38 protein-coding genes are annotated in these 45,725 nt (G+C 62.7%); 17 read left to right on the top strand and 21 right to left on the bottom strand.

Annotated elements, in window-relative coordinates; all coding sequences use genetic code 11:
- The coding region (locus BM059_RS24440; protein ID WP_139220786.1) for a helix-turn-helix domain-containing protein at positions 1-212 on the bottom strand (212 nt) is incomplete at its 3' end.
- Positions 213-419: 207 nt separating this feature from the next.
- Here BM059_RS24440 and BM059_RS24445 point away from each other — a divergent pair.
- Together BM059_RS24445 and BM059_RS24450 are read left to right on the top strand one after the other, a co-directional pair.
- Positions 420-869, top strand: a complete 450-nt coding sequence (locus BM059_RS24445) for a YcgN family cysteine cluster protein (protein ID WP_074941684.1) — start codon at positions 420-422, stop codon at positions 867-869.
- A 101-nt stretch (positions 870-970) separates the two neighbouring features.
- Positions 971-2,194: a gluzincin family metallopeptidase gene (locus BM059_RS24450; RefSeq protein WP_074941685.1), complete on the top strand. Its 1,224-nt coding sequence runs from the start codon at positions 971-973 to the stop codon at positions 2,192-2,194.
- A 34-nt stretch (positions 2,195-2,228) separates the two neighbouring features.
- On the opposite strand, the gene BM059_RS24455 is transcribed toward BM059_RS24450, so the two are convergent.
- The gene (locus tag BM059_RS24455; RefSeq protein WP_037002491.1) at positions 2,229-2,699 is read right to left on the bottom strand and encodes an RNA methyltransferase; all 471 of its coding nucleotides are present in this window, start codon (positions 2,697-2,699) and stop codon (positions 2,229-2,231) included.
- Positions 2,700-2,743: 44 nt separating this feature from the next.
- Positions 2,744-3,085, bottom strand: a complete 342-nt coding sequence (locus BM059_RS24460; RefSeq protein ID WP_074941686.1) for a YajD family HNH nuclease — start codon at positions 3,083-3,085, stop codon at positions 2,744-2,746.
- 84 nt (positions 3,086-3,169) lie between these two features.
- On the opposite strand from BM059_RS24460, the gene BM059_RS24465 reads away from it, so the two are divergent.
- Complete coding sequence (locus BM059_RS24465; protein ID WP_074941687.1) at positions 3,170-3,484, top strand: hypothetical protein; 315 nt, start codon at positions 3,170-3,172, stop codon at positions 3,482-3,484.
- A 71-nt stretch (positions 3,485-3,555) separates the two neighbouring features.
- Here the strand turns inward: BM059_RS24465 and BM059_RS24470 are convergent, their stop codons facing one another.
- Positions 3,556-5,598 (bottom strand): S9 family peptidase, encoded by a 2,043-nt coding sequence (locus BM059_RS24470; RefSeq protein ID WP_074941688.1) that lies wholly within the window; start codon positions 5,596-5,598, stop codon positions 3,556-3,558.
- 105 nt (positions 5,599-5,703) lie between these two features.
- On the opposite strand from BM059_RS24470, the gene BM059_RS24475 reads away from it, so the two are divergent.
- The 4 genes from BM059_RS24475 (at position 5,704) to BM059_RS24490 (ending at position 7,994) form a co-directional block, all read left to right on the top strand.
- Positions 5,704-6,177, top strand: a complete 474-nt coding sequence (locus BM059_RS24475; protein WP_074941689.1) for an MFS transporter — start codon at positions 5,704-5,706, stop codon at positions 6,175-6,177.
- 63 nt (positions 6,178-6,240) lie between these two features.
- The gene (locus tag BM059_RS24480; RefSeq protein WP_074941713.1) at positions 6,241-6,687 is read left to right on the top strand and encodes an HIT family protein; all 447 of its coding nucleotides are present in this window, start codon (positions 6,241-6,243) and stop codon (positions 6,685-6,687) included.
- Positions 6,688-6,691: 4 nt separating this feature from the next.
- Complete coding sequence (locus BM059_RS24485) at positions 6,692-7,465, top strand: class II glutamine amidotransferase (protein ID WP_037002484.1); 774 nt, start codon at positions 6,692-6,694, stop codon at positions 7,463-7,465.
- Positions 7,466-7,469: 4 nt separating this feature from the next.
- The gene (locus BM059_RS24490) at positions 7,470-7,994 is read left to right on the top strand and encodes a DUF2937 family protein (RefSeq protein ID WP_074941690.1); all 525 of its coding nucleotides are present in this window, start codon (positions 7,470-7,472) and stop codon (positions 7,992-7,994) included.
- Here the strand turns inward: BM059_RS24490 and BM059_RS24495 are convergent.
- Genes BM059_RS24495 through BM059_RS24505 form a run of 3 tightly spaced genes read right to left on the bottom strand, consistent with a single transcriptional unit; the run spans position 7,963 to position 12,418 of the window.
- Positions 7,963-9,324, bottom strand: coding sequence for a TolC family outer membrane protein (locus tag BM059_RS24495; RefSeq protein WP_074941691.1), 1,362 nt, complete (start codon positions 9,322-9,324; stop codon positions 7,963-7,965). The genes BM059_RS24490 and BM059_RS24495 overlap by 32 nt on opposite strands.
- Before the next feature lies 1 nt (position 9,325).
- The gene (locus tag BM059_RS24500) at positions 9,326-10,672 is read right to left on the bottom strand and encodes an HlyD family type I secretion periplasmic adaptor subunit (RefSeq protein WP_074941692.1); all 1,347 of its coding nucleotides are present in this window, start codon (positions 10,670-10,672) and stop codon (positions 9,326-9,328) included.
- A gap of 6 nt (positions 10,673-10,678) precedes the next feature.
- Entirely contained in the window at positions 10,679-12,418 is a 1,740-nt protein-coding gene (locus tag BM059_RS24505; protein ID WP_074941693.1) for a type I secretion system permease/ATPase, read from the bottom strand.
- Between the two features lie 584 nt (positions 12,419-13,002).
- On the opposite strand from BM059_RS24505, the gene BM059_RS24510 reads away from it, so the two are divergent.
- Complete coding sequence (locus BM059_RS24510) at positions 13,003-13,671, top strand: response regulator (protein WP_037002477.1); 669 nt, start codon at positions 13,003-13,005, stop codon at positions 13,669-13,671.
- A gap of 16 nt (positions 13,672-13,687) precedes the next feature.
- Here the strand turns inward: BM059_RS24510 and BM059_RS24515 are convergent, their stop codons facing one another.
- Complete coding sequence (locus BM059_RS24515) at positions 13,688-15,157, bottom strand: sensor histidine kinase (RefSeq protein WP_074941694.1); 1,470 nt, start codon at positions 15,155-15,157, stop codon at positions 13,688-13,690.
- A gap of 561 nt (positions 15,158-15,718) precedes the next feature.
- On the opposite strand from BM059_RS24515, the gene BM059_RS24520 reads away from it, so the two are divergent.
- Both BM059_RS24520 and BM059_RS24525 read left to right on the top strand, forming a co-directional pair.
- Positions 15,719-21,808, top strand: coding sequence for a peroxidase family protein (locus BM059_RS24520; RefSeq protein ID WP_074941695.1), 6,090 nt, complete (start codon positions 15,719-15,721; stop codon positions 21,806-21,808).
- Positions 21,809-22,015: 207 nt separating this feature from the next.
- Entirely contained in the window at positions 22,016-23,083 is a 1,068-nt protein-coding gene (locus BM059_RS24525; protein ID WP_074941696.1) for a DUF2167 domain-containing protein, read from the top strand.
- A 116-nt stretch (positions 23,084-23,199) separates the two neighbouring features.
- Here BM059_RS24525 and BM059_RS24530 read toward each other — a convergent pair whose 3' ends face one another.
- Positions 23,200-24,378, bottom strand: coding sequence for a vWA domain-containing protein (locus tag BM059_RS24530; RefSeq protein WP_074941697.1), 1,179 nt, complete (start codon positions 24,376-24,378; stop codon positions 23,200-23,202).
- A gap of 158 nt (positions 24,379-24,536) precedes the next feature.
- Complete coding sequence (locus BM059_RS24535) at positions 24,537-25,382, bottom strand: AAA family ATPase (protein ID WP_074941698.1); 846 nt, start codon at positions 25,380-25,382, stop codon at positions 24,537-24,539.
- 206 nt (positions 25,383-25,588) lie between these two features.
- On the opposite strand from BM059_RS24535, the gene cysK reads away from it, so the two are divergent.
- Positions 25,589-26,560 (top strand): cysteine synthase A, encoded by a 972-nt coding sequence (gene cysK / locus BM059_RS24540; protein WP_074941699.1) that lies wholly within the window; start codon positions 25,589-25,591, stop codon positions 26,558-26,560.
- A gap of 253 nt (positions 26,561-26,813) precedes the next feature.
- Here the strand turns inward: cysK and BM059_RS24545 are convergent, their stop codons facing one another.
- On the bottom strand, positions 26,814-27,704 hold the full coding sequence (locus BM059_RS24545; protein ID WP_074941700.1) for a DMT family transporter: 891 nt from the start codon (positions 27,702-27,704) through the stop codon (positions 26,814-26,816).
- Between the two features lie 237 nt (positions 27,705-27,941).
- Here BM059_RS24545 and aceK point away from each other — a divergent pair, with 237 nt between their 5' ends.
- Both aceK and BM059_RS25780 read left to right on the top strand, forming a co-directional pair.
- The gene (aceK, locus tag BM059_RS24550) at positions 27,942-29,660 is read left to right on the top strand and encodes a bifunctional isocitrate dehydrogenase kinase/phosphatase (RefSeq protein ID WP_074941701.1); all 1,719 of its coding nucleotides are present in this window, start codon (positions 27,942-27,944) and stop codon (positions 29,658-29,660) included.
- Between the two features lie 87 nt (positions 29,661-29,747).
- Positions 29,748-29,879, top strand: coding sequence for a PA1414 family protein (locus tag BM059_RS25780; RefSeq protein WP_260619658.1), 132 nt, complete (start codon positions 29,748-29,750; stop codon positions 29,877-29,879).
- A 6-nt stretch (positions 29,880-29,885) separates the two neighbouring features.
- Here BM059_RS25780 and BM059_RS24555 read toward each other — a convergent pair whose 3' ends face one another.
- From BM059_RS24555 to BM059_RS24600, 10 genes are all read right to left on the bottom strand, one after another.
- Positions 29,886-30,617 carry an MBL fold metallo-hydrolase gene (locus BM059_RS24555; protein WP_074941702.1) on the bottom strand — a complete coding sequence of 244 codons (732 nt, stop codon included), beginning with the start codon at positions 30,615-30,617 and terminating at the stop codon, positions 29,886-29,888.
- Between the two features lie 120 nt (positions 30,618-30,737).
- A complete protein-coding gene (locus BM059_RS24560; RefSeq protein ID WP_074941703.1) occupies positions 30,738-32,078 on the bottom strand; it encodes a purine-cytosine permease family protein in 1,341 nt (446 codons plus the stop codon).
- 171 nt (positions 32,079-32,249) lie between these two features.
- Positions 32,250-33,851, bottom strand: coding sequence for a 5-guanidino-2-oxopentanoate decarboxylase (locus tag BM059_RS24565; protein WP_074941704.1), 1,602 nt, complete (start codon positions 33,849-33,851; stop codon positions 32,250-32,252).
- Between the two features lie 96 nt (positions 33,852-33,947).
- A complete protein-coding gene (locus tag BM059_RS24570; RefSeq protein WP_074941705.1) occupies positions 33,948-35,330 on the bottom strand; it encodes a sodium:solute symporter family protein in 1,383 nt (460 codons plus the stop codon).
- 90 nt (positions 35,331-35,420) lie between these two features.
- On the bottom strand, positions 35,421-36,380 hold the full coding sequence (speB, locus tag BM059_RS24575; RefSeq protein ID WP_074941706.1) for an agmatinase: 960 nt from the start codon (positions 36,378-36,380) through the stop codon (positions 35,421-35,423).
- 146 nt (positions 36,381-36,526) lie between these two features.
- Positions 36,527-37,249 carry a class II aldolase/adducin family protein gene (locus tag BM059_RS24580; RefSeq protein ID WP_074941707.1) on the bottom strand — a complete coding sequence of 241 codons (723 nt, stop codon included), beginning with the start codon at positions 37,247-37,249 and terminating at the stop codon, positions 36,527-36,529.
- Complete coding sequence (locus BM059_RS24585) at positions 37,246-38,760, bottom strand: amino acid ABC transporter permease/ATP-binding protein (RefSeq protein ID WP_074941708.1); 1,515 nt, start codon at positions 38,758-38,760, stop codon at positions 37,246-37,248. The genes BM059_RS24580 and BM059_RS24585 overlap by 4 nt, the downstream gene beginning before the upstream one ends.
- A gap of 124 nt (positions 38,761-38,884) precedes the next feature.
- Complete coding sequence (locus BM059_RS24590) at positions 38,885-39,691, bottom strand: ABC transporter substrate-binding protein (RefSeq protein WP_074941709.1); 807 nt, start codon at positions 39,689-39,691, stop codon at positions 38,885-38,887.
- Between the two features lie 42 nt (positions 39,692-39,733).
- A complete protein-coding gene (locus BM059_RS24595; RefSeq protein WP_074941710.1) occupies positions 39,734-40,774 on the bottom strand; it encodes an isopenicillin N synthase family dioxygenase in 1,041 nt (346 codons plus the stop codon).
- 9 nt (positions 40,775-40,783) lie between these two features.
- Positions 40,784-41,626 carry a sugar phosphate isomerase/epimerase family protein gene (locus BM059_RS24600; RefSeq protein ID WP_074941711.1) on the bottom strand — a complete coding sequence of 281 codons (843 nt, stop codon included), beginning with the start codon at positions 41,624-41,626 and terminating at the stop codon, positions 40,784-40,786.
- A 421-nt stretch (positions 41,627-42,047) separates the two neighbouring features.
- On the opposite strand from BM059_RS24600, the gene BM059_RS24605 reads away from it, so the two are divergent.
- The 4 genes from BM059_RS24605 to BM059_RS24620 all read left to right on the top strand — a co-directional run.
- Entirely contained in the window at positions 42,048-42,941 is an 894-nt protein-coding gene (locus tag BM059_RS24605; protein WP_037002450.1) for a LysR family transcriptional regulator, read from the top strand.
- 114 nt (positions 42,942-43,055) lie between these two features.
- The gene (locus BM059_RS24610) at positions 43,056-44,621 is read left to right on the top strand and encodes a methyl-accepting chemotaxis protein (protein ID WP_074941712.1); all 1,566 of its coding nucleotides are present in this window, start codon (positions 43,056-43,058) and stop codon (positions 44,619-44,621) included.
- 85 nt (positions 44,622-44,706) lie between these two features.
- Complete coding sequence (locus tag BM059_RS24615; protein ID WP_074941714.1) at positions 44,707-45,300, top strand: tRNA-uridine aminocarboxypropyltransferase; 594 nt, start codon at positions 44,707-44,709, stop codon at positions 45,298-45,300.
- 186 nt (positions 45,301-45,486) lie between these two features.
- Positions 45,487-45,725, top strand: a 239-nt coding sequence (locus BM059_RS24620; RefSeq protein WP_167364602.1) for a helix-turn-helix domain-containing protein, incomplete at its 3' end; no start/stop codon positions are given.

Raw genomic sequence — 45,725 nt, forward strand, 5'->3', positions numbered from 1 at the left:
GGATCGCTGCGCCCTGGGCTGCTCAAAGGCCGCCGAGATCGATCCTGCAGGCCCGTATCACCTTGCTCACGGTACCGATCCAACCACTTGTAGCCAGTCCTGGGACTGACGCCATACCGGCGACAAAGCTCCCGCACATTGCTTTCGGGTTGCCCCGCCAACAGAACAAATTCACGCCTTATCGACATAGTGCTGCGCTCCGGCCACGGCATCACTCGATCTCCCGATTCGATGAACCCCGTAAGCCTAAATGCGTTACCTATGTCTCCCGACACCCGTTACCTATGTCCCCCGGCTGAACACATGGCGCACCCTACGGGCGGCAGCCCATGGCCCGCCGTTCGGCATGCGCCGCTTGGCCGGGGCTGGGGCTCAAGCTAGACTGCCGCGCTTTTTCCGCTTGAGTCCATACTGCTGCCATGGCTGCTGACCTCGAACCCTTCTGGAAACGCAAGACACTCGCCCAGCTCGATCCGGGCGAGTGGGAGTCGTTGTGCGACGGCTGTGGCCTGTGCTGCCTGCAGAAGCTCGAGGACGAAGACGACGGTGCCGTCTACTACACGCGCATTGCCTGCAAACTGCTGGACCTGCAGACCTGCCGTTGCAGCGATTACCCCAACCGAGTCAAGCACGTGCCTGACTGCATTCAGCTCACCCCGGCGCAGGCCGACGAGTTCCGCTGGCTACCGCCGACCTGCGGCTACCGCCTGGTCAGCGAGGGCAAGGACCTGCCGCACTGGCATCACCTGGTCTGCGGCGACCCGGACGCCGTGCACGCTGAGCGCATTTCCCAATCAGGACGTATGCTCAGTGAGAACAGCGTGGCTGAAGACGACTGGGAAGATCATCTGATTTTCCGCGCCGGTTGATTGCCACGCGGCTTCGTGGCAAATCTGTTTGCCGTCCATGGAATTTGCCCTGTGGCGCGGCTGTCATATGCCGCGACTTCCCGCATCAGGAGTTTTGCTCGATGTCCCTTCGCTTGCCGTTGTACTCGTCTTTGCTGCTTCTGAGTCTGCCGGCCTTCGCCGCCACGCAGAAGGTCGATCTGGATTACCGTGTGCGTTTTTTGCCTGAGAGCAATCAGGCTGAAGTCAGCATCACCCTGGAGAAGGGCGAGCGCGTGCGCAGCCTCGATTTCAACCTCGGTGAAGGCGACCGTTTCAGCGACTTCAAGGCCGACGGCCAGTGGTCGCAGCAGGCCGGACGCGGCAAGTGGCAGCCGGGTGAGGGCAAGAGCGTGCTGAGCTACCGCGTGCTGATCGATAACGAGCGCAAGCCTGGGCGTTACGACGCCCGGATGACCGAGGACTGGGCGCTGCTTCGCGGTGACGATCTGGTGCCTGCGGCCAAGCTCGATCAGAAGGACAAGACCGATCTGGTGGCGCGCCTGCAATTCGACCTGCCCAAGAGCTGGAGGAGCGTGGAGACCGGCTGGCCGCGCATCGGCAAGAACCGTTTCCGTATCGACAACCCGCAGCGCAAGTTCGACCGCCCGACCGGCTGGATGCTCGCCGGTAAGCTCGGTACTCGGCGCACCCGTCTGGGCGACACCGAGATCGCCATCTCCGCGCCCATCGGCGAGGGCATGCGGCGCATGGACATCATGACCTTCCTGACCTTCGTCTGGCCGCAGATCCAGCAGGTGTTCCCGCGTGATCCGGACAAGCTGCTGATCGTCGGCGCTGGCGACCCGATGTGGCGCGGCGGCCTGTCGGCGGCCAACTCCTACTTCATGCATGCCGAGCGTCCGCTGGTCAGCGAGAACGGCACCAGTTCCCTGGTGCACGAGCTGGTACACGTGTTCGGCCGCATCTATGGCCGTGAGCGCAGCGACTGGATCGCCGAAGGCCTGGCCGAGTATTACGCCATCGAATTGATGCGCCGTGCCGGCGGTATCAGCGAGGACCGTTATCAGAAGATCCGCGAGCAGTTGATTCGCTGGAGCAAACCGGTCAACAGCCTGCGTACCGACAATGCCAGTGGTCCGGTCACGGCGCGTGCGGTGCTGCTGTTGCAGGAACTGGACCGGGAGATTCGGCAGAAGACCAAGGAAAAGGGCAATCTGTCGCTCGATGACGTCACCCGTGGCCTGATGCGGATGGACAAGGTCAGCACCAAGGACTTCATCGACATCACCGAGAACGTCATCGGTGGCCCGTCGAAGACCCTGGATACGCGCTTGCTGCGTTGAGCGTTACCGCTTCGGCCCTGTCTGCTGCGTCGAGTCAGAACAAGGGGCCGGAGCGGGTGTTGTTACCCTTGGCCAGGCGGTCGTAGAGCACCACGTTGACCGTCGCGGCCAGGTTCATGCAGCCCTGGGTCGGGATGTACACCACTTCAGCGCCACACCAGTCGAGAATCTCCTGCTGCAGTGAGCCGTCTTCCGGGCCGAAGATGTACAGCGCCCGGTCGGGATGGGTATAGGCGGGCAGGGCGCGGGCATCATCGACCAGCTCAACCGCCACCGGGGTGCAGCCCAGCGGCAGGATCTTGCGCAGATCGTCGATATTGATCAGCGGGATATCCTGGTGAACCTTCTTGGTATCGGTGATGAAATCCTTGGCGCGGTCGTAGCGGGTTCCGGTGTAGAACACCGAACTGACGCCATAACAGCCTGCCGCTCGCATGATGGAGCCGACGTTTTCCGGTGACTTCGGATTGAACAGGCCGATGCAGGCGTATCTCTTGTTGGCCACGGTGGTACTCGCAAAAGCGCCGATTATACGGTGCTCACTGCCTGCTAGTCCTTTTTCAGCAGGCTGGCCAGATCGCCAAAGGCCTTGTAGGTCGATTTGGCGGCCTGAGGGCTGGCGGTGGAGCCTTCGGCAAAGTACTGCTGGTCGGTGTAGCGCGAGTGTTCGTTGTCATGACAGAACAGGCACAGCAATTCCCAGTTGGAACCATCGGCCGGGTTGTTGTGGTGGTTGTGGTCGCGGTGATGCACGGTCAGTTCGCTCAGGCGCTTGCCAGAGAACTCGCGGGCGCAGCGACCGCAGACGTGGGGGTACATTTTCAGCGCTTTCTGCCGGTAGCCTTCTTCGGCCTGGGCGGACAGGTAGTAGCGGTTGGTGCTGGTGCTCATGGCGGAACCTGTTATTGGAAGGTGAACGCTTGGCTGGATATGTTGCCAGAATAGAACGAAAGCCAGCTGCACAGGAGAGATGTCATGCGCTTGCCTCTGTTCGCCGTGATGATTCTGGCCTCCAGCCTTGGCGGCCTGGCCTGGGCTCAGGAGCCGATACGCATGCCGTCAGCGCCTGGAGCGGGTGCGCCGGGCACTGCGACGCCACAGCCTTACGGCCAGCCGTCCACGCCCAATACGATCAAGCGCCAGGGATCGGCGCCCCTCTTACCGCCGCCCAAGGGACAAACGCTCCCCGGGACTGCGCCGAAATCCACTGGCGATCAGCCGATCCCGCAGCTCGATCAACAGCTGCGCCGCAATAGCCAGGGGCTGGATGGGCAACGCAAGGCGGAGTGATCGGCGTAGGAGCGGCTTCAGCCGCGATGCTTGGGGAAGCGCGGCTGAAGCGCAATACCGCCCAAGCGCTCTTACGGATACGCTATCCCCAGCACGCGGAACAGAAACGCGTACTCCAGCGCCACATCCTTGATGCCCTGATAACGCCCGCTCATACCGCCGTGGCCGGCGCCTAAGTCGGTCTTGAGCAGCAACAGGTTGCTATCGGTCTTGTCGCGGCGCAGCTTGGCCACCCATTTGGCCGCTTCCCAATACTGCACACGGCTGTCGTTGTAACCGGCGACGGCGAGAATCGGCGGGTAGGCCTGGGCGCGGACGTTCTCGTAGGGCGCGTACGCCTTGATGCGCTCGAATACTTCGGGCTGATTCGGGTCGCCCCACTCGTCGTACTCGGTCACGGTCAGCGGCAGGTCCGGGTTGAGCATGGTGTTGAGCACGTCGACGAAAGGTACTTCGGCGATGGCGGCGGCGAATAGCTCGGGGCGCTGGTTGAGTACGGCGCCGATCAGCAGGCCGCCGGCACTGCCGCCGCTGATCGCCAGTTGCGCGGTGGTGGTCAGGCCCTCGGTGATCAGGCGCTCGGCGCTGGCGATGAAATCGTCGAAGGTGTTCTGTTTGTGCTCAAGCTTGCCGGCGCGGTACCAGGCTTCCCCCATCTCGCCGCCACCGCGTATGTGCGCGATGGCGAAGACGAAGCCACGCTCCAGCAGGCTCAGTCGAGCATGGGAGAACCAGGGGTCGAGACTCGCGCCGTAGGCACCGTAACCATAGAGATAGAGCGGCGCCGGCTTGCCAGCGGCGAACACCTCGCGGCGCGCCACCAGGCTGATCGGTATCTGCGTACCGTCGGCCGCGCTGGCCCAGAGGCGGCGGCTCTCATAGGCATCGGCATCGAACGGACCTTCCACCGGCGTCTGCTTGAGTACCTGCTGCTCACCCGTGGCCAGTTCCAGCTGACGTACCTGCGCGGGGCGGTTCAGCGCTTCGTAGCGCAGGCGGATCACCGGGCTGTGAAACTCCAGACTGTCCTGCACGTAGAGGCTGTAGGCCGCATCCGGCAGTTGCACGCGATACGTCATTTGGCCCTGCGGTTGCACTTCGAGGATCGGCAGACCGCCTTCGCGCAGGGCGAGGGTGAGCGCACGCTGGTTCAGCGTAGCGCCTTCGAGCATCACCTGTGGGTCATGTGGACGAATCTGTTGCCAGTGCGGGCGTTGCGCCTGCGCCTCGGTGGCGCGGTAGAGCGCGAAGTTGATGCCGCTCTGGTTGCTGCGGATCAGCCAGCACCACTCGCCATTGAGCATGCCGTGGTCAACGTCGTACTCATGGCCTTCCTCACGCGGGGCCAGGCAGCTGAAGTCGCCCTGCGGCTGCTGCGCATCGAGTACCCAGACCTCGCTGGTGGTCTTGCTGCCCAGTTGCAGGATCAGCTGGCGCTCGGAGCTGGAGCGGTAGCAATGCAGGAAGAAGCGGCCATCCGCTTCCTCGAATACGGCTTGCGCAGCGCTGTCACCGAGGCGGTGACGGTAGAGCTTGTAGGGGCGGTGGGTGTCGTCCAGTTCGGTGAAGAACAGCGTCTGGCTGTCATTGGCCCAGGTCATGCTGCCGTCGCAGTCGTCGAAGGGCAGCTCACTGATCTCGCCGCTGGCGAGTTCCTTGACAAACAGGCGGTAGATTTCGTCGCCGCTGCTGTCGAGGCTGTAGGCCAGGCGTTGCTGGTCCGGGCTGATGCTGAACGCGCCGACGGAGAGAAAGCCGCCGCCGGCCAGCGCGTTGGGGTCGAGCAGCAGCGTCTCGCTGGCCGCGTCGACCTGCAGCGAACCGTCGGCAGGGCGACGGCAGCGATAGTGCCGCGGGTATTCGTCACCGGCCGTGGTGCGCTGGTAGTAGAGATAGTCGCCCCAGGGCGTCGGTAGCGACAGATCGGTCTCGCGAATGCGCCCCTTGATCTCCTCGAACAGTTGCTCGCGCAGTGCCTGTTGCGGCTCCAGCACAGCGTCCAGGTAGGCGTTTTCTGCCTGCAGGTGCGCCAGGACTTCATCGCTATCGCGGTTTTCCAGCCAGTGATAGGGATCGTTGCCGGCTTCCTGGCGGGCGATGGGGGCAGAGGACATGGCGTGGCTCCAGAGAACAAGGGGGCGACGGCAGGGGCGCCGCGCTGGGCAAAAGCCGCTATCATAAGCGCCCCTTTGCCAGACCTGCCACGCCGGCGCCTGCTTATGATGAATGAAAACGACTACCTCCTGGCCTGGGCGGCCTATGGGATTGCTGCCCTGGGTTGCCTGTTGGTATGGATGCGCCTGACCAGCTGGATGTGGCGCTATCTGCGCGAGCCGCTGCGGGTGTTGATGGCCGTGCTGTTGTTCAGCCCGACGATCATCGACCCGGCGCGCGAGCTGTTCGCGCCTGCCCTTGCGGTCACCGCCATGGACGTATTGCTCAAGGTTGGCAACAACGCCTGGCGTGCGGTCGCCGATCTGGCGCTCTACAGCCTGATCGCCCTTGCCGCTTATCTGCTGTTCGTCGCCGTTCGCTGGCCCATCGAACGTTGGTGGAAGGGTCGTCAGCAGGAGCATGCAGCCGAGCCGGACGAAGACCCGCGTACCCTGCGCGAACGCATGGAAGAGGACGAAGACCTGCCGACTCGTGACTACGGGCGCGATCGTTCTGGTCGAATGGAACCGCGTATTTGATTTGACCCCTTGCGCCTGCCGGCCCAGGCGTTCAGCATGATGGCCTTGTGCAAGGGAGGCCCGATGGATTGCGTGTTCTGTGCCATTGCCGAGCAACGGCTACCCGCTCATCGCCTGTATGAAGACGATGATTTCATCGTGCTGCTGGATATCTTCCCGATGCGTCCGGCCCATGTGCTGATCGTCAGCCGCCTGCATGCGCCGTTTCTGCGTGATTTGCCGCCTGCTGTGCGTGAGCGTTTGCTGACACTGGCCGAGCGCATCGCCGCGGCTTTACGCGAAGCGGGCTTTGGCAAGAACGGCATCAACCTGCTGATCAATGACGGTCCGGATTCCAATCAGCATGTGCCCCATCTTCATTTACACCTGATTCCGCGTCGGCCGGGTGACCTGCCGGCGCTGCTCTGGCGATTGCTGGTGCGTTTTCTGCCAATGGGCCGCAAGCGAATCGAAGCGCGTCTGCAAGGTGAAGCCGATCGTTTGCGCCTGATCCTCGGCAAGGAGAATTGATTCGATGTGCGAATTGCTCGGCATGAGCGCCAATGTACCCACCGATATCGTGTTCAGTTTCACCGGGCTGATGCAGCGCGGTGGCCGCACCGGTCCGCATCGCGATGGCTGGGGTATCGGTTTCTATGAGGGGCGCGGCCTGCGTCTGTTTCAGGACCCACGGGCGAGCAGCGAATCCGAGGTGGCGCAGCTGGTGCAGCGCTACCCGATCAAGAGCGAAGTGGTGATCGGCCACATCCGCCAGGCCAACGTCGGCAAGGTCTGCCTGGTCAACACCCATCCCTTCAGTCGCGAGCTGTGGGGGCGTAACTGGTGTTTTGCACACAACGGGCAACTGGCTGGCCTGGAAGGCTCGACCACGTTCTATCGACCGGTAGGCGAGACCGACAGCGAGGCCGCGTTCTGCGATCTGCTCAACCGCGTGCGTCGTGCGTTTCCCGAACCGGTATCGGTGGAAATGCTGCTACCCGTGCTGGTGGCAGCCTGTTCCAGCTATCGCAAGCTCGGCGTGTTCAACTGCCTGCTCAGCGACGGCGACTGGCTGTTCAGCTTCTGCTCGAGCAAGCTGGCGCATATCACCCGGCGCGCGCCGTTCGGCCCAGCGCAACTCAAGGACGCCGACCTGAAGGTGGATTTCCAGTCGCAAACCACGCCCAACGACGTGGTGACGGTGATCGCCACCGAGCCGTTGACCGACAACGAACAGTGGTCGCTGTACCAGCCGGGCGAATGGCGCCTGTGGCGCCGCGGCGAATGCATCACTCACGGCAAGGCCTGATCTCATGCTTAGAAGCTACCTGCGTCTGACGCTGTTCGCTTTCGGCCTGCTGCTTGGCGTGCAGGTGCCGGGCTTCATCGATGACTACGCCAAGCGCGTCGAGGCCCATCGCCTGGAGTCGCAGCAGGGCCTCAAGGGTTTTCAGGAAACCGCGCAGAAGTTTTTCAAGGGCGATATGGACGCGCTGGTGGCCCACTACCGTGTCAGCGACGACCCGGTGATGCGCAGCGATGCCGCGAGCGTCGGGCGCCTGGTGCAGCGCTCGGCCTTGCTCGAACGCGAATGGCAGGCCATGCAGGGGCCCTGGTACACCCAGGCCTGGCACCTGGCGACCGCAGCGGATCACGAGCTGTTCGAGGAAACCCTGCAGGCTTACCGGTACCAGGTACTGTTCACCCCGGATGCGATTCTCTGGGGCGTGATCAGCGCCTTGCTGCTGGCCTGGTTGGTGGAAGCACTGGTGGTGCTGTGCGGCTGGATGTTCGGAGCAGGCCGAATCAGTCGCGCCCAGCAACGGCACTGGCGCTGATCGATGGCGGTCCCAGGTAGGCGTTGGCCTGGGCAATGTCGTCCTCACCGAGCAGTCCGACCGCTGCTGCCAGTTGCAGGCGGGCCAGCAGGTAGCGCAACTTGGCTTCGAGCAGGTCACGCTTGGCGATGAACACCTGTTCTTCAGCATTGAGGATGTCGAGGTTGGTGCTCGAACCGGCGCGAAAGCCCTTGCCCGCTGAATCCTGAGCCCGCTCGTTGGATCGCACGGCCTGCTCGAGTGCGCGGATGCGCGCCTGGCCGCTCTGGATGCCCCGGAACTCGCGAGTGGTCGCTGAGTAGATCTCTTCAAGCGCGACGTTGACCTCTTCGCCCGCTTGTTCACGGCTGGCTGTTGCCTGGCGCACCCGGGCGCTGACGCCACCGCCCGCGTAGAGCGGCATGCTGAACTCCAGGCCGATGGATCGGTAGCGATTTTGCTGGTCGATGGTCGAAAGCGAGTCGCTGGTGCTGTCGGTGTAACCCAGTACCAGATCCAGAGTTGGCCAGTGGCCGCTGCTGGCACGTCTGACCTCTTCTTCGGCGAGTTGCCGATTGACCTGTTGCGCACGCAATGTCGGGTTGTTCTGCTGAGCCTTGAGTAGCCATTCCTGCAGGTTGTCGGGCTGCAGAGCGGGAGTTGGGAAGTCGGCGTTGAGCGTGGCCAGCTGGCCGGGCAGATCGCCCAGCAGTTCTTGCAGCAGGCGCATGGCTACCAGCAGGTTGTCCTCGGCTTCGATCAGCTCGGCCTGAGCCAGGTCGCGTCGGGCGGTGGCCTGGTCGACATCGGTGACGGTGCCATCGCCGAGCGTAAAACGGCGTTTGGCGGCGGCGACCTGTTGTTCCAGGGCATTGAGCTTGGCTTTCGACAGGGCGATGGTCTCGCGCGTCAGCAACACATCGAAGTAACGCGTGGCGAGGCGTACGGCGAGGTTCTGGGTCTTGGCGTCGAACACCGCTTCGCTGTAGCGCGCACGTTGTTTGCCCTGGCGGTATTCGATCAGGCGCTGGCGGTTGTAGATGGGCTGACGCAGCTGTATCGAGAGGTTCTCGGCATCATAGTCCAGATCGTTGCGGCTGCTTTGGCCCAGCGTGCTGCGCTGCTCCTGTGTACCATCCACCCAGCTCTTGCTGGCGCTTGCGGTGATCTGGGGTAGCAGACCCGCCCGGCCAATGGCGGGACTTTCCAGGCCTGCGTCACGTTCATAGGCGGCTGCGCGATAGGTCGGACCTTGTGCCAGCAGTTGCTCCCACGCCTGCACCAGATCGAACGCCAGGGCGGCGGGGCTGAACAGCATGATCAGGCCAAGCCAAGGCAGATATGTGCGCATGTCAGTGCTCCTTGAAGGCGCCGTCGATGCGGTCGAACAGCGGCTTCAGCAGGTAACTTATCAGGTTGCGTTCGCCGGTCTTGATGGTCACCGTTGCAGGCATGCCAGGGCGAATGCGGTTGTGTCCGAGCTTCTGCATGCCTAGCGCCGTTACCTCGACCTGGGCGAGGTAGTAGGGTTGGCGAGTGTTCTCATCGATCAGTCGGTCGGCCGAGACGGTCAGTACCCGGCCTGGAATGCTCGGTGTCTGAGCCTGGTTGAGGGCGGGGAAGGCAATGTCGACAGGCAAGCCGGGGGCGAGTTTGTCGATGGCTTGCACGGGCACCATGGCATCGATCTGCAGGGGTTCATTGGCCGGTACCACGTCCATGATCCTCGCGCCGGGCTGGATCACGCCGCCAATGGTGGAAATCTCCAGGCCCAGTACCACGCCGTCGATGGGTGAGCGGATGACGGTGTTGTCGACCTCATGATCCAGGGCTCGCATACGGTCGGCGAGGGCGGCGGTTTCACGCTGCACCTCGCTCAGTTGGGTCTGCACGTCCTGCTGAAATTCCTGCTGCAACTGCAGGGTGCGCAGCTTCAATTCCGCGATCTGATTGCGAGAACGTCCGCTTTCGGCAATGTTCTGTGCCAGAGAGGCGTTTAGCTCCGCTGCGTTGCGCTCCAGTTCGAGCAGGCGGTTACGGGCCACGTAACCCTCCGCAGCAAGGCTGCGTACACCGCCGAGTTCCTGGTCGAGCAACTGAATCTGGGTGCTACGCGAGTGCTGCACCTGGCGCAGGCCCTTGAGCTGTTCCTCTGCGCCCCGGATGTTTTCCTGAAGGATGTCTGCTTCGCCATCGAGACCCTGGCGCCGCGTATCGAACAGACGCTGCTGCAGCGTCATGGCCGCCTCCAGGTGTGGGTCACCGGCGAAGCGTTCGAGCAGGCTCGGATCGAAGCGCACTTGTGAGCCACCGTCCCGTTCGGCCTGCAATCGGCTCTTGGTGGTGCTTGCCGCAATGTACTGCGCGCTGACAATGCTCCGCTCGGCGAGGGCTCGAGTCGCATCCAGTTCGATCAGTGCCTGGTTGCGTGTGACGATATCGCCTTCGCGAACCCGAATGGTGCTGACCGAGCCGCCACTGAGGTGCTGCACGGTCTTGCGATTATCGGTGACGTTGACCGTGGCAGTGGCCACGACGCCAGCATCCAGTGGAGCGAATACGGCCCATAGGATGAAACCGCCAAAACCGGCCAGCACCAAGAGCAGCCCCCAGCGGCGCGGGCGGCTGTCGTCCATGTCAAGGGTGCAGGGCGTACTGGCTAGTGCCAGCCCCTGGTTAGTGAACTGCAAATCGGACATGGCCCTTCACTCCTTGGTACGAACCGACGCCAGGGCTGGTGAGCCTTTGGGCGTGGCGATGACGTTGGCCTGACGCAAGGCGGCGAACACTTCCTCGCGGTTCCCGAACAGCTGTACGCTGCCTTCACGCAGCACCAGTACCTTGTCCACAGCACTCAGGACGGTTGGGCGGTGAGAGATCAGTACCAGGGTCTTGCCCTGCGCCTTGAGCGCATGCACGGCCGTCAGCAGCGCGGCTTCACCGAGGTCGTCAAGGTTGGCGTTGGGCTCGTCCAGGATCACCAGCGCGGGATCGCCATACAGCGCACGCGCCAGGCCGATGCGTTGCTTCTGGCCGCCGGAAAGGGCACTGCCGTCGGTGCCGATGTGCGTGTCATAACCCTGTGGCATGCGCAGGATCATCTCGTGTACGCCGGCCTGCTGGGCAGCGCGTATGACCGCCTGGCTGTCGATTTCGCCGAAGCGTGCGATGTTGTCGGCGATGCTGCCTTCGAATAGTTCGACGTCCTGAGGCAAGTAGCCGAGCCAGGGGCCGAGCTCAGCCTTGTGCCATTGATAGAGGTCGGCGCCATCCAGACGAACCTTGCCGCTCTGCGCCGGCCAGATGCCGGTTAGCAAGCGTGCCAGAGTCGATTTGCCACTCGCTGAAGGGCCGATCACGCCCAGCGCTTCGCCGGGGGACAGGCTGAAGCTGATACCTCGCAGAACTGCTGTCGAGGTGCCAGGCGCACCCGCGAAAAGGTTTTCGACATGCAGCATACCCACGGGCTTGGGCAGGGACATGCTGGGTTTGCGAAGCGGAAAGTCGTGCAGTAACTCCGACAGGCGCGCCCAGGCAGCGCGGCTGGAAAGCACCTGTTTCCAGGCAGAGATTACTTGTTCCACGGGCGCCATGGCGCGGCCGGACAGAACTGAGCAGGCGATCATCATGCCGGGCGTGATCTCGCCCTGAATCGCCAGTAGAGCGCCGGCACCGAGAATTAGCGATTGCAGGGTCACCCGCACGAAGCGGCTGGTGCCGGCGATGTAGGCCGCTCGGTCGGAGGCCAGGGTCTGCAGCTCGAGAACCTTCAGGTGATTGCCGAACCAGCGACGTTGAATGGCCGGCAGCATTCCCATGGCTTCGATTACTTCAGCATTGCGCAGGTTGTTGTTGGCGAAGCTGCCGCAAGCCAGTGAGGTCTGGTTGGCTTCGGCCAGAGGTTGGCGCGTGCTGATCTCGGTCAGCCAGGCGAGTATCACCAGTAGTAGCGAGCCGACCAGCGTGACTAGGCCGAGCAAGGGATGCACTAGGTAGATGATCAGCAAGTAGAGCGGTGTCCATGGGGCGTCGAAGAAGGCGAACAGGCTGTTGCCTGTAAGCAGCTGACGTACCTGCGCCAGATCCTGCAGCGCTTGCGCTGGGCTGCCTCCGGCGCGCCGCAGGTTGCGTTCGAAAGCGGCGCTGAAGAGACGCTGGTTGAGCATCATGTCGAAGCGGTTGCCGACCCGTATCAGCACGCTGGAGCGCACCGTCTCCAGCAGGGCCATGAGGATGTACAGGCTGATCACCAAGACGGTGAGCATCATCAGGGTTGTGAGGTTGCTGCTGACCAGTGCTCGATCATAGACCTGCAGCATGTAGATCGCGGGTGTCAGCATCAGCAAGTTGATGACCCCGCTGAACGCAGCCAGGGCGTAGAAGCTATGGCGTAGCCGGAAAAGTACTTCGGCCAGCTCGGAACGAGGGGACTGCGAGGCGTCCATAAACCCTCCGATGCGACATTGACTGAACAGGCAATGGATTATTTTTGCGACGATAAAATGACGCTCAAGAATCCGTCTTCCGAATTGGGACGATTTCTTGGCGGTATGAGCTAGGTATAGTGACTCGGAGGTGGAGCGCACAAGGGGGGAGGAGCGCTTTATTTGTGCTCTATAATCCTTGCGTATTAATTAAAATCCTTGAAATAACAGTCACTTATTTGTTTATTTCGTTTTAATAAAGGTGACCGACGGTATATTGACAAGGCCAACGGCTGGGACTTAAGTCTAATAGCTGGCGCTGATATCCAGTGGGTGCTGTATCCCGGGGTCAGCATGCAGTCGCAGTGGAGTGCGTTCATGAAGTTTTCATTGCACCGACAAGCCCCGGCGTTTCTCGCCTGCCGTACTGAGGTCAACACGTTGTTTCATGGCCCGCCTGGCCTCGGGTGACGATCACCCAGCCCGATTGAGGCGAGGCGCGGTAGTGCTTGACCTCGAGCCGTATCGGCGCATGCCGATGCGATGAAGTCGATGGTGCCATGTGAGGTAGCCATCACAGACTAAGTACGTGGGGAGAGCGAGCGATGAGTAACAGGATCAGGGTCGGGATCGTTGACGATCATCCGCTGTTGCGGCAGGGCGTTGCCGCTACGCTGGGGCGTCTGGAGGACATTGAAGTCGTGGCGCAGGGCGCCAGTGCCGATGAGGCGCGCGATATTGCGGGGCGTCTGCATCCCGATGTGCTGTTGATGGACGTCAACATGCCAGGCGATAGCTTCGCCGCGATGCGAGCAATCAGCAAAGCCTATGCCCGGGTGAGAATCGTCGTATTGACGGTATCGGAGTCCGAGGATGATGCCTACGCAGCGCTGGAGGGGGGCGCCCAAGGCTATGTGCTCAAGGGGGTGAGTGGGCCGGACTTGGTGGCGGCGATTCGCGCCGTGGCGCAAGGGGATACCTTCATCACCCCGGTGCTGGCTGCCAGGCTGCTGAGCAATTTCCGCAAGCACCAGAGCGAGCAGCGTGGTGCCGATCTGACGCACCGTGAAGAGCAGATCATCCGTGAGGTCGCCAATGGTCTGACCAACCGCGAGGTCGCGCTGAAACTGGGGTTGAGTGAGAAGACGGTCAAGCACTACATGACCAACGTGATGCAGAAGTTGCATGCGCGTAACCGTGTCGAGGCCGTTACGGCGGTCAAGCGCTATTGGGAAAGTCAGCGTAACTGGCGTGTTGGCCTGAGCATGCCCTGAGGCCAGGCAAGCGGCTTCAGCTATCGGCCTGCTCGCCTCGCTGATGCAGGTCGAAGCGCGCGACGATGCGTGTACCTTGACCGGGGGCGGTGACGATGTCGAACGTACCGCCCAGGGATTCCACGCGGTAGCGCATCCCGGCCAGCCCGAGCCGTGAGCGGTGCTCCGGACGCTCGCGCAGTTGCTCGAGGTCCATGCCTGGGCCGCCGTCCACCACTTCAATCGTCAAGATACCGTCGATTACTTGGGCTTCAACGCGCTGTTGCAAGCCTCCAGCGTGCAGGAAGGCATTGTGCAAGGCTTCCTGCACCAGCCGGTAGAGACAGATCTTGTGGCTCAGCGCCAGCGTTTCTGGCAAGGGGCCGAGCGTCAGTTGCACGCGGGTGAGGCTGCGTTGTTCATGGCGTTGTACCGCTAGCTGCAGTTCTTCACGCACGCTCAGGTTGCTGATTTCCGGCAGGGCCAGGCCGCAAGACAGGTCGCGGATCTCCCGAAGGCTGTCCTGGGCGGCGCTGCGTATGCTCTCCAGAGCGTCGCGGCTCTCATCACTGCAGCTTTCGGCCAGCTCATCCAGGCGCAGGAGTATCAGCGTCAATAGTTGGGCGGGGCCATCGTGCAGGTCAGCGCCGATGCGTCGCTGGGTCAGTTCATTGATGGTGGCGAAGTGTTGACCCGCGTTGGCTGCGCGGCGCTGAAGGCTGACGTTCTGCCGGTACAGCAGGCCCTGCTCCGTGATCTGTTGACGAAGAATGGCCTGTTGGCGCTCGATGATGCGGTCGCCGTGGCGAACGAAGGCGTACAGCAGTGACAGCATGGCCAGTGCCGCGCAGCCGATGATCAGCCAGACGTGATGATGGATACCGCTGATCTCATGCTCGAGTTCGTAGAACTCACCGATGGCGATGATGCGATCAGTGCCATATTCGCGCAGAGGAACGTAGGTCTCGTAGAACGAATCACCGAAGCGCCGTTCGTAGCCGTGGGTAGTCACGTCCAGCGTAGTCTTGCGGTTGAATATATGACCTTGCAGCACCGCCTTGATTGGCTTGGCCGAATGGTGGTCCTTGGGTTGCGGCAGGCTGGTGCTGTAGACGTTGCTCCCGTCGGTTAGCCAGATATTGACCGAGATGATGTGCCCCCTGAGCGAAGTGACCGTCATCAACTGATCGATGGCCTGCACGCTGCTGGGGCTCAGTTGGCGGCTGCGCGCCAGTTCTTGCACGTGTTTGCTGAGAAAGGCTTCCATGTAGATCGCCGCCCCCTCTCCAGCACTGCGCGCTGCCGCCTGTTCGATCTGCTGGCTGACCAGGCTGCCGACGAACGTCATGCTCAGGCCGATAATGATGATGGCCGCCAGGATGAACTGCCTGGAGCGAGTAGGGGGCTTCAGGCGCAACCACGAGGGATTGTCCGATGCGACCAAGGTCGCATCGGCCGCTTCGACGAAAGTCTTCGTATTTGATTCGACCTTTGCATCTACAGACATCACTGCCATTCCTCGAAGCTTGGACTCGCAGGTTGGAGCCGGAGTTGGCGCTCGCATGCAGCGCACCCTGTTCCAACACGCTAGTTCAGGATTCGTTTCATGGCGGTTTGTCTTGAGGTTTGCGGCCTGTTGCCCCGTCAGGTCGCATGCAGTGGAGCCGGACCGACTGTCATGACGCATCGCATGATTGAGCCCAGGGAATGGGCAGTGGTTAATTCGAGCGTGGCATTGAGGCTGACAGCGGCAGGGAATTGGGAGCCGCCGTCATCGTGCAGTGCCACTGGAGCATGAGCCATGGACAGCCGTTCGCATCTTGACCCCCGTGCATTCCGAGGCTGTGCCGGAGAACCCGTGCACATTCATGGGCCGCCCGCTGCGCCGCCCCTACCTGCGCCGCTCAGTAGCACGCGCAGGTCGTGCCAGCGTTGCCTCACGCCGCTGCCATGATCTGCCGGTTCGACGCCCCGGCCAGATGTTCGCCGTATGCCTGCCTAGACGCGCTATGCGAGGGCTGAGTCGGCTACCGGCCCGGGCTGCACTTACTTCGAGGGAGTACATTGCATGGCTATCAAGACGACTCAATCCGATCTGGAATTCATCCTGCAACAGATTCGCATCGCGGAGGCGCATGCCGCCGGCGGATCGCTCTACGACCTGGTCGGCAACCCACTGTTGCCCTGGGGGCTACGCACCGTCGATGGCACCTATAACAACCTGGTACCGGGCCAACAGTACTATGGCTCGGCTGATCAAGTGATGCCCCGCCTGCTCGATCCGGAATTTCGCGATGCAGAAAACGGCATAGATGGCCCGGGCGCTCCTCCCGGGTTCCCCACAGGCAGCCAAAGCACCAGCTATGCCCAGACCAGCGGCTATGTGGTCGATTCGCAGCCACGTACCATCAGCAACCTGATCGTCGATCAGAGCTTGGGCAACCTGGCGGCGGTGGTGGCGGCGCTGGATTATGCCGGCTCGGAAAATTCCTATGCCGATGCGTTGCTGGTCATGCAGGCGCACAGCGCATTGAAAACGGCCGAAAACGCTGCGGCTGGCAACAGCGCCCAGGTGCAGGCCAGCGCCGCTACGCTGGCTGCGTCCACGGCGGCTGCTCAGGCCGCCAGTGCCACGGCTGCGGACGCCCAAACATTGGCCAACCAGGATGCCCAGGTCTACAGCGATGCGCTGGCTGTGGTCGCTAGTGCGGTGGCGGTGCAGAACGTGGCCCTGCAGGCCTACATGGCGGCCATTGGTACGCCGAACGAAGGCGCTGCTCAGGCGGATTTCCTCAGTGCGGCGATCGCCACCGCCCAGTCCCAGGCCGATGCCAATGCCAAAGCCGCGGTGGCTGCCGAGTCCGCTGCTGCCGCGCAGGCTGCAAACCAGCAGGCGCAGGCCGCAGACGCACAACTGACCAGCGACACCACTGCTCACCAGGCCGTATTGGCTGACGCTGCCGCCGATGATGCTGCGGTCGTTGCCGCCTCGGCGGCGCTGGATACGCTGCTGAATGATTTTGGCATCGTGGTGGAGAACGGCTCTGTCGTGATCCCCAATATCGCTCCTGACGAAGGCCTGACTGCGCCGTTCAACTCATGGATGACCCTGTTCGGCCAGTTCTTCGATCATGGTCTGGATCTGGTCAACAAAGGTGGCAGTGGCACCGTGTATATCCCGCTGCAGCCGGACGACCCGCTCTATGTCGAAGGATCACGCAGCAATTTCATGCTCCTGACCCGAGCCACCAATCAGCCGGGGGGCGATGGCATTCTGGGCACCGCCGACGATGTGCGTGAGCACATCAACCAGACCACGCCCTTCATCGACCAGAACCAGACCTATACTTCGCACGCCTCGCACCAGGTGTTCCTGCGTGAATACGTGATGGTCGACGGCAAGCCGATGGCGACCGGGCATATGCTCGAAGGCCAGAATGGTGGCCTGGCCACCTGGGCCGATGTCAAGGCGCAGGCCCGTGAGATGCTCGGCATCAATCTTACCGATGCCGACGTGACGAACGTGCCACTGCTGGCCACTGACGAGTACGGTCAATTCATTCGTGGTGATAACGGCTTTGCCTTGTTGATCATGCCGGGCAACCCGCCAGTGCAGGTGGAAGGTAACCCAGGCAATCCCATCAGCACTCAGGGGGCTGTTCTCACCGGCCACGCCTTCCTCGACGATATCGCCCATAACGCCGTTCCGGTAAGAGTCGGCGGCCAATTGGTGGCTGATGCCGATGACGTGGTCGGCAATGCCGTGGCGGTCAACCCCATGACCGGGCGCAATCTTGAGTACGACAACGAACTGCTTGATGCGCACTTCATCACGGGAGACGGCCGTGGCAACGAGAATATCGGTCTGAGTGCGGTGCACCATGTGTTCCACTCCGAACACAATCGTTTGGTCGAGGCCAACAAACAGACCATCCTCGATAGCGGCGATCTGGCCTTTATCAACGAGTGGCTGTTGGTATCGGTGAGCGAGGTGCCGGAAAGTACCGATGGGCTGATCTGGAATGGTGAGCGGCTATTCCAGGCCGCGCGCTTCGTCAATGAAATGCAATATCAACATCTGGTGTTCGAGGAGTTCGCCCGCACAGTGCAGCCGCTGGTGGACGTGTTTGTATTCTCCAACACAGTGGACATCGATCCGGCCATCGTTGCTGAGTTCGCCCATGTGGTGTATCGCTTCGGTCACTCCATGCTCAACGAGACGGTGGCGCGTCTGGACAACAACATGCAGTCCAGCGACATCGGCCTGATCGAGGCGTTCCTCAACCCCATCGAGTTCAACCAGGGCGGCACCCTCAGCGCCGATCAGGCCGCTGGCTCGATAATCCGCGGCATGACCCGGCAGACCGGCAACGAGATTGACGAATTCATCACCGAAGCGCTGCGCAACAACCTGGTCGGCCTGCCGTTGGACCTGGCAGCGCTCAATATCGCCCGCGGTCGCGACACCGGGATTCCCTCGCTGAATAACGCCCGTGCACAGTTCTACGAAATGACCGGCGACAGCCAGCTCAAACCTTACGATAGCTGGACCGACTTCACCCTGAACATCAAGACGCCGGCCTCTATCATCAACTTCATCGCTGCCTACGGTACGCACAGCAGCGTCACCTCGGCCACTACCCTGGAGGCCAAGCGCGATGCCGCCATGGCACTGGTGCTAGGCGGAGCAGGGGCACCGGCGGACCGCGATGACTTCCTCAACGCGCGCGGCGAGTACGCCGTGAACAAGGGCGGTCTGGATCTGGTGGACTTCTGGATCGGCGGACTGGCCGAGCAGAACATGCCGTTTGGCGGCATGCTCGGCTCCACCTTCAACTTCGTCTTCGAAGTGCAGATGGAGAACCTGCAGAGCGGTGATCGTTTCTACTACCTCAGCCGTACTCAGGGCATGAACCTGCTCAACGAATTGGAGGCCAACAGTTTCGCCGCGCTGGTGATGCGCAATACCGATCTGGGCGACCCCAATGCCTCGCACTTGCCGGGAGTGCTATTTCAGCGTGTGGACCATATCCTCGAACTGGATATGAACCGTCAGCAGTATGCCGATCCAGTGGGCAGCAACCCAATCCTCGGCGCCCTTTCGCCGCTGGTTATTCGTGACAATCCGGCCACAACCGGAGCGGATAGCAATTACCTGCGCTATACCGGTGATGCCCATGTGGTGTTGGGTGGCACCAACGGCGATGACATCCTGATCGGCGGAGCAGGCGACGATACCTTGTGGGGCGACGGGGGTAACGACCGACTGGAAGGTGGTTACGGCATCGACCATATCTTCGGTGGCGTTGGCGACGACATCATCACCGATATTGGCGACGCTGATGTGATCCATGGCGATGACGGCAATGATGTGATCCACACCGGCCCCGGCCTCGACCTGGTGTTCGGTGGCGCCGGCAAGGACTTCATCTATGGTGGGCCGGACGGCAAGGAGATCTTCGGCGGACGTGAAGATGACTTCATCTTCAGCGGCGATGGACCCAGTTTCATCCTCGGCAACGAGGGCGACGATTGGCTGGAGGGCGGCGCCGGTTTCGACACCCTCGCCGGCGACAACTCGGAGTTGTTTTTCAACAGCCCGATCATCGGTCACGACGTGATGATGGGGGGCGGCAACGACAACGACTATGACGCCGAGTCCGGTGACGACATCATGGTCCAGGGCCCCGGCATCCATCGTAACGAGGGCATGTGGGGCTTCGATTGGGCGATCCACAAGGGCAATAGCCTGGCCGCCTATTCGGATCTCAATACGCCAATCTTCGCCACCGAGTTCGCAGATATCCTGCGTGATCGCTTCGATCAGGTCGAAGGTTTGTCCGGTTGGATTCACGACGATCAACTGTTCGGCGACGACCGCGTGGAAGAAACCGCGGCCGGTGAGACCTCGCTGTTCAACCACGAGCTGACCCTGTCCGGGATGAACCGTATCGCCGGGCTGGAGGCCGTGCTCGGGATGATGGCCGTGCCACGCGATAACCCGCACGATGCCAATGACCCGGTGGTGTTCAGTGGTGGCAATATCCTGCTCGGCGGTGGTGGTAGCGATGTCATCGAAGGACGTGCCGGTAATGACGTGATCGATGGTGACGCCTGGCTCAACGTGCGCATCAGCGTGCGTAGCAAGCTCGACCCGAGTGTCGAGCTGTTCAGTGTCGATAGCATGAAGGAGATCCAGGCTCGTATGTTCTCTGGGGAGATCAACCCGAGCCAACTGCAAATCGTGCGCGAGATTCTCGACGGCAACCAGGTGAGCGATATCGACACCGCCGTATTCAGCGGCGCGTTCGCCGACTACGAGCTGATCAGGGTGTCCGACGGCACCGACAGCTATCAGGTGGTGGACAATGTCGGCACCAACGGTACTGACCTGGTCCGCAATATCGAACGGCTGCAGTTCGCTGACCAGGTGGTCTGGTTAGCCGATCGGCCGGCGCAGGGCACTGTCAGCATCAGCAATATGGCGCCCAGCGAGGACGAAACACTGCAGGCTGCCGCGACTGTCAGCGACCTCAACGGTACCAGCAACGCAGTGTTGAGCTATGCCTGGCAGGCCCTGGTAGCAGGCAACTGGGTTCAAGTCGGCAGCGGCCAGAGCTTCCAACCTGGAGATGCTGAAGTCGGCCTGCCTTTGCGGGTGGTGGTCAGCTTCAACGATGATCGGGGCAATCCGGAAACGCTGATCTCCGAGGTCACGGCCGCGGTGCTCAACGTCAACGATGCCCCCAGTGGTGCCCTGCAACTGGATAACAGTGCACCCAGTATCGGTCAGGTTCTAAGTGTTTCGACGGCTGCGATCAGCGACGCAGATGGCCTGAGTGGTGTGAGTTTCGCCTATCAGTGGCAGGCGGGCACAGTAGGAACGTTCACCAACATCACCGGAGCGAACGGGCAGACGTTCACCCTGACCGGTGCCCAGTCCGGGCAGCAGGTACGCGTGGTGGTGAGTTACACCGATAACCGTGGCACGCTCGAGTCTCTGACGTCGTCGGCGACTGCCGTGGTGGTAGGTGCGGTCATCGTGGGCACCAATGCCGCCAACATCCTCAATGGTACGCAGCAGGGTGACCAGATTTCTGGCCTGGGCGGCAACGACACCCTCAATGGCCTGGGGGGTAACGATACCCTCGACGGGGGCGCTGGGAATGACACCCTTGATGGTGGCCAAGGCGCCGATGTGATGATTGGCGGGATCGGCAACGATCTATACATCGTCGACAACCTGGGCGATCAGGTCATCGAGGCCGTCGCCGGCGGCACCGATACGGTACGCACGACGCTGTCGGAATATGCGCTTGGCGACAACCTGGAAAACCTGACCTTCACTGGCGCTGGCAACTTCACCGGGTATGGCAACGCGTTGGCCAACATCATGACCGGCGGCAGCGGCAATGACGTGCTCGATGGTGGCCTTGGCGGCGATCGACTGGTCGGAGGCGCGGGTAACGATACCTACCGGGTCGACGATGCCACCGATGTGGTGGTGGAAGCGTTGGGAGGGGGCGTCGATACCGTGCTTTCCACCAGCTCCAATTTCACCCTGGGCAACAATGTCGAGCACTACACCTATGTCGGTACCGGCAGCACCACCGCCAATGGCAACGGCCTGGCCAACGACATGACGGGAGGGGCGAGCAACGACGTACTACGTGGCCTAGGAGGGGACGACCAGTTGTTTGGCCTCGATGGCAACGACAGCCTGTATGGTGGGGCCGGCAACGATAGCCTCGTTGGCGGGTTGGGCAATGACGCGCTGTACGGCGAGGGCGGCAATGACACGCTCGACGGTGGCAGCGGCGATGATCTGATCGACGGTGGTATCGGGAATGACAGGGTCACGGGGGGTGTCGGCAACGACACCCTCTATGCCGATCAGGGGAACGACATCTTCGTGTTCGGCCCCAGCTTCGGCAACGACACGGTGCTGGGCTTCGATGCCAATCCTGCAGGCGGTCAGGATTTGCTGAATCTCGCCGCGTTCAATCTGACCCTGGCGACGTTCAGCAGTCGAGTCAGCATCGCCGATGCGGGCAATGACGTGCAGGTGACGGTCAATGGCGCGGAGGGTGGCAGCATTCGCCTGGTAGGCGTCATCGACCACACGACGGTAACGGTTGCCGATTTCCAATTGGCATGAGGTCGCGTAATGGCGGGGCCTGAATCGCGCGCAGTAGGCCGGGCCAGCATCAGGTTGGCTACGGTGGGTCATCCGCGGGGGATGATCTGCCGTAGCCTCTTTATAACCGTATGCAGAAAGTTGCGCGGCTTCGCTTACTACCTGATGGGAGCGTGTTAATGTAATACGGCGTTACATTTGTCCCCCCCTCGTGTTTATGGAGTTTCCATGTCGATCAAGGATTCGATCCTGGCAGCCGCGCTGGCTGCTGTCCTGCCGTTCACGTCCGCTGCATACGCCAATCCCGAGACCGAGCCTGAGAGTGCTGCGGTCAGCGAGGAGGTCACCGAGAGTGACGATTCGGCGCAATACATCAGCCCTGAAGAATTCGTCGCCAGCCTGGAGTTCAAGAGCGGCCGCGTCGTTCTGGGCAGCAATCTTGCCACCCTCAACCTGCCTGATTCGCTGGTCTTTCTCGACGGTGAGAATGCCCAGCGCCTGCTGGTCGACGGCTGGGGCAACCCGCCAGATGACGTCCCGCCGCTGGGCATGATCCTGCCGGCAGGTGTGTCACCGTTGGCCGACGAATCCTGGGGTGTGACCGTCGAGTACGAAGACAGCGGCTACGTGTCCGACGAGGATGCTGCCGATATCGACTACGGCGATATGCTCAAGGACATGCAGTCCGACATGCGCGAGGCCAATACCTGGCGTGAAGAGAACGGCTACGAGGCCGTGCAACTGGTCGGCTGGGCTGCTGAGCCGCACTACGATGCCGAAGGCAAGAAGCTGTATTGGGCCAAGGAGCTGAAGTTTGGCGACAGCGAGGCCAACACCCTGAACTACAACATCCGCGTGTTGGGCCGTAAAGGCGTATTGGTGCTGAACTTCGTCGCCAATATGGATCAACTGGCGGAAATTGAGGCCAGTGTGCCGGCCGTTCTGGCCGCGACCGAGTTCAACCCGGGCCAGCGCTATGCCGAGTTCGACCCGGATCTGGACACCGTTGCCGCATATGGCCTCGGTGCGTTGGTAGCCGGCAAGGTGGCTGCCAAGACTGGTCTGCTGGCGCTGCTGCTGGTACTGCTGAAGAAGTTCTGGTTCATCCCGGTGGTACTGGGCGGCTGGCTGTTCAAGCGCATTGGCCAGCGCAAGAAGGAAGCACCGGTCGAAGAGGTGAGCGCACCTGTCGCGCCTGTGGTGGCGCCTGCTGAAGCCAAGCCGGAGGAACCCGTGCAGACGCCGGCACAGACGGTGATGGACCTGAACAAGTCGGACGACGCCGACAAGCGTTGAGTTCGAATCTCACGTAGCCTGGATGCGATCCGGGGCACTGCCAGATTGCTCCCGGATTACAAAAACGCCGCGAATCCTGCATAGGGTTCGCGGCGTTTTTCATTGCGATTTAAACCTTACTTGGACAGGTACTTCATCCCGTCTTCCAGGCCCTGCAGGGTCAGCGGGTACATGCGCTCTTCCATCAGCTCGCGTACCAGGCCAGTGGAGGCGGTGTAGTTCCAGGTGTCCTTGGGGTAGGGGTTGATCCAGATGATCTTCTTGAATTTCTCGGTGAAGCGCTTCATCCAGACGTAGCCGGCTTCCTCGTTCCAGTGCTCGACGCTACCGCCAGCCTGGGTGATTTCGTAGGGCGCCATGGCCGCGTCGCCGACAAACACCACCTTGTAGTCGGCGCCGTACTTGTGCAGCAAGTCCAGGGTCGAGGTGCGCTCGCTGGTGCGGCGCATGTTGTTCTTCCACACGCTCTCGTAGATGAAGTTGTGGAAGTAGAAATATTCAAGATGCTTGAACTCGGTCTTGCAGGCCGAGAACAGCTCTTCGCAAACCTTGACGTGGGCGTCCATCGAACCGCCGATATCCAGCAGCAGCAGGAGCTTCACCGTGTTGCGCCGTTCCGGGCGCATCTGGATGTTGAGCAGGCCGCCATCTTTCGCGGTGTGATCGATGGTGCCGTCCAGGTCGAGCTCTTCGGCGGCGCCCTGACGAGCGAACTTGCGCAGGCGGCGCAGCGCCACCTTGATGTTGCGCGTGCCCAGCTCGACCTGGTCATCGAGGTTCTTGTACTCGCGCTGGTCCCACACCTTGGCGGCCTTGCCCTGGCGCTTGCCGGCATCGCCGACGCGAATGCCTTCCGGGTTGTAGCCGCCGGAGCCGAACGGGCTGGTGCCGCCGGTGCCGATCCACTTGTTGCCGCCGGCGTGCTTTTCCTTCTGCTCCTCGAGGCGCTTCTTGAACTCCTCGATCAGCTTGTCGAGGCCGCCGAGGCTCTGGATCTGCGCTTTTTCCTCGTCGCTCAGCAGACGCTCGAACTCCTTGCGCAGCCATTCCTCGGGGATCATCGCCTCGATGTGTTGGTTGAGGTTTTCCAGGCCCTTGAAGTAGGCGCCGAAGGCACGGTCGAACTTGTCGAAGTGGCGTTCGTCCTTCACCAGAATCGCGCGCGCCAGGTAGTAGAACTCGTCCATGTCGGCGAACACGACGTTGTGCTTGAGCGCGTTGATCAGGTCGAGCAACTCGCGCACCGACACCGGCACCTTGGCCGCGCGCATTTCGTTGAATAAATTGAGCAGCATGGCTGCGGATCTCCTGCACGAACGGTTCCCTCTCCCATTCATGGGAGAGGGTTAGGGCGGGCCGCGTTCGGAGAGGGGCCTTTCAGGCAGTATCGATGCCGCCGGCTACCCTCTCCCCCGGCCCCTCTCCCGCAAGCGGGAGAGGGGAGACAAACCTCTCAGCGGCTGGCGCGGCGGGTCATGAAGGCCAGGCGCTCGAGTAGTTGCACATCCTGCTCGTTCTTCACCAGGGCGCCGGCCAGTGGCGGGATAGCCTTGGTCGGGTCGCGCTCGCGCAGCACGGCTTCGCCGATGTTGTCGGCCATCAGCAGCTTGAGCCAGTCCACCAGTTCGCTGGTCGAGGGCTTCTTCTTCAGGCCCGGCACCTTGCGCACGTCGAAGAACACGTCCAGCGCCTCGGCCACCAGCTCGCCGCTGATGTTGGGGTAGTGCACGTCGACGATCTTCTTCAGCGTGTCGCGATCGGGGAAGGCGATGTAGTGGAAGAAGCAGCGGCGCAGGAAGGCGTCCGGCAGTTCCTTCTCGTTGTTCGAGGTGATGATGATGATCGGGCGCTGCTTGGCCTTGATCGTCTCGTCGGTCTCGTAAACGTAGAACTCCATCTTGTCGAGTTCCTGCAACAGGTCGTTGGGGAACTCGATGTCGGCCTTGTCGATCTCGTCGATCAGCAGGATCACGCGCTCGTCGGACTCGAACGCCTCCCACAGCTTGCCCTTCTTGATGTAGTTGCGAACGTCGTGGACCTTGTCGGAATCGAGCTGCGAATCGCGCAGGCGGCTGACCGCATCGTATTCGTACAGGCCCTGGTGCGCCTTGGTGGTGGACTTGATGTGCCAGGTGATCAGGCGCGCACCGAAGGATTCGGCCAGTTGTTCGGCGAGCATGGTCTTGCCGGTGCCCGGTTCACCCTTGACCAGCAGCGGACGTTGCAGGGTGATGGCGGCGTTGACCGCGAGCTTGAGGTCGTCGGTGGCGACGTAGGACTGGGTGCCTTCGAACTTCATCGGAAAATCCTCGAACGGTAACGCGCGGGTCCGGCCCGCAACAAAAAATCAGAGCGCGACTATAACGCGCGGCTCAGGTGGCTGTGAACGCAGACGCGGTATTCAGTCACTGAATGGCGAGTCACGTTGCTTTCGGTCTGCTGGCTGGACGTGCGCCAGGGGGCGGCATAGGCTTGGGGTTTTCCCTGCCCGCAAGGACTTCCGTCATGAGTCGTATCTTCGCAGACAACGCCCAGGCTATCGGCAATACGCCGCTGGTGATGATCAACCGCCTGGGGCCGAAAGGCGTGACCATCCTGGCCAAGATCGAAGGCCGCAACCCGGCGTACTCGGTCAAGTGCCGCATCGGCGCCAGCATGATCTGGGACGCCGAGGAGCGCGGCGTGCTCAAGCCGGGCATGACCATCGTCGAACCGACCTCGGGCAACACCGGCATCGGCCTGGCCTTCGTCGCTGCGGCGCGCGGCTACAAGCTGGTGCTGACCATGCCGGCCTCCATGAGCCTGGAGCGGCGCAAGGTGCTCAAGGCCCTCGGCGCCGAACTGGTGCTGACCGAGCCGGCCAAGGGCATGAAGGGTGCGATCGAGAAAGCCAACGAACTGGTCGCCGCCAACCCTGATTACTTCCTGCCGCAGCAGTTCGAGAACCCGGCCAACCCGGCCATCCACGAAAAGACCACCGGCCCGGAAATCTGGCGCGATACCGATGGCGCCATCGACGTGCTGGTGTCGGGTGTCGGCACCGGTGGCACCATCACCGGGGTTTCGCGCTATATCAAACAGACCCAGGGCAAGCCGATCCTCTCGGTCGCGGTGGAACCGGTGGGCTCGCCGGTGATCAGCCAGACTCTGGCCGGTGATGAGGTCAAACCTGCGCCGCACAAGATCCAGGGTATCGGCGCCGGCTTCGTGCCGAAAAACCTCGACCTGGCGATGGTCGATCAGGTCGAGCAGGTAGTCGATGAGGACGCCAAGGCCATGGCCCTGCGCCTGATGCGTGAGGAAGGTATTCTCTGCGGAATCTCCTGCGGGGCTGCGATGGCGGTGGCGGTGCGTCTGGCCGAGAAGCCGGAGATGCAAGGCAAGACCATCGTGGTGATCCTGCCGGACTCCGGCGAACGCTACCTGTCGAGCATGCTGTTCAGCGATATGTTCACCGAGCAGGAGCTGCAGCAGTAAGACGTCATGAAAAGGCCGGGGCCGTTGCCGTAGGTGCGAATACATTGGCGAAACCTGCGGCGGTGGCCCGGTTTTTTATCGCGGATGAATCCGCTCCTACAGGGTGTGCGCCCAGGCGTGGGTGGATGTCGCTTTTCACATCCACTGCTTGGCCTGACCAGCAGTGATCAAAGCCGCCTTCGGGCGGCTTTTTCGTAGGGTGCGCCTTGCGCACCGGGTTGTTTCGCGGTGGCCTGGGTGTACGCAGCGCAGCCTACGTTCTGGTTACGCTCGGGCGCACGACCAGCCACAGCGCCAATGCGATCAACACGCAGCCGGGCAGGTAGTCCCAGCTCAGCGGCTCGCCCAGCAATAGGGCGCCCCACAACACGCCGAATGGCGGGATGAGGAAGGTGGTGGTGCTGGCCTTGATTGGCCCGATATCGGCCAGCAGGCGGAAATACAGGACATAGGCGAACGCCGTGCAGATCAGGCCAAGGCCAGCCAGCGACAGCCACACCTCGATACCACCCCAGCTTGGCGGCGATTGCAGCGCCAGGCTGCCGGCGAACAGCGGCAGCAGGAACAAGCTGGCGCCCACCAGGCTGGCAAAGGCGGTCAGGCGGTTGTCCAGGCCACCCTGTTGGCCGATCCAGCGGCGGGTGAGGAAGCCAGCGAAACCGTAGCAGGTGGTGGCCACCAGGCAGGCGCCGGCGCCGAGCAGCAGTTGCATGTCGAAGGCGACCGGGCCGGTGCGGGTCAGCACCGCCACCCCGAGCAGGCCGAGAAACACGCCCGCCGCTTTGCTCGGTGTGATGCCTTCATGGAAGAACAGCGCGCCGATCAACACACCCATCAATGGCGTGGTGGCGTTGAATATCGCCGAATAACCGGCCGGCAGGATCAACGCCGCCAGGCAGTACATGGCCGACGGCAGGCCGGCATTGATCACTCCCAGGCCCATGCAGATACGCAGCTTGCCGCGAAAGTCCCAGTCACAGCGCAGCAGCAGAAGCAGGGCGAGTAGCCCCAGTGCACCGAAGCTGGCGCGAAAGAACGCGGTCGGCATGCTGCCCAGCACCGGTGCGGCAACGCGCATGAACAGGAAGCTGGCACCCCAGATGGCGGCGAGCAGCAGCAGGCGGAGCAGGTCGGCGGTACGCAAGGCGAAGTATCCGGCAGGGTGGGGCCGAGAGTGTTGCCGCTGGATGGGGTTCTGGCAATCCGCATTGCGCTTTTGAATGTTCAGGCAGGGCCCAGCAGCGCGGCAAAAGAGGAGGGTGTGGGAGGGGCTTTAGCCGCGACGAGTCATTGCGGCGGCAATCTTTGCTGGTCCCCGATTGCATCCCGGCCAGGTTTGTCGGCTAATCTCGGCTGACTACTGCACGGACGAGGCGCATGTATGGGGCAACAATGGCCGGCTGGCGAAATCGCCCGCCTGATCCTCGAGGGGTTCGACGATTATCGCGAGCATTTTCGCCAGATCACCGATGGCGCGCGCGTGCGTTTCGAGCAGGCGCAATGGCAGGAGGCGCAGCAGGCCTCGGCGGCGCGCATCAACCTGTACGAGGAAAAGGTCGCAGAAACCAGCGAGCGCCTGCTGCAAGGTTTCGATGCTGCGTTGCTGGACGTGGGGCAGTGGCCGCTGGTCAAGAGCGCTTACATTGCCCTGATCGATCTGCGTTTCGACGATGAACTGGCGGAAACCTGGTTCAACTCGATCTTCTGTAGCCTGTTCAGCCACGATCAGATCAGCGACGGCTGCATGTTCATCCACACCACACGGCCGTCCCTGCGCAACCAGCCCAGCGCGGCGCAAACGCGCAGTTATCGGCCCGCCGGAGAGCTGCACCCGGCGCTGCAGGCGATCTTCGACGAGTACCGTTTCGACGCCCCCTACGAGAACCTGCCGCGCGACCTGCAGCGGCTGGAAGAACACCTGCGCGCCAGCCTGCCGGACTGGGTATGCAAGGACCCTGAGCTGTGCATCGAGCTGTTTTCTTCGGTGCTGTATCGCAACAAGGGCGCCTACCTGGTCGGGCGCATATACAACCGCGAGGAGCAATGGCCGCTGGCGATCCCGCTGCTGCACCGCGAGGGGCAGGGCATCCAGGCCGATGCGGCGATCACCGACGAGGCGGAGGTATCGATCATCTTCTCCTTCACCCGCAGCTATTTCATGGTAGACGTGGCCATCCCGGCCGAATTCATCGGCTTTCTCAAACGCATTCTGCCGGGCAAGCACATTGCCGAGCTGTACACCTCGATCGGCTTCTACAAGCACGGTAAATCCGAGTTCTACCGCGCGCTGATCGGCCATCTGGCCAGCACCGATGACCGCTTCATCATGGCGCCCGGCGTGCGCGGCATGGTCATGAGCGTGTTCACCCTGCCGGGCTTCAACACCGTGTTCAAGATCATCAAGGACCGTTTCGCCCACGCCAAAACGGTGGATCGCAAGACGGTGATCGAGAAGTACCGGCTGGTGAAGAGCGTCGACCGGGTGGGTCGTATGGCCGATACCCAGGAATTCGCCGATTTCCGTTTCCCCAAGGCCAAGTTCGAGCCCGAGTGCCTGGCCGAGCTGCTGGAAGTGGCGCCATCGACCGTGGTAGTGGAGGGCGACACCGTGTTGGTACGCCACTGCTGGACCGAACGGCGCATGACCCCACTCAACCTCTACCTGGAGAGTGCCAACGAGGCGCAGGTGCGCGAAGCGCTGGATGACTACGGCCTGGCCATCAAGCAGCTTGCCGCCGCCAATATCTTCCCTGGCGACATGCTGCTGAAGAACTTCGGCGTCACCCGCCATGGCCGCGTGGTGTTCTACGACTATGACGAGATTTGTTATCTCACCGAGGTGAATTTCCGCCGCATCCCGCCGCCGCGTTTCCCCGAGGACGAAATGAGCGCCGAGCCCTGGTACTCGGTGGCGCCCAATGACGTGTTCCCCGAGGAGTTCCCGCCGTTTTTGTTCGCCGATATCAAGCAGCGTCGGCTGTTCAGCCAGCTGCATGGCAACCTGTACGAAGCCGATTACTGGAAACAGTTGCAGGAGGCGATTCGCGCAGGCAAGGTGATCGACGTGTTCCCTTACCGGCGCAAGAGCCCGGTAATTTGACGGCGCCTGGTTGAAATCCGCTTTGTCCGGCCTAATCTGATAAATGAGCCGATGGCTCTTCCCTTTACTTGGCAGGAGGTCGTACCCATGCTCGCCAAGCTGCAAGAACAACTGCAAGCCCTGTTGCAGGCCTTTGGCCTTGTCCCGCAACCTCAGCCAATTCGTATCAGCGAAGCCGAGCAGCAACGCCTGCGCCGCGAAGCGCGCCAGCGTCGCTGAAACTCCTCAGGTCAGCCGATGGGCGTCGAACCAGGCGTCTATCAGCTCGCGCATCCGCTGTCCCGAGAAACTCGCGAAATGCCCGCCGTGCACGCTGCGTACGGGCAGCTCGCGCAGGCGCGCCAGGCTGCGCGCGTAATCTTCCAGATTCGAGTGGTAGGCATCTTCGATCAGCGGGCCGTCGTAGAGGATGTCGCCGGAAAACAGCGTTTGTGTACTCGCCTCCCATAGGCTGATGCCACCCGGTGAATGACCGGGCGTGTGCAGCACCTGCAAAACCCGATTGCCTAGATCCAGTACGTCACCATCCTCGATCAGGCGCGTGGCTGGCGCTGCGCGTACGCGGTATTCGGCGTAGCACAGCGGGCAATCCGGGTGCGCCTCGAACATGTCGTCGCCGACGAAGTCCGTAGCCAGCGTATTAGCGCCGTCCGGCGCGGCGAGAATCTCTGCCTCGGCCGGGTGCACCAGGCGCTCATCGAATTCGTGATGCCCGGCGATATGGTCGAAGTGGCAATGGCTGGCCACCGCCAGCAGCGGCTTTTCGGTCAGCCAGGGCAACTGCTCGCGGAGGCTGACCAGCCCGGAGCCGGAGTCGATCAACACATCCTGTTCACGGCCTTGCACATGCCACATGTTGCAGCGGTAGAAGGGGCGCACGTAGGGCTCGTGGATCAGGCAGATGCCGTCGTGGCGGTGTTCCACCTCGAACCAGCGGTCACGGCTGACGATTTTCATGGCCATCTCCTCAACGCCGCGCACGGCCCCGTAGGGTGCGCCGCGCGCACCGGCGCTCGACAGTCATCCAGTTGACTGGTGCGCATAGCGCACCCTACGGACTGCGAGACAGCCTTCACGCTACGCCAGCTGCGCCCGTGGCACCAGCACCCAGCGGCGCAACACGGCGTAGCTGGCGGCGGTGATCAGGAACACCGGCAGCGACGCGCCCCAGGCCAGCGGCGAGACCCAGCCCCAGTAGTAGGCCAGCACCGCGCCCAGGCCGTAAGCGACGAAGGCGGCCGGGTTGAAGCCGTTCAGGTAACGGTAGCGGCCACCGTCTTCACTGAGCAGTTCGTCCAACGCGTAGTTGCCCTTGTGGATCAGGAAGTAGTCGGCGATAAGCACGGCGAACGCGGGGATGAATACGCTGCCGATCACCAGTAGGAAACTCTGGAAATTGTCGAGGATGCCGGGGATCTGCGAGCCGAGAATCGACAGCACGCCGATGGCCAGGGCCGGCTTCCAGAACGGTGTTTTCGGGCTGATGTTGAGGTACGACAGCGACGCGCTGTAGATGCACATGACGTTGGTGGTCATCACCGAGAGGAACACCACGATGGCCGCCGGCAGGCCGAAACCGAAGCCGGCCAACAGCACCGCCGGATCGTAGGTCTGCTCCATGCCGGTCAACACCGAGAAGCCCGACACCGTGGCGCCCAGACCCATGGCCAGTAGAGTGGCAGCGACATAGCCGACCCAGGTGCCGACCGTTGCCACGCCCTGGCTGCGGCAGTTGCGGTTGTAGTCGGCGGCCAGTGGAATCCATGAAAAAGCAGTGGCGATGACGATATCGAAGGCGATACCCGGGGTGATTTCGTTGCGCGGTTCGGTCGGCATGGCCAGCAGGCTGGCGAACTCGAACTGCTGTCCCATCACGTAGAACACCGCACCGGCCAGCAGGAGCATGCCGATGGCGGCCCAGCGCTCGACCCGCTCGATGCCCAGGTGGCCGCGCAGGGCGATCAGCAACACCAGGGTTTCGCAGAGGATGGTGAACAGCGGCAGGTTGGAGTAACCGGTCAGGTGCTGCACCGCGTAGTTCAGGCTCATGCCGGCCAGCAGCGCCTGGATCCAACTCCAGGCCAGCAGTGTCAGCAGGTTGACCAGCGACGGCAGCTTGGCGCCGCGCGAGCCGTAGCTGCCGCGCGCCAGCACCATAGTGGTCAGGCCGCTGCGCTGGCCCATCAGACCGACCACTACCAGCGGCAGGATGCCAATGCCCGAACCGATCAGCACGATGAGCATGGCCTGGGTTAATTTCAGATCCGGCACCAGCAGCATGCCGGTAAGGATGGTGGTGACCACCACGTTGGCGCCCAGCCACAGGGCGATGGTGCCACCGAGACCGAGGCTGCGATGCGCCTTGTCGGTTGGGGCGAGGCCGTCCTGGCCGAAATGCTGGCTGAGATTCTTGAACATGGAACGACTCCCTGATGCTTGATTATTGGTATTGGTGGCGGCAGTCAGTGGTACGGCTGAATCTTGTGGTTATGGTCGTGCAATCTTTGGTCACGCGAAGGTCGCGGCTAAAGCCCCTCCCACAGGGATACCTGCTTTCCGTAGGAGCGGCTTCAGCCGCGATCAAGGTATTCAGGGATGAAAGGGCGCGGCCTCCTGCACTTCGATGATCAGAGGACGATCATGCGGCGCCCCGCGCAGCAGCTCGGCCAGGTGCACATGGTCCCGCGCACGCTCGGCGGCGCAACCGAAGCCACGGGCGATGGCCAACAGATCCGGGGTGTAGATGTCGACGGCAATCGGGGTGATATCGCGGCGCTGCATGTAGCGCTTGATCTCGCCGTAACCGCTGTTGTTCCACAGCAGCACGATGATGCCGACCTTGGCTTCGACCGCGCTGGCCAGCTCGGGCAGGGTGAACTGGATGCCGCCATCGCCCATCAGGCTGATCACCGGGCGCTGCGGTTCGGCCAGCTTGGCGCCGATGGCCGCCGGCAGGCCGTAGCCCAGTGTGCCGTAACCGGTGGAAGCGTTGAACCAGCGCCGCGCGCCATCCAGTTCCACCAGGTGATTGCCGCTGTACACGGTCTGCGTCGAGTCGCCGACGAAACGCGCATCGGGCAGGGCATCGAGGATGCAGTCGAACAACTGCCGGTAATGTGCCCAGCCGCTGAAGTCCTCGTGCAGACGGGCCTGCACCGCTGCGGTGCGTTTGGCGCCGGGGCTGCCAGGCTCGACCTCGCGCGGGTTGAACTCGGCCAGCAGCATACGCATGGCCACCCGTGCATCACCCTGGATTGCCAGGTGCGGGGTGAAGTTGCGCTGCAGTTGCTGGGCATCGATGTCGATGCGGATCAGCCGGCCGGGCAGACGGAAGTCGCCGTCGAACACCACGTCGTAGTCGGTCTCGCCCAGCTCGGTGCCGATGGCCAGCACCACGTCGGCCTCCAGCGCCAGGTCGCGCACCGGTCGCAGCGATTGGTTGCTGCCCAGCAGCAGCGGATGGCCTGGCGGTAGCAGGCCCTTGGCGTTGATGGTCAGGGCGGTCGGTACATCCAGCGCTGCAGCCAGGGCACGTGCCTCGGCCTCGGCGGCGACGCAGCCGCCACCGAGCAGCAGCAACGGGCGTTCGGCCTGCTTGAGCAGCCCGGCGGCCTCGCGGATCAGCGTGCGGTTCGGTGCCGGGCGGCGTACTGTCGGCCGTGGCGCCGGGGTCATGTGCGTGGCGTCGGCGGTGATGATGTCCAGCGGCAGTTCGATATGCACCGGGCGTGGCCGCTCACCTTCGAACACGGCGAAGGCGCGGGCCAGTACGCCGGGCAGTTCCTCGACGCTCATCAGGGTGTGACTGAAGGCAGTGACGCCTGCCGTCAGTGCCCGCTGGTTGGGCAGCTCGTGCAGGTAGCCCTTGCCCAGGCCTAGACGTGCTCGCTCGTTGACGCTGGAGATCACCAGCATCGGGATCGAGTCGGCGTAGGCCTGGCCCATGGCGGTGAGGATGTTGGTCATCCCCGGCCCGGTGATGATGAAGCACACGCCGGGCTTGCCGCTCACTCGCGCGTAGCCGTCGGCCATGAAGCCGGCGCCCTGTTCGTGGCGCGGTGTTATGTGGCGGATGCCGCTGCTCGGCAGGCCGCGATACAGCTCGACGGTGTGCACGCCGGGGATGCCGAATACGGTGTCGACGCCCCAGGCTTCGAGTTGCTTGACGAGAAATTCGCCGCAGGTGGTCATGGGCTGCTTCCTTCCGCATGGGACAGATAAAAGGGCGAAGGTGAGTGCATCACCTCCGCCGAATCCCGCCCAAGGGCGGGCATGGCATGAAGCGTTTCAGAGCGCATGGCTGACTGCAGCGCTACGAGGCGACAGCAGGCTGGCGACGAAGAAGGTCACGGTGCCGACGGCCAGGCTGTAGTAGATCGGCGTATTGGCATCCAGGCCGTCGAGGAACATGAACAGCGCGGCGGTCAGGCTGCCGCACAGCATGCTGAGGATGGCGGCGAAGGTGCTTGCGCGCTTGAAGTAGATCGCGCCCAGCAGGGGCACCAGCATGCCGCCGACCAGCAGGTTGTAGGCCAGGGTCAGGGCGCTGATCACGTCACTGACGACCAGGGCGATGGCCAATACGACGACGCCGAGCAGCAGGGTAAACACGCGGTTCTTGTGCACGTCGCCGTCCTCGTCCCGGCCGCCGAACAGCGGCCACAGATCCTGCGCGGCGGTAGTCGAAGCCGCCAGCAGGCCGGCGCTGGCTGTGGACATCAGGGCGGCCAGGGCGGCGGCAATGACCAGTCCACGGACGCCGTCCGGCAGGCTGTGCTGGACGATGCTGGCGAAGGCGTTGTTGACGTTGTCCAGCTCCGGGAGCAGCACCTTGGCGGCCATGCCGATCAGCGCGGCGGCCAGGCCATAAAGCACGCAGTACAGGCCTGCGGTGGTGCCTGCGATGCGAGCGATGCGCTCGCTACGTGCGGTGAACACGCGTTGCCAGATGTCCTGGCCGATGAAGATGCCGAGGAAGTAGATCAGGAAGTAGGTGACGATGGTGTCCCAGCCGATGCTGGTGAAGGAGAGGTAGCTGGCTGGCAGGGTGGCGACCAGGGCATCCCAGCCGCCGGCATCGCTGATCGACAGCGGCATGAGGATGAACACCAGGCCGACGGTCATGATCAGGAACTGGACGATATCGGTGAGCGTCAGCGACCACATGCCGCCGATGGTGGAGTAGGCGACCACGATGCCGCCGCCGACCAGGATGGCGACCCAGAACGGCATGCCGAACAGCACTTGCATCACGGTGCCGATGGCGATGGTCGAGGTGGCCGCGATCATCAGCGCGTAGACCAGCATGATGACGGCGCTGGCGTGGCGTGCGGTCGGGTTGTAGCGGCGCTCCAGCACCTGGGTGACGGTGTAGATCTTCAGTTTCAGCAGTGGTTTGGCCAGCAGCAGGCTGATGCCGACGATGCCCAGGCCCAGCGCGGCGCACAGCCAGAAGCCGGAAATACCGTGCACATAGCCAAGGCGTACCGTGCCGATGGTGGAGGCGCCGCCGAGCACGGTGGCGGCCATGGTGCCGAGGTAGAAGCCGGGGCCGAGGTTACGGCCGGCGACCAGATAATCTTCACGGGTTTTGGCGCGGCGCATGCCGTACCAGCCGAGCGCGAGCATGGCAGCGACGTAGAGCAGAACGACGAATAGATCTAAGGCCATGTTGGCTCTCCAGTTCTTGTAGTTGTTGTGGCCTGAGCAGCAAGGATCTACCCGGCGCTCAGGCGAGGCGCCGGGTCGGGGGGAGGCGCCTTAGCGGCGCTGAACCCCGGGCAGGACGCAGAGCATTTCGTAGAGCAGGTTGGCGCCGAGCAACGAGGTGTTGCCGGTGGTGTCGTAGGGCGGCGAGACCTCGACCAGGTCGCCACCGATCAGGTCCAGGCCCTGGCAGCCACGAATGATCTCGATGGCCTGGATGGTGGTCAGGCCGCCGATTTCCGGGGTGCCGGTGCCGGGCGCCCAAGCTGGGTCGATGCCGTCGATGTCGAAGGACAGGTAAACCGGGCCGTCGCCGACCTGCTCGCGCACCTGAGCCATCAGTGGTGCCAGCGACTGGTGCCAGCACTCTTCGGCCTGGACCACGCGAAAGCCCTGCTTGCGGCTCCAGTTGAAGTCCTCGGCGGTGTAGCCCTGGGCACGCAGGCCGATCTGCACCACGCGCTCGCTGTCCAGCAAGCCTTCTTCCTGTGCGCGGCGGAAGGTGGTGCCGTGGGCGATCTTCTCGCCGAACATGTGATCGTTCACATCAGCATGGGCATCGATGTGCACCAGTCCGATCTTGCCGTGTTTCTTGTGCAGCGCACGCAGGATCGGCAGGGTAATGGTGTGGTCGCCGCCCAGGGTCAGCGGCTTGATGCCGAGTTCGGCGATCTCGTCGTAGGCCTCTTCGATGATGCGCACGGCGTCGAGCAGGTTGAAGGTGTTGATCGCCACGTCGCCGATGTCGGCCACGTTTAGCGAATCGAACGGCGCGGCACCTGTGGCCATGTTGTACGGGCGGATCATCACCGACTGGGCACGGATTTCGCGTGGGCCGAAGCGGGTGCCGGAGCGCAGCGAGGTGCCGATGTCCAGCGGTACGCCGACGAAGGCGACGTCGAGCTGGCGTTTTTCCTCGGGGCTCTGGATGTGCGGCAGGCGCATCATGGTGGCGATGCCGCCGAAGCGGGGCATTTCATTGCCGCCCAGGGGCTGGTGGAAGGTCTTGTCCATGGGTAGGCCTCAGGCTCGTTCTGGTTGTGGCCGGAGTCTTGACCGGCCAGGCGCTGGGAAAAATCGGCTGGGGCAAAAACTTACTTCAGGATTGTTTGAAGTAAGGCTGTAAGCCCCGGTTCATGAGGGTTTGCGGGGTGAGCTCATCAGTCGCGGTAGCTGGGATCGAGGCGATCGAGCTTGCGCAGCCAGGCCTTCCAGATCAGCTGGCGCTGCCATTCCGCGCCCTGTAGTTGCTCGCAGGCGTGTTGCGCCAGGTGCTCGGGAATCTCGCTGCAGGGTTGGCCACCGCCGGTGGCGGCGAGCTGAATCTCGCAGGCGCGGTTCAGGTAATGCATGACGTAGAAGGCATCGGCGACGCTGGCGCCGACGCTGAGCAGGCCGTGGTGGCGCAGCAGCAGGGCGATGTTGTCGCCCAGCGAAGCCTGGATGCGCGCGCGTTCGTCCAGATCCAGCGCCACGCCTTCATAGTGGTGGTAGCCCAGGCGCCCGTGGAATTCGGTGCTGATCTGGTTGAGCTGCAGCAGGCCGTTGTCCTGCGCCGCCACCGCCATGCCTGCCAGGGTATGGGTGTGGATCACGCAGTGGGCGTTGTCGCGGGTCATGTGCACGGCGCTGTGGATGGTGAATCCGGCGACGTTGTAGTCGGCGTTGCCCTCGACCACCTTGCCGTGCATGTCCACCACGATCAGGTCGCTGGCGCGAATCTCCTCGAAGAACAGGCCGAACGGATTGATCAGAAAGCGCGGCTCGCCAGCGCCCGGCAGGCGTACGGAAAAATGCGTGTAGAGGGTGTCGTCCCAGCCGAACAGGGCAGCCAGGCGGTAGGCTGCGGCCAGGTCGCGACGCAGGGTGGCGATGTCGTTCATGCGTTCTCCAGGCCGATGAAGCGGCGTACGCGTTGGTGGTTGCCGGTGCGGATAGCCTCGGGCGAGGCGTCGAGCTGGACATGGCCGTTTTCCATGAACAGCACGCGGTCGGAAATCGACAGGGCGAAGTCCATCTCGTGGGTGACGATCAGCATGGTCATGCCTTCGCGGGCCAGGTCACGGATCACCGCCAGCACGTCACCGACCAGCTCCGGGTCGAGGGCCGAGGTGGGCTCATCGAACAGCATGATGTCCGGCTTCATCGCCAGGGCGCGGGCGATGGCTACACGCTGCTGCTGGCCGCCGGACAGCTGGTGCGGGTACTTGTCTGCATGGGCCAGCAGGCCGACCTTGTCCAGCAGCGCCAGGGCCTGGCGACGCAGTTCGGCAGCATCACCCAGGCCGTGGTAGCGCGGTGCGAGTAGCACGTTGTCGACGATGGTGCGGTGCGGGAACAGGTTGAAACTCTGGAACACCATGCCGATGCGCCGCACGCCTTCGCGCTGGCGGCGGTTCTCGGGGCGGTCGCCGGCCTGGATGAAATTCTCGCCGAACAGCACGATCTCGCCTTGATCGATGCTCTCCAGGCCATTGACGGTGCGGATCAGCGAGGTCTTGCCGGAGCCGGACGGGCCTATGATGGAAATCACCTCGCCAGGTTGCACGCTGAGGTCGATGCCCTTGAGCACATGGTGGTCGCCGTAGTGCTTGTGGATGTTGCTCAGGTATAGCGCCGCCGGTGCGCCGGGCTGACGAGCCTGAGTATTGCCGGCTGTCACCTGCGGCAGGCTGCTGCGCAGCTCGGCCATCTGCGCGTCGCTCAGGGTGCCCGGCTTACGCCGGCCAAGGTCGAGATGGCGCTCCAAGTACTGCAGGCCCCAGCCGAACAGGCTGACGATCAGCACGTAGTACACCGCCACGGCACCAAGGGTTTCCAGCACCAGAAAGTTCTGCGCGTAGAGGCGTTGGCCGACCAGCAGCAGCTCGCTGAGGGAGATCACCGAGACCAGCGAGGTCAGCTTGACGATGGTGACGTACTCGTTGGTCAGGGTCGGCAGTGCGATACGAAAGGCTTGCGGCACCACGATCAGCTGCTGTGCGCCGAGCCGGCCAATACCCAAGGCGCGGGCGGCCTCGCGCTGCCCCTTGGCTACGGAAAGCAGGCCGCCGCGGTGAATCTCCGCCATGTACGCCGCTTCGGTCAGCACCAGGGCGAACAGGCCGGCATAGAAGGGGTTCGACAGCACTTTGCCGCTGGCCGGGATGAGCTGCGGCAGGTTGTAGACGAAGATCAGCAGTACCAGCAGCGGCACGCTGCGAAAGAACCACACGTAGATCGCGGCTGGCGCGCTGAGCCAGCGGCTGCTGGCCTGCTTGGCGCTGGCCAGACCGAAGCCCAGCACCAGGCCGAGCAGCCAGGCCAGGCTGCTGAGTTTGACCACCGTCCAGCACGCGGCCCAGAAGGCCGGCATGGAAAACAGGGAGAAGAAATAGCTCCATTCGAACGGCATATGGGGCACCTGCGACTCAAGCCGAAAAAAGGCCGCTGGCCTGAGCGAGCACCGGCCAGCGGGGTGAAGCGGTCATGCCATGCAGCGCCCGTGGGTGAGCTATAGGCTCATCCACGGGTTGGTTTCAGGCTTCTTCCAGGTTGTATTTCTTCAGCAGCTCGCTGTACTCGCCGCTGGCCTTGAACTCGTCCAGCGCGGCTTTCAGGGCGTCGAGCAACTGCTTGTTGCCCTTCTTCACGTAGATGCCCAATACCTGCGGGTAGATCGAACCCTTGGAGCTGATGGCGATGCGGCCCCGGGATTTTTCGACGATCAGCAGCGAGGCAGCGTCTATCTCCAGGTGCGCCTGGATATGGCCGGAGAGCAGCGCCTGGGAGGTTTCCGAGGTGGTTGGGTACTGGTTGATGGTGATGGCGCCGGCACCCTGTTCCTTGCAGTAGCCGTCGGAAACCTTCTGCAGTGCCGGAATCCACGAGGTGCCCTGTTGCAGGCCGACGGTCAGGCCGCACAGCTCTTCGGGGGTGGCCGGTTTCTTCTCGGCGTTGCTGCGCACCATGATCGCTGCGCCGGTCTTGGCGTAGGGAATGGCGTCGGCTTTCTCCAGGCGCTCGGGGAGGATGTACATGCCGGAGATGATGGTGTCGAAACGGCCGGCTTCGAGGCCGAGTATCAGGTTGGGGAAGGTGATGTCGCTGAAGCTCGCCTCCAGGCCCAGACGCTTGGCCAGGGCGGCCGACACTTCCGGGTCGAAGCCTTTCACCTGGTCGCCTTCGTAGTATTCAAACGGTGGGTAGGTGATTTCCATGCCCACCTTCAGCTCGCCGCTGGCAAGGGTTTTGGGCGTTTCGGCGGCGTGGGCGGTGGCGAACAGGCCGGCGAGGGTGCAGGCCAGAGCCAGGGCGGTGGTGCGCAGCGGTTTACGGGTTGTCATTGTTTATCTCCGGATCAGGGCGTGTGTTGGCAGCGGGGAAAGTCACAGGGCGCTCTGCTGGTGCTTCAGGTGGCCGAAGCTGGACGGTGCGCGGGCGCGTTCGGGCAACTGCAACTGGCCGTCCTCGACGCGCTTCTTCAGGTATTGGTAGGTTTGCAGCGCCTGGCTCCACATGTGCTCGCCGATGCTGATGGCTGCGTAGCTCTGGCCAGCGGCCTCGAACTGCGGCAGCGGGCGGATCTGTGTGTGGTAGTCGCAGGCATAGAAGAACGGGAAGGAGTAGCGCTCCTGGCTGACCTTGCGCACGCGGTGCGAGGTGGCGACGAAGGTGCCGGCGCTCATCACCTCGAGCATGTCGCCGATATTGACGACGAAGGTGCCCGCACGCGGCGGCGCGTCGATCCACTGGCCGAGGTCGTTCATCACCTCCAGTCCGGGGCGGTCGGCGAGCAGGATGGTGAAGCACTCGTAATCGGTGTGGGCGCCGATGCCGGGGGCGTCCTGGGCGTCGCCATCGAAGGGGTAGTGGATCAGGCGCAGCTTCGAGGGCGGGAAGTTGGCCATCTCGTCGAAGGTGTTTTCCGGCACGCCGAGAGCCAGGGCGAAGCCACGGAACAGCGTGCGGCCAAGCTGGAAGATGCGCGCGTAGTAGGCCTGCACCGCTTCCTTGAAATTGGGCAGAGTAGGCCAGTCGTTGGGCCCCAGCAGCGGCGTGCCGGCCAGCACCAGCGGGTTGTCGGCGGGGACTTCGAAGCCGATGTCGAAGGCTTCCTTGTGGTCCGGCTTGCCGGTGCCGTAACGCTCCTCACCTTCGGGTACGAAGCCCTTGTGGGTGGCTGATGCGCCGATGTAGTGGCGCATCTTGGCGTCCAGTGGCTGGGCGAAGTAGTCCTCGGCGGCACGGTGCAGGCCGTCGATCAGCGCCTGCTCGATGCCATGACCGCGGATGTACAGAAAGCCGACCTCACGCGCGGCGCGGCCCAGTTCATCGGCTACGGCCAGGCGCGCGGCCGGGTCGCTGCTGAACAGGCCGGCGATATCGACCACGGGGATTTCGGTGAAATGCTTGGCGTTGCTGTTCATCACGGCTCCTCAGCGACTGGTAAAACGGTGAAAGTGCTGGCGCTCGCAGCGCGCCATCCACTGGTTGAGCTGCCACAGGTCAGCCACCGGCACGTCGGTGAAGGGCAGGTGGTGCAGATAGCCGTCGGGGCCGAATTCGGGGGTCAGGGTGGTGGTCTGCAGGCCGCGTTTTTCCTGGCTGCTCCAGATGCTTTCCCAATGCCGCTGATGGAAGGCCAGCACCTCGGTATATTCCGGTGCGCCGGGGTGCGGCACCTGCGGACCCTGGTCGTAGCCGACGCGGGCCTGGATGTGGTCCACCCGCTCGATGAACGCGGAAAGGTCGTCGGCGGGGTCGTCGAGCAGGCGTTCGCAGGTCACCAGCCAGTGGCTGATATCGCTGGTGAAGCGCAGTTCGGGTACCTGGCGGAGCACGTCGAGGGTGATCCAGGGGCTGTACAGCGAGCGGCCACGGTGAATCTCGAAGCACACCTTCAGGCCGCAGGCGGCGGCCAGCTCGGCAGCACGGGCGAAGAAGTCGACCTGCTCGCTCAGCGCCCAGCGGTCATTGCCGGGCAACACGTTGACCAGGCGTGGGCCGAGCTCGGCGGCCCAGTCGAGCTTGATGCGCAGGTCTTCCAGATGCACCTGGGGACTGTCGCTCTGACGCGGCAGCACCGGCGTGGAGGTGAACAGGGTGGCGATGTAGGGGACGTTGTGCTCGCGCAGCAGGCGGGCATTGATGGCGCGTTGCGCAGCGGTCTCGGGGATGCGCGCTTCGAGTCCGTCGAAGCCGGCACCGAGCGCTTCGTCGAGCGCTTGCTGCCAACTGCCGCGATAACCCCAGAGGGTGCGGAATATTTCCAGTCGCATGGCCGTCTCCTGGAGAGGGCGAAGGTCAGCGGCAGATTGGCAAAGGGGCGTGGTGTATCGCCCAGTGGCGTCCGGTTCGAGCCGGCGCCTGGTTATGGCTGCATTGTTGGCTCAGCACGCGAACGGATTAAATTGCGTTGAGCAAATACTTAGTTCAGTGATTACTGAACTATCGATGTTCCGTGCGTTGTCCGGGATTTCATCCGAGTTACCAAGCTAACGCCGTTCCGTAGGGGGCGCCGTGCGCACCAACTGTTCTGCCGGTCGATGCATGTAATTGGGCAGCGTGTAGGAGCGGCTTCAGCCGCGAAAATCGCGGATAAATCCGCTCCTACACAAGCTCGAGCGCGGCATTGCCGTAGATGCCGACGGCGCTTGTAAGGCGCTACACTGCCGCACTGTTAATCCGCCGTGCGTCCTCATGTCCTTTGCCTTGCCCGATCTGAAACTGCTGAAGATCTTCGTCGCCGTGGTGCGCCACCAGGGGTTCGCTGCTGCCCAGCAGGAACTGAACCTGTCCACCTCGGCCATCAGCACCTACATGAGTCAACTGGAAAGCCAGCTCGGCATCGTGCTCTGCCATCGCGGCCGTGGCGGCTTCAGCCTGACTAGCAAGGGTGAGCTGTTCCATCAGGAAACCCTGCGCCTGCTCGGTGAGCTGGAAGGCTTCGAACGCTACTCGGCGGCGCTCAAGGGCGAGTTGCGCGGCACCCTCAACCTCGGCGTGCTGGATTCCACCGTCAGCGACCCGGCCTTGCCGCTGGCCGAAGTGATTGGCGCCTACAGCCAGGAGCACCCGGGTGTGCACTTGCACCTGTCGGTGATGAGTCCTTACGAGCTGCAACTGGCGGTCCTGGACAACCGCCTTGACCTGGCCATTGGCGCCTTTTCCACGCGCATGAATGGGCTGGTCTACCAGCCGCTTTATCGCGAACAGCACTGGCTGTATTGCAGCGAGCGACACGCGCTGTTCGGGCAGCGGCGAATCCCCGAGGAGCTGATCACCCAGCAGCGTATGGTCGGTCGCGGTTACTGGAGTCAGGCCGAGCTCGCCCGGCATGGTTTCAAGCACAGTGCGGCCACCGTGGAGTCGATGGAAGCGCAGCTGATTCTGGTGCTTTCCGGTGCCTATATCGGCTATCTACCCGAGCATTACGCTCAGCCCTGGGTGGATCAGGGTAAGCTGCGCGTGCTGTTGCCAGCCACCTTCGGTTATCAGGCACCGTTCTCGCTGATCCTGCGCCGAGGACGTACCCGCGAACCCCTGATTCAAACCTTTCGCGATTTGCTCAAGACCCAACTGAATCAGATCTGAAACACTTTCGCCTTTATCCTCCGAAAGGCGTAGAGGCGGCTGGTGGCGTGGTTTTAAGGCTGTGCTAGTACTTAATACGTATGTACCAACCTCCATTCGAACAGGGACGCCTCGATGCGCCAGAACCTGCCCGTGACTCAGCGGGAAAGAACCTTCCCGGCTGATGAACGCCTGATCTCTACCACTGACCTCAACAGCAAGATCACCTACTGCAACGATGCCTTCGTCGAGATCAGCGGCTTCACTCGTGAAGAGCTGGTCGGCCAACCGCACAATCTCGTACGTCACCCGGACATGCCGCCCGCGGTGTTCGGGCATATGTGGGACACCATCAAGCAGGGCAAACCCTGGATGGGTATCGTCAAGAATCGCTCGAAGAACGGCGATTTCTACTGGGTCAGCGCCTACGTCACCCCCATCTACGAGAACGGCCGAATCTCTGGCTACGAATCGGTACGCTCGCTGCCGAGCGAGGCGCAAAAGCGACGGGCCGAAGCGCTTTATGCCAGGTTGCGTGCTGGCAAGTCACCGGTGCCGAGGTTGGAATACTGGACCTATGACCTGGTGCGCTCCTGGCCGTTGATTGCAGCGTCATTGCTGATCGTCGCAGCACATTGGCTGCTGTCGGGTTGGCCGTTGATGGTGTTCATTCTGTTGACACTGTTCGCCTTGGGTTCCTACCAGCTGTATCGCACCCGTCAGCTGATCCGGCAGACACTGGCCGATCACCCGAAAGCCTTCACCAGCGGCCTGGTGGCGCTGACCTACAGCGACAATCGCGGCGCCCAGGCCTTGCTGGACATGGCGATGATCAGCGAAGAGGCGCGCCTGCAGACGGCGTTGACGCGGCTTGAAGACGCGGGCGAGAACGTCAAGAAGCGTGCGACGCAATCAGCCGAGCTGTCGCAATCCAGCGCACAGATGCTCGATCAACAGCGCGCCGAGACCGATCAATCGGCGACGGCGATCAATGAGATGGCTGCGACCATCCAGGAAGTCGCGCATAACGTGCAGAACACTTCGCATGCTGCGGAGGAGGCGGATCGCCTGGCCCGTGAGGGACGTGACCTGGCCGTGGGTAGCCTGGATTCGATGCGACAGATGGCCAAGGCGGTGAACGACATCGGCCAGGCGGTCAACGAACTGGCTAACTCCACGCAGTCGATCGGCAGCGTCGCCGATGTGATCACCTCGATTGCCGAGCAGACCAACCTGCTGGCGCTCAACGCCGCCATCGAAGCGGCCAGGGCAGGGGAGCAAGGGCGCGGTTTCGCCGTGGTCGCCGATGAAGTGCGTTCGCTGGCGTCGCGTACCCGCCAATCCACCGAGCAGATCCACCAGATCATCGCCGACCTGCGTGCAGGCGCCGAGCGTGCCGTGGTGACGGCGGGCAAGGGCGAGGAAATTTCCCGTGGCAGCGTGCAGAGCGTGGAGTCGGTGCGCGATGCGCTGGAGGGTATCAGCTCGGCGGTGACGCGTATTACCGGCATGAGCCAGCAAATGGCGGCTGCCTCCGAAGAACAGAGTCATGTGGCCGAGGACATCAGCCGGCAGATCACCCGTATCGCTCAGCTCTCCGATCACAGTGCCGGCCAGGCGCATCAAGGCGCGGCCATCAGCCGCGAGCTGGAAGAAATGGCTGACTACCTGCACAGCCTGGCAGAACGCTTCAACCGTTGATCGGTGTGCAACCGGGGCAGGTTGAACACGGCCCCGATTGCAGCTGCTCTACGCGGTCGCTCGACGTTCTGGCACACTGCGCGGCATGCCTCGTCCGACCTGTTCCCGCTGTCAGCGCCCCCTCAGCCATTGCCTGTGCCCGCTGATTCCCGATCTCGATAGCCGCACTCGGTTGCTGATCCTGCAGCATCCGAGCGAGGTCGGTCATGCCCTCAATACCGCCCGCCTGGCCGTGCTCGGACTGCGTAACGCCGAATTGCGGGTGGGTGAGGTGTTCGATGACTTGCCGCAGTTGCTGGCGCAGCCTGGGTATCGAGCGTGCCTGCTGTTTCCCGATGATGAGGCCGTCGCCTTGAGCGCCTATGCGCCTGACGAGAAACCCTTGTTGTTGGTGGTGCCCGACGGTACCTGGCGCAAGGCGCGCAAGCTGTTGCACCTCAACCCGTCGCTGGCGGCGTTGCCGCGTGTGAGCCTGGGGGCCGTGGCACCGTCGCGCTACCGCCTGCGCAAGGCACCGGAAGAAGGGGCGTTGTCGACCATCGAGGCAATCGTCACGGCGCTGGATATGCTCGAGGCACCACAGGGTTTCGAGGCGTTGCTCAGGCCGTTCGATGCCTTGATCGAGGGGCAGATCGCAGCGATGGGAGAAGAGGTCTTCATCCGCAATCACCGGCGCTAACGAGGTGCGTACGGCGCACCCTACGCGGATAGCCCAGACCGGTAAGGGCAAAGGTATGTAGGGTGCGCCGCGTGTTCAGCCGGGGGACATAGGTAACGGGTGTCGGGAGACATAGGTAACGCATTTAGGCTTACGGGGTTCATCGAATCGGGAGATCGAGTGATGCCGTGGCCGGAGCGCAGCACTATGTCGATAAGGCGTGAATTTGTTCTGTTGGCGGGGCAACCCGAAAGCAATGTGCGGGAGCTTTGTCGCCGGTATGGCGTCAGTCCCAGGACTGGTTACAAGTGGTTGGATCGGTACCGTGAGCAAGGTGATACGGGCCTGCAGGATCGATCTCGGCGGCCTTTGAGCAGCCCAGGGCGCAGCGATCCGGAGTTGGAGCAAGCGGTGGTGCAATTGCACCACCGCTACCCCTACTGGGG

Source organism: Ectopseudomonas composti (assembly GCF_900115475.1).
GTDB lineage: Bacteria > Pseudomonadota > Gammaproteobacteria > Pseudomonadales > Pseudomonadaceae > Aquipseudomonas > Aquipseudomonas composti.

What these genes read in the sequence shown, in the direction of transcription:
- BM059_RS24445 (WP_074941684.1), top strand. Translation starts at nt 420, where the DNA reads ATGGCTGCTGACCTCGAACCCTTCTGGAAACGCAAGACACTCGCCCAG.
- BM059_RS24450 (WP_074941685.1), top strand. Translation starts at nt 971, where the DNA reads ATGTCCCTTCGCTTGCCGTTGTACTCGTCTTTGCTGCTTCTGAGTCTG.
- BM059_RS24460 (WP_074941686.1), bottom strand. Translation starts at nt 3,085, where the DNA reads ATGAGCACCAGCACCAACCGCTACTACCTGTCCGCCCAGGCCGAAGAA.
- BM059_RS24465 (WP_074941687.1), top strand. Translation starts at nt 3,170, where the DNA reads ATGCGCTTGCCTCTGTTCGCCGTGATGATTCTGGCCTCCAGCCTTGGC.
- BM059_RS24470 (WP_074941688.1), bottom strand. Translation starts at nt 5,598, where the DNA reads ATGTCCTCTGCCCCCATCGCCCGCCAGGAAGCCGGCAACGATCCCTAT.
- BM059_RS24475 (WP_074941689.1), top strand. Translation starts at nt 5,704, where the DNA reads ATGATGAATGAAAACGACTACCTCCTGGCCTGGGCGGCCTATGGGATT.
- BM059_RS24480 (WP_074941713.1), top strand. Translation starts at nt 6,241, where the DNA reads ATGGATTGCGTGTTCTGTGCCATTGCCGAGCAACGGCTACCCGCTCAT.
- BM059_RS24485 (WP_037002484.1), top strand. Translation starts at nt 6,692, where the DNA reads ATGTGCGAATTGCTCGGCATGAGCGCCAATGTACCCACCGATATCGTG.
- BM059_RS24490 (WP_074941690.1), top strand. Translation starts at nt 7,470, where the DNA reads ATGCTTAGAAGCTACCTGCGTCTGACGCTGTTCGCTTTCGGCCTGCTG.
- BM059_RS24495 (WP_074941691.1), bottom strand. Translation starts at nt 9,324, where the DNA reads ATGCGCACATATCTGCCTTGGCTTGGCCTGATCATGCTGTTCAGCCCC.
- BM059_RS24500 (WP_074941692.1), bottom strand. Translation starts at nt 10,672, where the DNA reads ATGTCCGATTTGCAGTTCACTAACCAGGGGCTGGCACTAGCCAGTACG.
- BM059_RS24505 (WP_074941693.1), bottom strand. Translation starts at nt 12,418, where the DNA reads ATGGACGCCTCGCAGTCCCCTCGTTCCGAGCTGGCCGAAGTACTTTTC.
- BM059_RS24510 (WP_037002477.1), top strand. Translation starts at nt 13,003, where the DNA reads ATGAGTAACAGGATCAGGGTCGGGATCGTTGACGATCATCCGCTGTTG.
- BM059_RS24515 (WP_074941694.1), bottom strand. Translation starts at nt 15,157, where the DNA reads ATGTCTGTAGATGCAAAGGTCGAATCAAATACGAAGACTTTCGTCGAA.
- BM059_RS24520 (WP_074941695.1), top strand. Translation starts at nt 15,719, where the DNA reads ATGGCTATCAAGACGACTCAATCCGATCTGGAATTCATCCTGCAACAG.
- BM059_RS24525 (WP_074941696.1), top strand. Translation starts at nt 22,016, where the DNA reads ATGTCGATCAAGGATTCGATCCTGGCAGCCGCGCTGGCTGCTGTCCTG.
- BM059_RS24530 (WP_074941697.1), bottom strand. Translation starts at nt 24,378, where the DNA reads ATGCTGCTCAATTTATTCAACGAAATGCGCGCGGCCAAGGTGCCGGTG.
- BM059_RS24535 (WP_074941698.1), bottom strand. Translation starts at nt 25,382, where the DNA reads ATGAAGTTCGAAGGCACCCAGTCCTACGTCGCCACCGACGACCTCAAG.
- cysK (WP_074941699.1), top strand. Translation starts at nt 25,589, where the DNA reads ATGAGTCGTATCTTCGCAGACAACGCCCAGGCTATCGGCAATACGCCG.
- aceK (WP_074941701.1), top strand. Translation starts at nt 27,942, where the DNA reads ATGGGGCAACAATGGCCGGCTGGCGAAATCGCCCGCCTGATCCTCGAG.
- BM059_RS25780 (WP_260619658.1), top strand. Translation starts at nt 29,748, where the DNA reads ATGCTCGCCAAGCTGCAAGAACAACTGCAAGCCCTGTTGCAGGCCTTT.
- BM059_RS24555 (WP_074941702.1), bottom strand. Translation starts at nt 30,617, where the DNA reads ATGAAAATCGTCAGCCGTGACCGCTGGTTCGAGGTGGAACACCGCCAC.
- BM059_RS24560 (WP_074941703.1), bottom strand. Translation starts at nt 32,078, where the DNA reads ATGTTCAAGAATCTCAGCCAGCATTTCGGCCAGGACGGCCTCGCCCCA.
- BM059_RS24565 (WP_074941704.1), bottom strand. Translation starts at nt 33,851, where the DNA reads ATGACCACCTGCGGCGAATTTCTCGTCAAGCAACTCGAAGCCTGGGGC.
- BM059_RS24570 (WP_074941705.1), bottom strand. Translation starts at nt 35,330, where the DNA reads ATGGCCTTAGATCTATTCGTCGTTCTGCTCTACGTCGCTGCCATGCTC.
- speB (WP_074941706.1), bottom strand. Translation starts at nt 36,380, where the DNA reads ATGGACAAGACCTTCCACCAGCCCCTGGGCGGCAATGAAATGCCCCGC.
- BM059_RS24580 (WP_074941707.1), bottom strand. Translation starts at nt 37,249, where the DNA reads ATGAACGACATCGCCACCCTGCGTCGCGACCTGGCCGCAGCCTACCGC.
- BM059_RS24585 (WP_074941708.1), bottom strand. Translation starts at nt 38,760, where the DNA reads ATGCCGTTCGAATGGAGCTATTTCTTCTCCCTGTTTTCCATGCCGGCC.
- BM059_RS24590 (WP_074941709.1), bottom strand. Translation starts at nt 39,691, where the DNA reads ATGACAACCCGTAAACCGCTGCGCACCACCGCCCTGGCTCTGGCCTGC.
- BM059_RS24595 (WP_074941710.1), bottom strand. Translation starts at nt 40,774, where the DNA reads ATGAACAGCAACGCCAAGCATTTCACCGAAATCCCCGTGGTCGATATC.
- BM059_RS24600 (WP_074941711.1), bottom strand. Translation starts at nt 41,626, where the DNA reads ATGCGACTGGAAATATTCCGCACCCTCTGGGGTTATCGCGGCAGTTGG.
- BM059_RS24605 (WP_037002450.1), top strand. Translation starts at nt 42,048, where the DNA reads ATGTCCTTTGCCTTGCCCGATCTGAAACTGCTGAAGATCTTCGTCGCC.
- BM059_RS24610 (WP_074941712.1), top strand. Translation starts at nt 43,056, where the DNA reads ATGCGCCAGAACCTGCCCGTGACTCAGCGGGAAAGAACCTTCCCGGCT.
- BM059_RS24615 (WP_074941714.1), top strand. Translation starts at nt 44,707, where the DNA reads ATGCCTCGTCCGACCTGTTCCCGCTGTCAGCGCCCCCTCAGCCATTGC.